Origin of the sequence: Pseudarthrobacter phenanthrenivorans, from assembly GCF_000813845.1 — a bacterium.
Taxonomy (GTDB): Bacteria; Actinomycetota; Actinomycetes; order Actinomycetales; family Micrococcaceae; genus Arthrobacter; species Arthrobacter phenanthrenivorans_B.
Genome location: NZ_JWTB01000042.1, coordinates 1 through 55927 on the forward strand (window position 1 = coordinate 1; position 55927 = coordinate 55927).

A 55927-nucleotide genomic window follows, 5' to 3' on the forward strand; every position below is an offset into this window, starting at 1 on the left:
ATGCCCTCGAACGGTTCCTGCACGCCCCGGCATGACAACTGCACCGTCCCGATGCCAACGGCGGCACCCCGGACTGGCCGGTGTGCCGCCGTCGCGGGCCGGTGTGCCGCCGTTGCGGGCCTTCTGATTGAGGGGTGGGGTTCGCGCGGCTAGGCGGCCGTTCCTGCCAGCTCCCCTGCAGACTCTTCGGACACCGCTGCCTCACCCTTGTGTGGTTCGAAGCGGACGAACATGGCTTTGAACCCGGGGGTGTTGGACACGCGGGCCACGTTTTCCTTGTGCACCAGTGCGTTGGCCTCGGGGAAGTAGGCGGCGGCGCAGCCCCTGGCCGTGGGGTAGGCCACCAGGCGGAACTTGTCCGCGCGTCGGTCCACACCTTGGAAGGTGCTGATGACGTCCACCAGTTCCCGGTCCTGGAAGCCGGATTCGGCGAGATCTTCGGGGTGGATCAGGATCACGCGGCGGCCGCCGGAGATGCCGCGGTAGCGGTCGTCCAGGCCGTAATAGGTGGTGTTGTACTGGTCGTGGCTGCGGATGGTCTGCAGCACCAGGTGCCCGGGCGGCGGGGTGAGGTACTCCAGCGGGCTGACGGTGAACCGGCCCCGGCCGATGTCGGTGGCGAAGGATCGGGTGTCGCGCGGCGGGTTCGGCAGCACGAAGCCGTTCTTGGTCCGGACGCGGGTGTTGAAGTCCTCGAAGCCGGGCAGCACGCGGGCAATGTGGTCGCGGATCACGTCGTAGTCCTCGGCCATGGCCCGCCAGTCCACCGAGTGGTCCGGCCCGAACGTCGCCTCGGCCATCCGGGCCACGATCACGGGCTCGGCGAGCAGGTGCTCCGAGACAGGGGTGAGGCGCCCCTGCGTGGAGTGGACCACGGACATGGAGTCCTCCACGGAGAGGAACTGCGCACCCTTGCGGTGCTTGTCGTCCTTGTCCGTCCGGCCCAGTGTGGGAAGGATCAGCGAAGTGCGGCCATGCACAATGTGCGAGCGGTTGGGCTTGGTGGAAATATGCACGGTCAGCCCGATCCGCTGCATCCCGGCTTCCAGGGCCTCGGTGTCCGAGCAAGCGAGGGAGAAATTGCCGCCCATGGACACGAACACGTCCACCTCGTCGCGCTCGAACGCCTCCATCGACTCCACGGCGTCGTAGCCGTGGTGCCGCGGGGACGTGATCCCGAACTCAGCGTCGATGGCAGAGAGGAGCTTTTCGCTGGGCTTCTCCCAGATGCCCATGGTCCGGTCGCCCTGGACATTGGAGTGGCCGCGGACGGGGCAGGCACCGGCGCCGGGCTTGCCGAAGTTGCCCTGGAGCAGCAGGACGTTGACCATTTCCTTGATGGTGTCCACCGAGTGCGGCTGCTGCGTCACGCCCAGCGCCCAGCAGAAAATAGAGGCCTTCGACGCCACCAGCATCCCGGCGACCTTCTCGATCTGGGCACGGTCCAGGCCGGTGGCCTTTTCCGTCTCGTCCCAGTCCAGGCTGCGGCGGGCTTCACGGTAGGCGTCGAAGCCGTCCGTCTGCGCGGCGATGAAGGAATGGTCGACGACGGTCCCCGGGTTTTGCTCCTCGGCCTGCAGGAGCAGGTGGCCCAGCGCCTGGAACAGTGCCAAATCGCCGCCGACCTTGATCTGCAGGTATTCGTCGGCCAAGGGCGTGCCGCCACCCACAACGCCGGAGACCGTCTGCGGGTCCTTGAAGTTGAACAGGCCGGCCTCGGGCAGCGGGTTCACGGCCACCACCTTGCCGCCCTTATCCTTGCACTCCTTCAGCGCGGAGAGCATGCGGGGGTGGTTGGTGCCCGGGTTCTGGCCGACGACGAAGATCAGTTCGGCGTCGTGGATGTCATCCAGGGACACCGTGCCCTTGCCAATGCCGATCGTCGGGTTCAGTGCCGAGCCGGAGGACTCGTGGCACATGTTGGAGCAGTCCGGCAGGTTGTTCGTCCCGATCGACCGGGCGAACAGCTGGTACAGGAATGCCGTTTCATTCGCGGTGCGCCCGGAGGTGTAGAAGACACAGCGGTCAGGGGTGCTGGCGCGGATATGCTCACCGATCAACTCGAACGCGTCTGCCCAGGAGATCGGCGAGTAGTGCGTCTCGCCCTCCCGGATGACCACCGGCTCGGACAGCCTGCCCTGGTTGCCCAGCCAATACTCGGTCTTGGTGGAAAGCTCGGCAATGGAATGCTGGGCCCAGAACTCGGCTCCCACCGTGCGCAGGGTGTTCTCCTCGGCCACTGCCTTGGCGCCGTTCTCGCAGAACTCAGCCGCCTTGCGCTTCTTGTCCGATTCCGGCCACGCACAGCCGGGGCAGTCAAAGCCTCCGCGCTGGTTCAGCCGCAGCAGCGACTGCGCGGTGCGGGCCACCCCGGCCTGCGCCACCGCGCGTTCCAGCACCACCATGACCGCCTTGACGCCGGCGGCCTCGGTCTTGGGCTTGTGGACTTCAAGGTTGTCCTCATTAATATCCGCGACAGGGGCGGGCTGCTTACCGAACTTCATCGTTCCAACTTCCTTACGGGCATGGATTCTTCAATCTGCAGGAAAGGCGCGCCAGGGCTTCCCGGCGCGCCTTCCTCCGGCACGTCACTCTCTGTATATGCCGCTGGTTACTGCGCGACCTTCGCCAGGGTTTCCTGTTCCGCGGCGATGGTGGTGTTGTCGCCGTGGCCGGTGCGGACCACGGTCTGGGCCGGGAGGGTCAGCAGCTTCTCCCGGATGGACGCGAGGATGGTGGGGTAGTCGCTGTAGGACCGGCCGGTGGCTCCCGGGCCGCCGTTGAACAGCGTGTCCCCGGTGAAGACCGTTCCTTCGCTTTCGAGGTAGAAGCAGGTGGACCCCGGCGAGTGGCCCGGTGTGTGGATGGCCTTCAGCGCTGCCCCGCCCACCTCGAACTCGTCGCCATCGGAGTGGTACTGGTCCGGTTTGGCGTCGGGGTAGACCTGCTCCCACAGCACCAGGTCCTCGGCGTTCAGGATGATCGGGGCGCCGAGGGCATCGGCGACTTCGCGGGCGGCGCCGATGTGGTCGTTGTGCGCGTGGGTGAGCAGGATGGCCTTGACCTTCCGGCTGCGGACCTGGTTGATGATCGCGGCGGCATCGTGGGGTGCGTCGATGATGAGGCATTCCTCGTCGTTGCCCACGATCCAGACGTTGTTGTCCACGTCCCAGGTGCCGCCGTCGAGCGAGAACGTGCCCGAGGTGACCAGGTTCTCGATGGTGACGCTCATGCGGCAGACCCTGCCGGCTGGACTTCGACGACGGAACGCAGCACTTTGCCCTCGTGCATCTTGCCGAAGGCTTCCTCCACCTGGTCGATGCTGATGCGTTCGGAGACGAAGGCGTCCAGGTCCAGGTTGCCCTGCTTGTAGTGCGAGACGAGCATGGGGAAGTCGCGGGACGGCAGGCAGTCGCCGTACCAGGAGGACTTCAGCGACCCGCCGCGGCCAAAGACGTCCAGCAGCGGCAGTTCAAGTGTCATCTCCGGCGTCGGGACACCGACCAGGACCACGCGGCCCGCGAGGTCGCGGGCGTAGAAAGCCTGCTTATACGTTTCAGGGCGGCCGACGGCGTCAATCACCACGTCCGCTCCGTGGCCTCCGGTGAGGGAGCGGATGGCCTCCACGGCGTCTTCCTGCCGGGAGTTCACGCCGTGGGTGGCGCCGAGGGACGTGGCCATGCCGATCTTGTTGTCGTCGATGTCCACGGCGATGATCGTCGTCGCACCGGCCAGCCTGGCGCCGGCGATTGCCGCGATGCCCACACCGCCGCAGCCGATCACTGCCACGGACTCGCCGCGCTTGACCTCGCCGGTGTTGATCGCGGCGCCAATGCCGGCCATGATGCCGCAGCCCAACAGGCCCACAGCGGCAGCATCAACGTCCGGGTCAACCTTGGTGCACTGCCCGGCAGCAACCAGGGTCTTCTCGGCGAAGGCACCGATGCCCAGGGCCGGCGAAAGCTCCGTGCCGTCCTCGAGCGTCATCTTCTGCGTGGCGTTGTGCGTATTGAAGCAGTACTGCGGCTGGCCCTTGGCACACGCCCGGCACTCGCCACAGACCGCACGCCAATTCAGGATCACCCTGTCCCCGGGCGCCACGGACGTCACGTCGGGACCAACGGCGCTCACAACACCCGTGGCCTCATGACCCAGCAGGTACGGGAAGTCATCGCCGATGCCGCCCTGCTTGTAATGCAGGTCCGTGTGGCAGACACCGCAGGTCAGAACGTCCACCAGCGCCTCGCCCGGCCCCGGATCCGGCACCAGGATCGTCTCCAACGACACCGGAGCGTTCTTTTCCCGGACAACGACAGCTTGAACTTTATGCACCATGGTTCTTGTGTTCCTCTCCTGGACCTTGGCAGCCCGGTAAGTCGGCGACGTGTGCCAATCTAGCTGACGCGCCTGGCCGAGGAAGCAGCCCTGGACCCGACTATTCCCGTTCAATTGCGTATTACACAACAGATTGCACATAGCGCTACATAGCAATATGTCAGCGGCCACACTTCGTGTCAATAGATATATCAGTTGCAGGGCAGTTGGGCGAGGTGTATCCCGTACCCCCAGCAGCGCGCTTCTGCGGGGGGAAGACTGTCCAGCTCCGTCACCTTGCCCCGTTATGTCCGCAAAAACCAGGGCAGTAGGCTGGATGTCATGTCTTTTGAAGAACATCCCGTCGAGCGGCGGGAAGTGACCGTCCGGCGCGCCCCCAAGTATGTTCCCTTCCTGATTCTGGGCGGCCTGGTGGGCGTCGTTGCCGCCGCGGTGGTGGCCTATGCTTTGCCGGGCGACGCCACCTTCGACCCGGGCGCGGTCTTCGGCTTCTTCCTTGTCATGTTCGCCGCCGCCGGCGCCATCCTGGGCGCAGCGCTTGCCCTGGTCCTGGACCGCCGCAGCGTCAAGCGCCAGGAACGGGCCACCGTTGAGGCCCTCCCCGACTCTGAACCGGACACCGACCCCCAGCCCTAGCTGGTCACAAAGCGGCAGCCGGAAAAGTCATAGCGCATGTCGTGAGATAATCGACCAGTGGCACGCGGCGATGGAAAACTTTCCCATGATCTTCTCCCCGGCGAAAAAGGCCCGCAGGACGCTTGCGGCGTCTTCGGCGTCTGGGCCCCAGGCGAAGAAGTAGCAAAACTAACTTATTACGGGCTGTATGCATTGCAGCACCGCGGTCAGGAGTCGGCTGGCATAGCAACCAGTGACGGCAAACGGATCAATGTCTATAAGGACATGGGCCTGGTGTCCCAGGTCTTCGACGAGACCACCCTGAACACCCTCACCGGCCATCTGGCCGTTGGCCACTGCCGCTACTCCACAACCGGAGCCAGCCACTGGGCCAACGCGCAGCCCACCCTCGGCGCGACCGCCACCGGTACGGTTGCCCTGGCACACAACGGCAACCTGACCAACACCGCCGAACTCAACGCGATGATCACCGAGCGCAACGGTGGCCAGCTGACCGGTGAAATGAAGCAGGGCAACACCTCGGACACCGCCCTGGTCACCGCGCTCCTGGAGGGCGAACCAGGCAAGACCCTCGAGGAAACCGCCACCGAACTCCTGCCCAAGATCAAGGGCGGCTTCTGCTTTGTCTTCATGGATGAAGGCACCCTCTACGCGGCGCGCGACACTTTCGGTATTCGCCCGCTGGTGCTCGGCCGGCTGGAACGCGGCTGGGTTGTCGCCTCCGAGCAGTCCGCCCTGGCCACCGTCGGCGCCAGCTTCATCCGCGAAATCGAGCCGGGCGAATTCATTGCCATTGACGAGGACGGCGTACGGTCCAAGCGGTTCGCCGAGCCCACGCCTGCGGGCTGTGTCTTCGAATACGTCTACCTTGCGCGCCCTGACGCCGCCATCGCAGGCCGTTCCGTCTACGAATCCCGCGTGGAGATGGGCCGCCAGCTGGCCCGGGAGAACACGCAGCAGGCGGACATTGTCATCCCCGTGCCGGAATCCGGGACGCCCGCGGCCGTCGGCTACGCCGAGGAATCCGGCATCCCGTTCGCACACGGCTTCGTCAAGAACTCCTATGTGGGCCGCACCTTCATCCAGCCATCGCAGACGCTGCGCCAGCTGGGCATCCGGCTCAAGCTCAACGCCCTGGAATCCGTGATCCGCGGCAAGCGGGTTGTGGTGGTGGATGACTCCATCGTCCGCGGCAACACCCAGCGCGCCATCGTCCGGATGCTCCGGGAGGCCGGGGCCGCCGCCGTGCATGTAAAGATTTCCTCCCCGCCGGTCCAGTGGCCCTGCTTCTACGGCATCGACTTCGCCTCCCGGGCCGAGCTCATTGCCAACGGCGCCACCATCGAAGAGATCTCCCAGGCCATCGGCGCGGACTCGCTGGCCTACATCTCCGAGGACGGCATGATCGGCGCCACCCGGCAGCCGCGCGAACGGCTCTGCACCGCCTGCTTCACCGGCAAGTACCCGATCAAACTTCCCGACGCCGACAAGCTGGGCAAGAACCTGCTGGAGCGCACCGACCTCGGCGGCCTGAAGTCGCCGTCCGCGCTCCCCGGCGAAACGGCCGCCCTGGCAGTTGACGCCACCGAGGACCCCGCAGAGAAGGCCGGCGCCACCGGCTGCGATCCGGGCCCGGACTCTGAATTCGAGAACCTGCTGACCGAAGCCGACCTCGTGCCCGACGTACACGCCGCCACCAGCGCCGACAAGAAGGACTCCGTATGACTTCCGCCAACACCGCCGCAGAGAACTCCGGCATCACCTACGCCTCCGCCGGCGTGGACGTCGAAGCCGGGGACCGCGCCGTCGAGCTCATGAAGGATGCCGTCAAGGCAACCCACAACTCCTCGGTGATCGGCGGCGTGGGCGGCTTTGCCGGCCTTTACGACGTCTCCCGGCTGCTGACCTACAAGAAGCCGCTGCTGGCGACGTCCACCGATGGAGTGGGCACCAAGGTTGCCATTGCCCAGGCCATGGACATCCACGACACCATCGGGTTCGACCTGGTGGGCATGGTGGTGGACGACATCGTGGTGGTGGGCGCCGAACCGCTCTTCATGACCGACTACATCGCGTGTGGCAAGGTGGTTCCGGAGCGGATCGCCGGCATTGTCCGTGGCATCGCGTCGGCCTGCTCGGTGGCCGGCACCGCCCTGGTGGGTGGCGAAACTGCTGAGCACCCGGGCCTGCTGGGCGAACACGAGTACGACGTTGCCGGTGCCGCCACCGGTGTTGTCGAAGCCGACGCCCTGCTGGGCCCGGACCGCGTCCGCGCCGGAGACGTCGTGATCGGTATGGCTTCCTCCGGGCTGCACTCCAACGGCTACTCCCTGGTCCGCCGCGTCATCAACCACGCCGGCTGGGCCCTGGACCGCCAGGTCTCCGAGCTGGGCCGCACGCTGGGCGAGGAACTCCTGGAACCCACGCGCGTCTACGCAGCTGACTGCCTGGACCTGGCCCGGACCTTCCCGGTCAACGCCGGCGCGGCCGTCCACGGCTTCAGCCACGTGACCGGTGGTGGGCTGGCCGCCAACCTGGCCCGGGTCCTGCCGCAGGGCCTGGTGGCCACGGTGGACCGCGCCACCTGGGAACTGCCCGCCATCTTCAAGCTGGTGTCTGAACTCGGCAACGTTCCGCTGGCCGACCTGGAGCGCACGCTGAACCTCGGCGTGGGCATGGTGGCCATCGTGTCCCCCGAGGCGGCGGATGCCGCCGTCGCGCGGCTGAACGACCGCGGCCTGCCCTCCTGGGTCATGGGCACCGTCACCCAAGACTCGGATTCCATCCTCAAGTCCGGACCCGACTACGTCCAGGGCGCCAAGGGCGTGGACGGCGGCGCAGTCCGGATGGTCAACGCGTACGCCTAATATCCTCCATCGAGTGCTCCGTAGTTGTCGTTTTCACCCCCGATAACGACATCTACGGGGCACTCGTTGCGTTTTAACTGACCTGGATCAGGTTGAGGATTCCGCCCTGCGGGTCCTCGATGGTGGCCAGCGACCCCTCTGACGGGTGCTCGTCAGGCTCCACCAGCACCCTGCCGCCTCCTGCCAGCGCGGCCGCGGCCGCCGCGGCAATGTCCGCGGCGCCAAAGTAGACCTGCCAGTCCGCGTCCTCGCCCGCCCCGGCAGGGATAATGCCGGCCACCTCGCTGCCGTTGATCAGCAGCGTGCTGTAGCTGCCGCCGTCGTCCTGGGGGTACTCAGTGACCTCGTGGCCGAAAAGCTGCTGGAAGAAGCCGACGGCGGCCTGCGGCTCGGGCGTGAAGAGTTCAGCCCAGGCCAGCGCGCCGGGTTCGTTGTAGAGGTGGCTTCCGAAGTGGCTGCCGGGCTGCCAGATTCCGGTGGTCCCGCCGCCGGGCGGGGTCAGGAAGCCCAGGACTCCGGTGTCGCCCACCTGCTCCGGGCCGAACTGCACGGTCCCCCCGGAATGCCGGGTTTCCTCCAGCACCTCCGCAGCATCCGTAACTGCCAGATAGATGTTCCACGCCGCGGAGGTTCCGGCCTGCAGCTGCAGCGGGCTTTGCGGTGCGATAGTGGCCACCAGCTGGCCGCCGGCGAAGGCCTGGGCGTAACTGCGGCCGTCCGGGGTGGGAAAATCCTGGTAGGTCCAGCCAAAAAGGGTGCCGTAAAAATCCTTGGCCGCTGCAACATCGGGGGTCTGCAGATCCGCCCAGCAGGGCTCTCCGCTGGCGTACGTGGTCCTAACAGTCATGGGGTTACGTTACCAACGGGGCTGAATCCCTGGGGCAACACCTAAAGGAAAACGCCGAAAGCCCGCTGCCGGACCGGTATACGGAACGGCAGCGGGCACGGCACAGCAAGCGGTCACCCGGAAGCGGGTATCACAAAGGAGTTCCGCACGCTTCCTGGATCCGCATCAGCGGTTCCGGAAATCCAGCGGTGTGCGTTGGCGCCATAACAGCCGGGCCACGGGCCACGGCAGGCTTGCGACAACTAACCGATGCGGCGGGTGTCAACCTCGTCGTCATCGTCATCCAAATCATCCGCGTACTTATCCACATAAGCCGAATAGTCCGGTTCAACCGGTTCATTCGAATAATGGCTCGTTGAACGACTGCCTGGGCCCGTCAGCTCACGCTGAAGTGCCGAGTAATCAGTGTTCGGGGAGTAGTACTTAATGTCCCGAGCCTGCTTGGTAGCTTTTGCCTTTTGACGGCCGCGCCCCATGGCGTGACCCCCTTTTGTACTTGGACCGGAGGTGGTCACCTTGGCGATCGGTGAGGCCCCGGAATGTTTGGTCAATTTGTCGTACACCTAGATTACATGCTTTCGGCTGGCCCTGCTTGCCGCCCGGCCGCCCAAACCGCGACGTGGGGTACCATGGCGCACCTCCAACCGCGGGATTCCGGGATTTTTCTTCGGTAGAGTCGTTCAGGAACTGCCGTTTTTATCTGGCCTTTGGCGAGCCGCGGAACCAAAACCCAGGAGGATGCACACCCGTGAACCACCAGGACATCCCGCCGAAACCTGCCTCGCCGCCGCGGACCGGAAGCATTCCGCAGGTCCCGGCGGGGCATCGCGGACAGGACGCCACCCGCGGCCCGGCCGCCGGCCCTGGCCCGGCCGCCCCTGCGCCCGCTCCTGCCCCGGAATCCGTCACCTGGTCCCAACCTCCCAGTGATTCAGGACCCGGGAAGCGCGCCAACAGGGGGCCGCTGGGGTGGAAGGCGGTGTTCGTCGTCGTGATCCTGGCCGTCGTGGGCGGGCTGGCGTGGCTTGCCGTGTGGCTGAATACCTCCCCCGGGACCGATTCGGCGAAGAGTACGGCGCCGGGCGTCCTGCAGACCACCGTCACGCCGCCCGCCACCCCCCAGCCGCTCCCCCGCGAAGGGGTTGCCCCGGCGGGGTACGCAGTGGGCGACTGCTTCACGGACTTCGACCCCCAGGGGCTGGCTTCCACGGTGGTGGCTTGTAACACGGGCCATTCGGCGCAGCTGGTGGCCACCTACCTCTACCCCGATAAGGCCGAATATCCGGGCGCGGAGGCACTCAAGGCCAAGGCGCTGGAGGTCTGCCAGGCGGCCAAACTTACGGCCGCCGCCAACCAGTTCCAGCTCAACTACCAGCGGAGCTTCCCCAGCAGCACGAGCTGGCAGTCGGGTGACCGCAGGGTTGACTGCTATGTCACGGCCGACCGCGGCAACGTGATTAACGCAAGCGTGCTGCCCTGACGGTCAACCCGCCAGGGCAGCACGGCTGCAAGGGAACGTCCCGCGGCTAGTCCTTCCGCCGCACTGACAGGCCTGAGCTTGGGGTGCCGGTCAGTGTGTCCACGGTGCCCTGGGTGAGTTCGCCGAAGTCCGGCGCGGTGTCCACCAGGACGATATCGCCGTCGCTGATCTCGCCCGCAAGGATGGCCTTGGCCAGCCGGTCGCCGATCTCGCGCTGCACCAGGCGGCGCAGCGGCCGGGCACCGTAGGCCGGATCGTAGCCGGACAACGCGAGCCAGGCTCTGGCACCATCGGTGACATCCAGGGTGAGCCGCCGCTCGTGCAGCCGGCGCCCCAGTTCAGCCACGTGCAGTTCCACGATGTGCGCCAGCTCCTCCACCGTCAGGGCGTCGAACAGCACCACCTCGTCCAGCCGGTTCAGGAACTCCGGCTTGAAGGATGCGTTGACGGTGGCCATCACGGCGTTGCGCTTGGCCTCGGCGTCCAGCGACTGGTCCACCAGGAACTGGCTGCCCAGGTTGGAGGTCAGCACCAGGATGACGTTGCGGAAGTCCACGGTGCGGCCCTGCCCGTCGGTGAGGCGGCCGTCGTCGAGCACCTGCAGGAGGATGTCGAACACCTCGGGGTGCGCCTTCTCCACCTCATCCAGCAGCACCACGGAATACGGACGACGGCGGACGGCCTCGGTCAGCTGGCCGCCTTCCTCATAGCCGACGTATCCCGGAGGCGCACCGACCAGCCGGGCGACGCTGTGCTTCTCGCCGTACTCCGACATGTCGATGCGCACCATGGCACGTTCGTCGTCGAACAGGAAGTCCGCCAGGGCCTTGGCCAGTTCGGTCTTGCCGACGCCGGTGGGGCCCAGGAACAGGAAGGAACCGGTGGGCCGGTTGGGGTCGCTGATGCCGGCCCGGGCGCGCCGGACAGCGTCGGACACCGCGGCCACCGCCTTGGACTGGCCGATCAGCCGCTTGCCCAGTTCCTCCTCCATGTGCAGCAGCTTCTGGCTTTCGCCCTGCAGCATCCGGCCGGCGGGGATGCCGGTCCAGGCCGAGATCACTTCGGCAATGTCTTCCGCGGTCACTTCCTCGGCCACCATCTGCGCGGACTTGTCCGTCACGGCGGCCTCCGCCTCGGCGGCGGCGTTCAGCTCGCGCTCCAGGGCCGGGATCTCGCCGTACAGGATCCGGGAAGCGGCCTCCAGGTCGCCCTCGCGCTGGGCCTTGTCGGCGGCGGAGCGCAGTTCGTCCAGCTTGGCCTTCAGGTCACCCACCCGGTTGAGCCCGGCCTTCTCGGCCTCCCAGCGTGCGTTCAGCGCCGAGAGCTCCTCTTCCTTATCGGCTTTGTCGGCGCGGAGCGCGGCCAGCCGTTCCACCGAGGCGGCGTCGGTCTCACCCTCCAGCGCAAGTTCCTCCATGGTGAGCCGGTCCACCTGCCGCCGCAGCTGGTCGATCTCCTCCGGAGCGGAATCGATCTCCATGCGCAGCCGGGACGCGGCTTCATCCACCAGGTCGATGGCCTTGTCCGGAAGCTGGCGGCCGGAGATGTAGCGGTTGGACAGCGTGGCGGCGGCCACCAGAGCGGAGTCCGCGATGGACACCTTGTGGTGCGCCTCGTAGCGCTCCTTGAGGCCACGGAGGATGCCGATGGTGTCCTCCACGCTGGGCTCGCCCACGTAGACCTGCTGGAAGCGGCGTTCCAGCGCGGCGTCCTTTTCGATGTTTTCGCGGTACTCGTCCAGGGTAGTGGCACCGATCAGCCGCAGCTCGCCGCGGGCCAGCATGGGCTTGAGCATGTTGCCCGCATCCATGGAGGAATCACCGGTGGCACCGGCGCCCACCACCGTGTGGATCTCGTCGATGAAGGTGACGATCTGGCCCTCTGAGCCCTTGATCTCCTCGAGGACCGCCTTCAGCCGTTCCTCGAATTCGCCGCGGTACTTCGCGCCGGCCACCATGGAGCCAAGGTCCAGGGAAATGAGGGTCTTGCCACGCAGGCTTTCCGGGACATCGCCTGCCACCATGCGCTGGGCCAGCCCTTCCACCACGGCCGTCTTGCCCACGCCGGGTTCGCCGATCAGCACCGGGTTGTTCTTGGTGCGCCGGGACAGGACCTGGACCACGCGCCGGATTTCGGAGTCTCGCCCGATCACGGGGTCCAGCTTGCCGGCGCGGGCCATGGCGGTGAGGTCCGTACCGTACTTTTCGAGGGCCTGGAAGGTGTTTTCGGGATCGGGGCTGTCCACCTTACGGTCGCCGCGGACTCCCGGGAGGGCCGCGAGGAGCGCCTCGCGGGACGCACCGGCGTCGCGCAGCAGGCGGGCGGCGGCATCATTGCCGGCCGAGAGGCCCACCAGGAGCACCTCGGTGGACACGAAGCTGTCACCGAGCCGGTCCGCTTCCTCCTTGGCCTGCTGGATGGCCTGGAGGGCGGGCCGGGAGAGCTGGGCCTGCTGGCTGGAACCGCCGGACGTGGCGGGCAATGCCTTGATGGCGCTGCTGGCCTGGACGCTGACGGAGTCGGGATCGGCGCCGGCGGCTCGGAGGAGCGCGACGGCGACACCCTCCCGCTGGTCCATCAGCGCCTTCAGGAGGTGGGCGGGCTCCACCTGGGGGTTGCCGGCCGTCGAGGCGTTCATTGCCGCGGCGGAAAGAGCCTCCTGGCTCTTGGTGGTGAATTTGACGTCCAAAGAGAGCTCCTTTCGGGGGCTGGTTGACTAAGTTGAGTCTACTACGCTCAACTTTGCACAGCGAGGTCCACTAGCCATGTTTGCCCACGGCGAAACGGGTGTCCAGAGGCAGAGGTCCTGCCGGCAGCCCCGGTGTGTCAGGTGGCGTACACGGACACGGCTGCGGCCTTGACCACGAAGTGCACCGCCATGCCCGGAGCCAGGCCCAGGTCTGCGGAAGCGGCAGGCGTGATGTCCGCGGCCAGGCTGCCGGCGCGGACGCGGACCTGGTCGCCGTGGGGTTCCAGGTCGGTGATGGTGACGGCGAACGAATTCCGCGGGCTTCCATGGGCGTCGTTGAGGAACACGGAAACGGCCGACGGCGGAAACACGGCAACGCCGGCAGCACCCGGCCGGGACGGCTGGACCGGTTCCCCGGAGCCGCCCGCGTCCTCCTCGTGGCCGGCAATCCTCAGGCCCCCGCTGGCCCGCACCCCGGCGCCGTCCAGGATGCCCGGAATGAAGTTCAGGCCCGCAAGTCCGGCGGCAAAGGAACTCCGGGGGCGCTCCAGTACGGCCCGGGTAGGGCCGTCCTCGGCGATCCTGCCGTTGTCCAGGATGACCACACGGTCCGCCAGCATCAGGGCGTCCAGGACGTCGTGGGTGACGATGACGGCCTGGCGGCCGGCGAGGACCCGCTTAAAGAGCCGCCGGAGCAGGGGCGCGGAATGGATGTCCAGGGCGGCCAGCGGCTCATCGAGCAGGAGGAGCGCGGGATCGGCGGCGAGCGCGCGGGCAACGGCCACCCGCTGGGCCTGGCCGCCGGACAGTTCGGCAGGCCGGCGGCTGGCGAGTTGTTCTGCTTCCACCTCTGCGAGCCAGCGCAGGGCCCGGGCGTTTGCCTCCCGCCGGGGAACGCCGGCACTCCGGGGCCCGAAGGCCACGTTGTCCGCTGCGGTCAGGTGGGGAAACAGCAGCGGTTCCTGCGCGAGCAGGGCTATGCCGCGCTGGTGGGGAGGTGACCAGCTGCGTTTGCCGTCCCTGAGGTCGAAGAGGGTGCTGCCATTGAGTGCGGCCACGCCGCTGTCCGGCCGGAGCAGGCCGGCGATGCCGGCCAGCAGTGTCGATTTGCCGGCGCCGTTGGGTCCCATGACAGCCACGGTTTCACCAGGCTGGACTGTCAGGGCAACGTCGAAGCCGCGCCCGGCCACGGCTGCCTGGAAGGACAGCGTCACGGAACGTTCCCTCCTGCCGGCGCCGGCGCCGTCGTCCGCTGTCCCGCTCCGGCCCGGCCCGCTGCCGGCCGCCGGTAGGCAAGGGCCACCACCGCGGCGGCGACGGCCACCAGGACCAGGGACAGCGCGACGGCGGCGTCCGGGTCTGTTTCCCGCTGCAGGTAGATCTCCAGCGGGAGGGTCCGGGTCACCCCCTGGAGGCTGCCCGCGAAGGTCAGCGTGGCACCGAATTCGCCCAGGCTGCGGGCGAAGGAAAGTACGGCACCGGATGCCAGCCCGGGCAGGACGAGCGGCAGCGTGACGCGCCGGAACACGGTGCCCGGCCGGGCTCCGAGGGTGGCCGCGACGGCCTCGTACCGCGAGCCGGAGGTCCGCAGGGCGCCCTCGAGGCTGCCCACCAGGAACGGCAGCGCCACGAATGTCTGCGCCAGCACCACCGCCGTTGTGGAAAAGGCGATGCGCAGCCCCAGCACGTCCAGGGCCTGGCCCAGCAGCCCCTGGCGCCCGAATGTGTAGAGGAGGGCGATGCCGCCCACCACAGGCGGGAGCACCAGCGGCAGGAGCACCAGCGCGCGCAGCAGGCCCTGCAGGCGGAAGGTGTCCCGGGCAAGCACCAGGGCCAGCGGGACGCCCAGCACGATGCACAGCGCCGTGCTGGCAGCAGAGGTGCGAAGGCTGAGTCCCAGGGCCGTCAGCGACGGCTCCGAGGTGACCAGTGGGATGAACTGCCCCCAGTCCACCCTGAGCACCATCGCCATCAGCGGAAGCACGACGACGACGGCGGCCAGGGCAGCCAGCGCACGGACCCAGCCGGGAATGCCGGTATACGCCTGCCGCATTAACGTGCTACTTCCCGGGGTTTCGTTGGTTCAACGGTTTTCCAGTACCTGCTTGAGCCGGGACAGCTGGGCCACCTCGGATTCCATGGTCCGGGTGACCATCGAGTCCAGGACCCGCATCAGGAGCGGCAGCCTGGCATCCAGGCTGAAGTGCACGGTGGTCCTGCCGGCGTCCTCGGTGAGAGCGTACTCGCCGGTGGGGCGGGCCGGGCCAGCCACCACTTCGAAGCCCAGCAGGCGGCCGGGCTGGGCTGCCGCGATCCGGTAGTCGCCCTGGATGGGGCGTCCCTTGGGCCCGGCGAGGGTTTGGCTGTAGATGGCTCCGACTTCGCCGGGAGCGCCCTCCCGCAGGGAAATGGACTTCACCCCGTCACGCCATGCCGGGTTGTTCAGTCCGTCAGCAAGGAAGTCATAGACCTCGCGGGCAGGCCGGTTGATGATGACACTGTTCTCGGCGTGGGCCATGCGTTTCCTCCGGTGTGCTGAAGCGGTAAGGGGGCTGGACAAGTTCTGTGGGGACGTACCCGTGATGTACCGCCGGTGCGCGCCTGGCCCCACCCTACTGCCGCGCCTGTCATTCGCGGCACTATTGCTGGCCGGGCCCGAACCCGGCGGCGGCGAGGACCTTTTGCCCTTCTGGACCGGCGACCAGGTCCAGGAAGGCGCGGGCCGTGGCCTTGTTCCCGCCGTTGGCAACGGCAGCAATGGCATAGGTGTTGACGGCGGTTCCGGATTCCGGGAACGGGATGCCCGCCACCCGGGTTCCGGCAGAGCTGATGTCCGTGCCGTAGACAAGCCCGGCGTCGGCCTCGCCGGAGGCCACCTTGCCCAGGACATCGGTGACCGAGTTTTCCTCGCTGACGGGGTTCAACGCCACACCTGCCGCGTCCGCAGCCTTGGCCGTGGCAGCCCCGCAGGGGACCTGCCTGGCGCAGGTGACCAGCTTGATGCCGGGCCGGGCGAGGTCCTTCAGCCCTGCGACCCCGGCCGGATTGCCAGGCGGCACTGCGATGGCCAGGGTGTTGCTGGCAAAATCCGTCGGCGTCCCATCCACCAGGCCTTCATCCTGCACCTTCTTCATGGTGGCCGCATCTGCCGAGGCGAAGACATCAGCCGGCGCCCCCTGGCTGATCTGGCTGGCCAGGTCGGAGGAGCCGGCGAAACTTAGCGTGACGGTGGCGCCCGAATGCTCAGTCTCGAACGTGCGGGCGAGCTCGGTGAAGGTGGCCTTCAGGGAGGCAGCTGCGAAAACGGTGATGGTGCCGTGCGGCGCGGGGCCGGCGCCGGAGTCCGGTGCGCTGCCGGCCTCCGCGGCGCACCCGCTGAGGGCTGCCGGCAGGAGAAGGGCCACGGCAACCAGGACTGCGAAGATCCTGGGCTTCGGGATGCAAACGCGGCGGGTCATGCGGCAGCCCGTCCCTTCGGGGATTCGATGATGACCGTTGTTGCCTTGACCACGGCGGTGGCCACCGAGCCCGGTTCGAGGCCCAGTTCACGTACCGCTTCGCTGCTCATCAGCGAAACAACCCGGAACGGCCCGCACTGCAGTTCCACCTGGGCCATCACCGTGTCCGAGATGACGTTGGTGACCAGGCCGACGAACCGGTTGCGGGCCGAACTGCTGCCGCTTTTCGGATCATCCGGAAGCTGCGCCAGCTTCTGCGCATGGGCTGCCAGCTCCAACCCGTCCACGGCGAGCCGTCCGGAGTCGTCACGGAGCGGGGTCAGCGTTCCATGCTCGGTCCAGCGGCGGATCGTGTCATCACTGACACCCAGGAAACGGGCAGCTTCAGATACGCGGATAAGGGTCACGAACTCACTATAGTCCGCAAATGCGGAAGGGTGTCCGGTTTTGCTCCGTAATTGCCAATCGCTGCCTTCCGGCCGGCAGCCGACTTTCCCGGGGAGGGCGGCACTAGACTCCTTCCATGGCCATCTACATCGACCCGCCGCTGTGGCCTGCACACGGAACCCATTTTTCGCATCTGGTCTCGGACGCGTCGCTGGAGGAACTGCACCATTTCGCCGCCGCCGCCGGGATTCCGGAGCGGGCGTTCGACGGCGACCATTACGACGTTCCGGAACGCCGCTTCGACGAACTGGTGGCGGCCGGGGCGGTTTCGGTGGAAGCCCGGGTGCTGGTCCGTAAACTCATCGCCAGCGGACTGCGCATCCCGGCACGCCGGCGCAACAAGTCGCTGAAAGTCCCGCTCCTGAACCGGTGGGAGGCCGTCATGCCCGGCCACGACGCCCTCTTCCTGGACCTCTTGGACCGGTGGAGCGAACCGCACCGGCATTACCACGGCAGCACCCACCTCCTCTCCGTCCTGGAGGCACTGGACCTGCTCACCGAACCGGCAGAGGCGCCCCGGACCGTACTGCTGGCGGCCTGGTTCCATGACGCCGTGTACCGGGGCGCGGCGGGCCGGGATGAAGAGGAGTCCGCTCTGCTTGCCGAACACCGCCTTGCCGGCGCCGGCCTGCCGGAGGACGAGGTGGCCGAAGTGGCCCGGCTGGTACGCGTCACCTCGGACCACCGGCCGGAAGCGGGCGATGCCGCAGGGGCCCTGCTCTGCGACGCGGACCTTTCCATCCTCGGCAGCGGACCGGAGGAATACGCCCGCTATGTAGCCGCCGTGCGGAAAGACTACGCGCACATCGGCGACGCCGACTTCGCAGCCGGACGGGCCGCCGTCGTGCGGCACCTGCTGGAACTTGACCCGCTCTTCCACCATCCGCGGGCCCGGGACCTGTGGCTGGATGCCGCGCACCGGAACCTGAACGGCGAACTGGCGTGAACGCCCCAGGCTCCAGCCCACGGCACACCTACTCCGCCAACGCCGCCCACCGGCAGCTCCCCTTCACCATCAGGCTGGACTGGGGCGTGGCCGGCGCCGGAACCGTGGCCGCGGGTGCCGACCTGGCGGTGGTGGTGGACGTCCTGTCCTTCAGCACCTGCGTCAGCGTGGCACTGGACCGGGGCGCCGAAGTGTTCCCCTGCAGGTGGCGCGATACCGGCGCGGAGGACTTCGCCGCCCACCACCGGGCGCAACTGGCCGGTCCGCGCGGCGGGGGCGGCTTGAGCCTCTCCCCCGCCAGCTTCCGGGATGCTGCATCGCTGGGAAGGGTGGTGCTGCCCTCCCCCAACGGGTCCGAACTGTGCCGGGCGCTGGCCGGGGAAGTACCGCTGGTAGCGGCAGTCTGCCTGCGGAACGCCGCCGCGACGGCCGACTGGGTGGCCGCGAACCTTCCGGAAGACGCGGTAGTAGCCGTGGTTGCCGCCGGTGAGCGCTGGCCGGACGGCACGCTGCGGCCAGCCGTGGAGGACCACATCGGCGCCGGAGCGTTCATCGCGGGGCTGGTAGCCGCAGGCCGGGGCGGCTACGAGGCCGGGGACGGCAGGCACGGCTACGCCCCGGAGGCCGTGGCAGCCATGGCTGTGTTCGAGTCCGCCGAACCGCGGCTGCGCGAAATGCTGCAGCAGTCTTCCAGCGGCCGGGAGCTGGCAGGGGCCGGCTATGCGGAAGACGTGGATATCGCGGCGGAACTGGACCAGAGCGACTCTGTGGCCATCCTGCGGGAGGGTGCCTTCCGTCCGCTCTGATGGGCCGATGGTCCGCCGGCCAGGTCAGCGGCGGGCGGTTTACGGATGCGGGGACCGGATGCAAAACTGCTCCGATGAGCCTGCGCATCCAAGCCCTTGCCATCGATTCGACCGACCCCCGCGTTCCCGCGGCCTTTTGGGAACAGGCGCTCGGATGGCGCCGCACCCATGAAGAGGACGACGAGATCGTGCTGGAGCCGCCGGCAGGCAGCGCCGGGGACGGCGGGCTGCCCGACCTGCTCTTCCTCAGGGTCCCGGAGCAGAAGGAACTCAAGAACCGCCTCCACCTGGACCTGCGGCCCCAGGACCAGGACGCCGAAGTGGCGCGGCTGGAAGGGCTGGGCGCGCGGCAGATCTCCGTTGGCCAGGGCGCAGCGGCCACCTGGGTGGTCATGGCGGATCCGGACGGGAACGAGTTCTGCGTGCTGCGCGCCCTGGATCCGGAGGAATCTGCCTAGCGGTAGGTCCTGGCGGGGTAGTTGCTCACGAACGGCGTGCTGGTGGGCACGATCTGCTTGCCCAGCGGCATCAGGGAAACCGGGATGAGCTTGAGGTTGGCGATGGCCAAGGGGATACCAATGATGGTCACTGCCATGGCGAAGGCCGTGACTACGTGCCCGATGGCGATCCAGATGCCGGCGACCAGCAGCCAGATCACATTTCCCAGCAGGGAGAAGACACCGGTTCCGCCCGGCTTGTCCACCACCATGCGGCCAAAGGGCCACAGGGTGTAGGCGGCGATACGGAACGAGGCAATGCCCCACGGAATGGTGACGATGAGCAGGCAGCAGACCACGCCGGCGAGGAAATACCCAAGGGCGAGCCACAAGCCGCCGAAAACCAGCCAAATGACGTTCAGGAGTGTCTTCATGCACCCATTCTGCCCCCACCCCGGCGGCATATGGGTGGGGGATGTCCCTGATCCTGCCCTGATCCGCGGCGTCCTTGCCGGCGGGTCCGTGCTAAACCGTTGCGGCCGCCTTTGCGGCATGCACGAACGCCCGGATCTTGGCCGGGTCCTTCACGCCGCGGGAGGCCTCGACACCAGAGGACACGTCCACTCCCCAGGCGTGTGCTGCCGCTGAGGCCTGGGCCACATTGGCAGCGTCGAGGCCGCCGGCAAGGAGCCAGTCCCTGCCTTTCAGCGCCGGCAGTGCAGCCACGGAAGCGTAGTCCCAGGACTCGCCCGAGCCGGGCACGGAGGCGTCGATCAGGAGCAGGTCCTCGCCCCAGTCTTCAAACTCATCGGGGCCGGCACCCATGGTGATGGCCCTGACCAGCTTCATGCCGGCGTCGTGCACTGTTGCCACGTCAGCACGGGACCGGGTGCCATGAAGCTGGATCCACTGCAGGCCGGCCGCCCGGGCGATGGCGAGGGCATCTGCCACGGGCTCGTCACGGAACACGGCAATGGGGGAAACTCCGGCGGGTACCCCGGACAGCAGGGATGCCACCTGCGACGGCGAGACCACGCGCGGGCTGGCGGTGAGGACAAACCCGACGGCGTCCGCGCCGGCGTCCACTGCCTCGCGCACCGATTCCGGCGTACTGAGACCACACACTTTGACGAACATTCCCGGGCTCCTTCAGGCTGTTTTCGTGTTGACCCCCCGGAGGAGAGTAGCAGGGCCGGGGCGCATCTGCGATGCCGGCCACGGAGGGGAACTAGGCTGGGCTGATGCAGATCATCCGCTTCGCTGAGCTCAAGGCCGAACCGTGGCGCAACGGCGGCGGGGTGACCCGTGAAATCGCCCGCCAGGAATCCGAAGACGGCGGCTGGAACTGGCGGGTGAGCATCGCAGACGTGGCCAAGGCAGGAGACTTTTCCGCCTTCCCCGGCATGGAGCGGGTGCTGACGGTCATCGAAGGTGAACTGCTGGTCCTCACCGTGGACGGGGCAGAGCACCCGATGGAAAAGTACCGGCCTTTCCGGTTCGATGGCGGTGCGGCCACTATGGCGAAGCTCCCCACCGGCGACATCCGCGACCTCAACGTCATCACCCGCACGGCCGCGTGCAAGGGCTACACCTCCATCATCGAGCTGTCCAAAAAGCGCGCCCACCCGCTCTTCGAGGGGCAGTTGGGGGTGCTGCTGCAGGGACAGGCAGTGGCCAGCGAAGGCGGGGCGGAGCCAGTGGAGCTTGGCCGGTATGACGCGGTGGCCGGCTCGGACGGCACCTCTCCCGAGATCCTGGGCCGCGGCTTTCTGGCGGTGGTCTCGGTCGATCCAGTCACGGCCGCGGACTGAATTCCTCCACCCGTACCACCGCATCCCTCCTGCGCGCTTCCTCGGCCGCAAACACCACGGCGTGGCTGACCAGCGACTCTTCCAGCCCCGACACCACCCCCGACCAGTCACCCCGGGCGAGGGCCGTGACCCAGGCCTGCACCAGTCCCCTGTCGCCCCCTTCATGCTTTTCACCGGCCAGCCGGGGAGCAGTCGCGGGGACCGAGTGAGCAGTGGTTGTTCCGGTGAGGAAGTCATGGACCGAGATGCTGCCCGCCTCGACGGAGATCTCACCGTGGCTGCCGAAGATCCTGGTGCGGCGCGGTCCCGCGGCCGTGAAGGCCGTAGCGGTGAATGAAGCGGTGGTGCCGTCCTGGTAGTCGATGTTCACCAGCTGGTGGTCCACCACGTCGTTGTCCGCGAAGTAGACGCATCGTCCGTAGGGTCCTGTTGCCAGCGCCTGCCACAACGATTCCCGGGTTCCGCCGGGATCCACGACGTCGGCAAAGTAGGCCCTCGCCGGATCCGCTGTGATGCCATCCGGCGGCCGGCCTGCTCCATAGATCCGCAGGGCGGAATAGGGGCAGCGGGGTTCTGCGGGGCAGCCGGTGCAGCGCCCTGAGGCGCCTTCGGGTGCCTCCTCCGGCCGGAAATGCGAGAGCCTTCCGAAGGAGGACACCCGCACCGGCCGGCTCCCGATGACAAAGGAGAGCCAGTCGACGTCGTGCGTGCACTTGGCCAGCAGGAATGGGCTGGATTCGTCCTCCCGCCGCCAGTTCCCGCGGACGTAGGAGTGCGCGAAGTGCCAGAACCCGACGGGCTCCAGGTGCTGGACGGAGATGACGCGGCCAATGGCGCCGGCGGACAGGAGTTGCCGCAGCAGCGCGGTCTGCGGGGTGTAGCGCAGGACGTGGCAGACCGTCGCCGTGATCCCGGATTCGCGCTGCAGCCGCGCCAGTTCCGCGCAGCCGGCAGCGTCCCCCGCCACCGGCTTCTCCAGGAGGACCGGATAGCCGTGCGCTGCGGCGGCGGCGAACGGCTCCACGTGTTCACGGTCCGGGGTGGCGATGATGATGCCGTCAGCCGGGAGCCGGGTGTTGAGCATGGCCTGCCAGTCCGCGAACAGCCCTCCGTCCGGGACGCCGAGCTCGGCCGCGAGGCTTTCGCGCAGCAGCCGGCGCGGCTCCGCGACCCCCACGATGGTGGCCTGGCCGGTGTCAACCGCGAGCCGGGCGTAGGCGGAGCCGCGCGCACCTGCGCCGGCCACCAGGAGGCGCACGGGTGGCCCGGGGTGGGCAACGGGCGGCGGGGCCTCCACCGGTCAGCCCCCGCCTGGATCGGCGAGCCACTCCAGCGCCACGGCCGCCGTCCAGGACTGGTCCATGCTGCCCAGCGGCTCGCCGGTGAACGGCTCGTAATACTCCGCGAAGTGGCCTTCCATCAGCTGGGCAAGGGAGGCTTCCCGCAGCCGCCGGTACCGCATGTCGTCGCCGCGCCTGCGCAGGCATTCCGCCAGGTACCAGTTCATGACGGGCCAGACGGGCCCCCGCCAGTATTGCCGTGGCCTAAGGCCCCCGTAGGTGGTGGAAGTTGAGGCCGGCAGCGGGAAGGCAAGCCGGGGGTCTCCGGTCCAGTCCGGCCCCTCGAAGATCTCCAGTTGGCGCCGCAGCAGGGGCCCGTCCGCTGTGGAGATCAACGGAGCGAACCCTGCCATGGTCGGCAGCCCGATCCATTCGCCGGTCAGCACGTCCCGGTCCCGGGCCAGCCCTGTTCCTTCATCGACGGAGGCATCCACGCCGTCCCGGAACTCCCGGGCCCATTCCCGCAGCCGGGCCGCGTCCCCGCGCAGGCCGATGTGTTCCGCCAGCACGGCCAGGTCCTCGTTGGCCGCCGCGAAGATGGCGGACATGAATACGTCCTTAACCTGGAAGTCCATCACGTCCGGAAGCCGGGCATCGTCGAACCGGACATCGGCCATCTGCTTCACCAGCCAGAGGTACCTGGCGTACTCCTCGTCACTGGGGCGCTGGCTCCGGTCCGTGACCTTCAGCGTGTCCGTCCGGACGAAGGGCTCCATGTCGCCGGGCCGGACCCTCGAGTAGGGGCCGTCGAACCGGGGCGAGTTGTCCATCCCGGACTCCCAGCCGTGATAGATGGTGAGCAGCCCGGAGCCGTCGGCGCCGCGGCTGCCGCGGAGCCAGGCGTGCCAGCGGATCCATTGCGGCAACGTGCGCCGGATGAAGTCTTCGGCGAGCCGGGCGTCCCCGCCGCCGGCCGCCGTCGCACGCTCCACGATGCGGCGCAGCAGCGTGGCATGGACGGGTGGCTGGCAGATACCGCTCGACTGGACCCCTTCGGGGGACACCCCGCGGGTGCCCCACCGCTCGACGTCCGGGAAGTAGCCGGGCACATTGGAGAAGACAATGTGCGGAATCATCCCGCTCTTCCACTGCGCCGCGATCAGGTGGTCCAGTTCCTGCAGGGCCCTTTCCACGCTCATGGTGGACAGGCCGGTGGCCACAAAGGCAGCATCCCAGCTCCACATGTGCGGGTAGAGGTTCGGTGCTGCGGTGACCATGGTGCCGAGGTCATTCGCGGCCAGGACATCCCTGGCCCGCCGGCCCATGTCCGCCAGGTCGCGGACCGGATAGCGCGTGGCGTCCGCCCCTGCCGTCACGCCGTCAGCCCCAGTTGGGTTTCCGTATCAAAGAAGCGCAGGGCGCTTTGCTCAAAGAGCAGTCCCACGGTGTCGCCCGCCGACACCCGCGCCGTGGAGGGCACCTGGACCTTGACGGCCTGGCCGCCCAGGTCCACGGTCAGCAGCGTGGCGTGCCCGAGCGGCTCCACCACCTCCACGCCCGCGTCAAGGGTACCCTCCGAGCCGGGCTGCGCAAGGGAAATGTTCTCTGCCCGGATGCCCACCATCACCGGGGCGCCACCCGTCCGCGCCGCTGCCCGGGCAAGGAATTCCGGTGCCGCGATGCTTTGGCCGCCCACTTCCAGGGCCCCCTGCGGGGTGATGCGTCCGTCCAGGAAGTTCATTGGCGGTGAGCCGATGAAACCGCCCACAAAGCGGTCCGCCGGCTCCTCATACACCGTAATTGGATGGCCGAGCTGGGCGATCTGGCCTTTCTTCATCACGGCAACCCGGTCCGAGAGGCTCATTGCCTCAACCTGGTCGTGGGTGACATAGAGGGTGGTGGAACCGAGCTGCTGGACGATTTTCTTCAGCTCGGCACGGAAGTCCAGGCGCAGGAGGGCGTCAAGGTTGGACAGGGGCTCGTCCATGAGCAGCACGTCGGCGTCCATGACGATGGCGCGGGCCACGGCAACGCGCTGCCGCTGGCCGCCGGAGAGCTGGGCGGGATACCGGTCCAGGTAGGGGCTGAGCTGCAGCAGGTCCGCCGCCCAGGCCACCTTCCGTTCGATCTCCTCCCGCGGGAGCTTCTTCATCATCAGCCCGAACGCGATGTTCGTCCGGACCATGCGGTGCGGGAAGACGGCGTAGGACTGGAACACCATGGAAAGGTTGCGGTCCTGCGGCGGCAGGTAGGTCACGTCCCTGCCGCCGATGGCGATGCTGCCCTGGTCCGGGAAGTCCAGGCCTGCGACCATGCGGAGCAGGGTTGTCTTTCCGCAGCCGGAGGGCCCCAGCAGCACCATGAACTCACCTTCGGCCACCTCCAGCGAAACGTTGTTGGTGGCCAGCTCAGTGCTGCCCGGGTAGGTCTTGTGCAGGCCCTTGATGGAGATGTCAGCCATGGGACGGCCTCTCTGGGACGCGATCAGCGGATGGTGGAGCCCCACATGTTGGTGAGGTAGCGGCGCATGAAGAAGATGAACACCAGGGCCGGGACCACCAGCAGGAAACCGCCGGCGAAGCGGTATGCCAATGGTGATTCGGAGAGGGAGCTAAGGACCTGGGCGGGAAGGGTGCGCTGGTTCAGGGTCAGGATCGATGCGCCCAGGACTTCGTTCCAGGACATGACGAAGGTGAAGATGGAGGCGGCCGCGATGCCGGGTATGGCCATGGGCAGGACCACTTTGACGAAGGCCTGCACGGGGCTGCAGCCGAAGATCCGCGCCGCCTCCTCCACATCCCGGGGCACGCCCAGGAACACCGAGGCGGTGATCAGGATGGTGGTGGGCAGGGCCAGGGCGGTGTGGAGCAGGACGACGGCGGGCACGCTGTCATACAGCCCCGTTTGCAGGAAGAGCTGGGCCAGCGGCACGGACAGCACGACGATCGGCAGGGCCCGGGTGAACAGCAGGAACAGCTGGTAGGGCTCGCGGCCGCGGAAGGCGAAGCGGGCCACCGCGTAGCCTGCGGGAACGCCGATCAGGAGCGACAACACCAGGGTGAACACGCCCACCTGGACGGAGTTGATGAGGCCGCCCAGGATGCCGGTGGACTGCAGGAACGTCTGCATGGTCTCGGTGGAGAAGTTGTCCGGGATGAAGCTGAGCGGAAACTTCTGCAGCGATTGCCGGCTGGACATTGCGGCCAGGGCAATCAGGTAGATGGGCACGGCCATGAACAGGGTGATCAGGATGCAGGCCACCTGCAGCAGCACCCGGTTGCGGCGCTGCCGCGCAAGGGGCCTGCGGTCCACCCCCGGCTCGGGCCGGGCGGCCCCGGCAGCAGCAGTCCTTGATGTCGTGGCGTGGCTCATCGCGCCGCCTCCGTCTGGTCCCTCAGGAGTTTCAGGTAGCCCACGGCGGTCACCATGGACACGGCCATGACCACCAGGGCAAGGGCCGAGGCCACGTTGGGGTCCTGCAGCCCGGTGTACCACCGGTACGTCTCGCCAACCACCAGCGGGAAGTTCTGGCCCGTGAGGGCGAGTGCCACCGCAAAGGTCTGGAAGGCCAGGATGGTCCGCAGGATCAGGGCCGTCTGGAGGCTGGGGCGCAGCAGCGGCAAGGTGACGTGCCACAGCCGGTTCCAGAAGCTGGCGCCGAAAACACCGGCCGCCTCCTCATAGTCCTTCGGGATGGACTGCAGCCCGGCCACGACGATGACGAACACCAGTGAAGTGGCGCGCCAGACTTCTGCGATGAGCACGGCACCGAACATGGACGGGTAGTTGTCATAGGCCAGCCACGAAACCGGCTGCACGCCAACAGACGCCAGGAGCGAGTTGAGGTAGCCGCGGTCCGTGAACACGGTCAGCCAGACCAGGCCGGCGGCGAGGTCGCTGACTGCCAGCGGGATGGCCCAGATGTAGAAGTAGGCAGACGCCCCCCGCGGCTTGGCCCGGATCAGCAGGGCCATGGCCAGCGCCAGGACGAACTGGATGGGAATCATCACCACGATGAGCAGCAGCGTGTTGCCAACGGAGGACCAGAAGTAGGGGTCCTCTACCATCCGGGAGAAGTTGGCGGTGGTCAGGCCCTCCGGCCCACCGAAGGCCTGCAGGATGCCGCTGACCATCGGCCAGCCGAAGAGCAGCGTCATGAACACGATCGACGGGGCGATCAGCAGCAGTGCCGCCGGGTTTCCCTTCCGCCTGGGGGCACGGGCTTTGGGGCCGGCAGGGGGAACATGCGGCCTGGCGGCGGCCGGCGCATCCGGGGCGGCCATCACGCGACCTTGCAGGGAGACATCTTGGGGTCAGGTGCCCAGCACGGGACGTTGAGGCTGTCCATGATCTTGGCCAGTTCCGCACCCTGCCGGTCCAGGGTGGCCTTGACGTCCGAGTTGTTCAGGCAGATTTCCTGGAAGCAGTTCTTGAAGAGCTGGGAGACCTGCGGGTCCTTGTCACCCAGGCCCACGGGCGGGAGCGCGAGCAGGGCATCGGAGGCTTCCTGCTGCGCCTTGACGGCCTTAGCTTCGAGGGCAACGCCGCCGGGGAGGTCTCCGCCGATGTCCGTTTTCACCACCGGGAAGAATGAGTTGGACTTCAGCGTCTCAATCTGTGCCTCGGGCTTGGACAGCGCCTTGATGAGGTCGAAGGCCTTGTCCTTCTCGGGGGAGCCCTTCGGCACCGCCATGCCGCCGACAATCAGGAGATAACCCCTGCCCTTGGGCCCTGAGGGGGCGGGAACCATCTGCCAGTCGTCCGGTTTGTCCTTGACGGCGTTGATCAGCCGCGCCACGTGGTCCCAGGCCACCAGGACCTCGCCGTTGCCCAGGGGCTCCTGCATGAAGTCGTAGTTGGTGGAGGCGGGGTTTGTATTGGCCCAGAGCTCGCGCATGTAGGTCCACGCGTTCACGGCATCCGGGTTGCGGAAGGTAGTGATCTGCCCGCCCGTGAAGCTCGGCAGCAGGAAGCCCTGGTAGAAGCGGTGGTGCAGTCCCTTGGGGCCGGCCGGCAGGCCGAAGACGGGGCGTCCGCTGGCGTCTTTGGCGGCCTTCGCCCACGCCAGGTATTGGTCGTAGGTGAGCTTGTTGACGTCCGCTCCGGAGGGAAGCCACTGCAGCGCCTTCTTGTTGATGGCCAGCACGTACGTGGCCTGGATCCAGGGGATGTACCGGGGAACGTCGGTGCCCAGTTTGGCCAGTTCGGCCACGTCCTTGGAGTAGCCGGCCGAGGACAGGTCATTCATCAGTGAACTGAGGTCCTCCAACTGCGAAGCGAAGGGGGCCAGGTCGCCGTGCAGCCCGCCGGCGATCCCCACTTCGACCTTTCCGGCGGCGAGCTGGGACTTCAGGGTGGTGTTGAAGACGCCCGTGTCGACGGGGTTGTAGGCCACGCTGATGTCCCCCGCGAATTTCTTGAGGGTGGCCTCGTACTTTTGGCGTTCCTCCACCGGTGCGAACTGTGTGGAGAGGAAGCTGACCGAGCCCTTCCCGCCGCTTCCGCTGGTGTTGACCCCGCAGGCTGCCAGCACCGGTCCGGCAGCCAGTACCGTCAGGCCCCCCTTCAGCAACGTTCGCCGGCTCACGTCGTGGTGCGCGGTAACGGACATTAGAGCCTCCTGGGGGTGAGGGCTGCTAGGTTTTTTGTCTGATGATCGATCATAATTGTGTGGTGCAAATCACGTCAATGACCAGGGCTGCCGGCCGCGCGCCCGCCCTGGAGAGGAAACCGGGCCGATGACGGAGCAGCGGACCTTGATGGGTGAGCCAACACCGCAGCCGGCGGGCCCCGCCACCAGCGCCGGGCACCTCCTTCAGTTGCTGCGCTCAAACCCCGCGGGATACAGCCGGGCAGACCTGCTTGAACTGACGGGAATGGCCCGGTCCACCCTCTACGAGCGGCTCGATGCCCTCTTCGCCGCAGGCCTCGTCTACGAATCCACACCCCTGCGCGGCCAGCGCGGCCGGCCGCCCCGCTCGCTCCGGTTCGATGACCGGGACAAAGTAGTGGTGTGCCTTGAGATCGGCCACACCCACGCCGGCATCAACCTGCTCGCCCTCAGCGGGGAGGCGCTGGCCTCCGTCCGCATCCCGGTGGACATCGCCAGCGCCCAGGATGCCGTGGTGGACCACGTGGTCGGCGAGGCGCTGCGGCTGCTCGACGGCAGGCAGCCGGTGGGAGCGGGAGCAGGGCTGCCCGCCCCCGTGGACCCCCTCCACCGCCTGGGCCTGGAGCGGACCGTCCTTGCCCATTGGGACCTCCAAAGCCTGCAGGATGCGCTGGAGTCGCGGCTCGATTGCCCCGTCCTGCTGGAAAACGATGCACGGTCCATGGCAGTGGGCGAGGTCCGCGGCCCCACGGATTCCATTGTTGCGGTGAAGGTCAGCACGGGAATCGGCTCCGGGATCATTGTCCGGGGTTCGTTGGTGCGCGGCGCGCATGGGGCGGCCGGGGATATCGGACACGTGCGGATTCCGGAGGCCGCCGGCTGCCGGTGCCGCTGCGGCAGGGACGGCTGCCTGGCAGCAGTGGCTTCGGGCCGCGCGCTGCTGGCTTCCCCGCAATTCGCGCACTATGGGACGCTGCGCCGGTTCGTCGAGGCTGCGGCCGAAGACCAGGAGGTACGGGACGCCGTCGCCGGGGCAGGAAAGGTGCTGGGCCGGGCCCTCGCCGCGATGGTGGGAACGCTCAACCCGGGCCGGGTGGCCGTGGGCGGGCTGGTGGGTGTCCTGCCCGGTTTCCTGGCGGCGTGCCGGCAGCAGATCCTTGCGGATGCCTTTGAACCGTCCCTGGTGGACCTGGAGATCGTTCCCGCGGACAGCCGCAAGGCCACGGCCGTGGGCCTCTGCCGGCTGGTGGAGGAGAGCCTCTACGCGCCGGAGCGGGTCGAAAGGCTGCTCGCCCAGCGCGGGTGGTGAGGTTGGGCACCAAGGGTGGCCCGCCGCCGTCGTGCCTTGCTACCTTGGAAGCCAAGGCTCCGCACCCGAGCCTCCGGACGACGGTTCAGTACCCGGCACGCGACAAGACTGGCCAAAGGATCTGGTCATGTCTTGGTTAATCCTCATTCTCTCGGGGGCGCTGGAAGCGGTCTGGGCCGCGGCACTGCACCGCGCCTCACAGGCCTCCGGCCGCCGCAGGACCGGGCCGGCGCTCCTCTTCCTCGCAGCCGTCGCGGCCAGCACCGGTGGGCTTGCCGTCGCCATGCAGACGATCCCCACCGGCACCGCCTACGCCGTATGGGTGGGGGTCGGAGTGGTGCTCACCTCGACCTACGCAATGGCCAGCAGGGTGGAGCGTCCGACGGCGGTGCGCCTCCTGCTGCTCTCCGGCATCGCCATGTGCGTCGTGGGCCTGAAGGTGGTGGCCTGATGATCAGGCGTTCAGTTCCGTGGCTGGTCCTGCTGGCCTCCGCGGTCCTCGAAGCGGTCTGGGCCACGGCGCTCGGCCTTTCCGACGGCTTCACCAGGCCGCTGCCCACGCTGGTCTTCGCCGGCACCGCAACCCTGAGCATGCTGGGCCTGGGCATGGCCATCCGGACCATCCCCCTGGGCACGGCCTACGCCGTGTGGGTGGGGATCGGCGCGGCGTTGACCGTGGGCTGGGCGATGGCCACCGGCGTGGAGCCGTTCAGCGTCCTGAAGCTGCTGTTCATCGCCGGCATCGTGGGCTGCGCGGCGGGCCTGAAGGCGTTGCCGGCAAAGGACCCGGCGCCCGCCCCCAGCAGTGACTAGGCTGTGGACATGGACTCCCCCGAACTTGCCCAGGCGGTGGACGCGCTGCGGCGCAGGCTGGCTCCCGGTACCCGGACCATCCTTGGCGTTGCCGGCGCGCCCGGGGCCGGGAAGTCCACGCTGGCCGCCTGGCTCCTGGAACAGTTCAGCCCCGGCACCGCTGTGGTGGTCCCCATGGACGGCTTCCACCTGGGCAACGCCATCATCGAGGGGACTGAGCTGCGGCAACGGAAAGGAGCCATCGACACGTTCGACGGCGGCGGCTACCTTTCGCTGCTGCGCCGCCTGGCGCGCCGGGACGAGGCAGTGGTGTACGCCCCGGAATTCCGGCGCACCCTTGACGAACCGGTGGCCGCCTCGATTGCAGTCCCGGCCGAGGTCCCGCTGGTCATCACCGAAGGCAATTACCTGCTGGTGGACCGGGAGCCGTGGAAAGAGGTCCGTGCCCAGCTGGACGAGACCTGGTTCATTGAAACCCCGCCGCAGCTCCGGCTGCAGCGCCTGGTGGACCGGCATGTCTCGTTCGGCATGGACCAGGACGCCGCCGCAGCCTGGGCCAACGGGCCGGACGAGGCAAATGCCCGGCTGATCCAGGCCACCCGTGCGGCCGCCGGCCGCATCATCCCCTGGCTGTAGCCGACCGTCCGGCACAGGCAACCAACGACGCAGTTCATGCACGAAACGACAAGGAGCACCCATGGCACACCTACCCAGTGACCGCGGCAACACTGTCCAGCTCGGCGATGGCCTGGCCGTCAGCCCCCTCGGCTTCGGCGGCATGGCGCTGACCCCCGTGTACGGCGACGTCGACCCGGCCGAGGCACTGCGGACGCTGCACCACGCGGTGGACGCCGGTGTCAGCTTCATCGACACCGCGGACATCTACGGCGGCGGCAGCAACGAGGAACTGATTTCGCAGCTGTTCAAGGACCGGCGGGACGAGGTCCAGCTGGCCACCAAGTTCGCCCTGGTGGGCACGCCGACCGACGGCTACACGGACATCCGGGGCGACGCGGAGTACGTCCGGCAGGCCGTGGAACGCAGCCTGCAGCGGCTGGGCACCGACGTGATCGACCTGTACTACATGCACCGCCGTGACGTCCGGGTTCCGATCGAGGAAACGGTGGGCGCCATGGCGGAACTGGTGAAGCAGGGGAAGGTCAGGCACCTGGGCCTGTCCGAGGTGACGGCACAGGAGCTGCAGGACGCTGCTGCGGTGCACCCGATCGCCGCCGTCCAAAGTGAGTGGTCCATCTGGAGCCGCGACGTGGAGCGCAACGTGGTCCCGGCCGCCGCCGGCCTCGGCACGGGCTTCGTCCCCTACTCCCCCCTGGGCCGCGGCTTCCTCACCGGAACGGTGGATACCACGAGCCTGGGCGCCAAGGACTTCCGGCGGAACATCCCCCGCTTCGCCCCGGACGCGGCGGCCGCCAACCAGGCGGTGGTGGACGCGGTCCGGAACGTGGCGGACCAGCTGGATGCGACGCCCGCGCAGGTGGCTTTGGCATGGTTGCTGGCCCAGGGCGGCCGGCTCGGCCTGCCGGTCGTCCCGATCCCGGGCACCCGCAAGGCCGCGCGGATCGACGAAAACCTCGGCGCCCTGGCCCTGGACCTCACCCCGGCGCACCTGGAGGTTCTCGACGCAGCCTCAGACGCCGTCGTCGGCTCCCGTTCCGCGGATCCCACGTGGGTGTCCGAGGGGCGCGAATAGCGCGTCACCCTGTAAGCAGAAACCACGTATTCGACTGCAACTCCAAGGAGCCCCATGACTGCCATCGTGCACTTCGAAGTCCGGATCGACCCCGCGCGCCGGGACGACGCCGCCAAGTACCTCTCCGAAACCCTCGCCGCCACCCATGCCTGGCCAGGCAACCAAGGCATCGAGGCACTGGTTGACGACGCCGACCCCTGCCACATCCTGGTGGTGGAAACCTGGGCCACCACCCAGGACCATGACGACTACGCCGCCTGGCGGACAACGCCGGAAGGCAAAAGCGCGCTCCACGAGATCCTGGCCGGGCCGCCAACCAAACAGGTCTACTCCAGCTCCCTTCCGCTGGACCTGCAGCCGTCCCTGGGCTGACGATCATGGACTCGCTTCTTTACGACCTGCCGGCCCTGACCATCCGCAGCATCTCCGTCAGTGCGATGGACAACAACGTGTATCTGCTGACTGCCAAGGAGAGCGGTGCGCAGCTGTTGATCGATGCCGCGGACGACCTGCCCGCCATCCGGCAACTGCTGGCCGATGGCGCCGGGGACAGCGCCGCACCGGCGCACCTCGCCCTGATCGCCACCACGCACCAGCACTGGGACCATGTGCGGGCGCTCGGGGAACTGGTGGAAGCAACCGGGGCGCCCACCGCCGCCGGCGCGGACGACGCCGATGCGCTGCCCGTTGCGGTGGACCGGCGGCTTGGGCACGGGGACAAGGTGGCCGTGGACGGGTTTGAGCTGGCGGCGGTGCACCTGCGCGGCCATACGCCCGGCTCGATCGCGTTTGTGTACCAGGACCCGGAAGGGCCTGCGCACATCTTCTCCGGCGACTCGCTTTTCCCGGGCGGCGTGGGCAACACCCAGCAGGAACCGGAACGGTTCGCCCGGCTCCTGTCCGATGTCACGGAGCGGTTGTTCGACGCCTACCCGGACACCGCCGTCGTCCATCCCGGCCACGGCAAGCCCACTACCCTGGGTGCGGAGCGGCCGCACCTCGGAGAGTGGCGCGCCCGCGGCTGGTAAATCGCCTTAAACGGCTGAGCGGGCCCACCTCAAAGGCGGGCCCGCTCAAAAGGCAGTTCTAGCGGCCGCGGCGCTCGTTGGACGCCGGGGCTGATGCGCGGCGCGGGCCGGAGCGGGCCGGGCGGCCTGAGCCGCCGTTGCCGGAAGAGCCGCTGCCCGAACCGTAGGACCCACCGGACGTTCCGCCGGTGTTGGAGGACCACACGGCGGACGCCGGGCGTCCGCCCGCTGCGGGACGGCCGGTGCCGCCGCGGGGAGCGGCGCTGCGGGTGATCCGGGAATCGCCGCGGCCCTCTGCTGCACGTCCGTCCGATCCGCGGCCGGCCGATGAGCGGCCACCTGCTGCGGGAACGTCGTTGCGGTGGGTGCCTGCGGTTCCGCGGCCGCGGGCATTGCGGCGGGCGGCAGCTGCTGCCACGGCGCGGTCCTCGTTCTGCTCAGCCACCCGGTCGAAGGCGGCGCGGGCTTCGGTGCGGCCCTCGAAGGCTGCAGCCCGGCGCTCGGCACGGGGAACATCGGCGCGGACCGGCTCGGCCGAGACCTTGCCCCGGCCACCGCGGCCGCCACGGCCACCGGCGGACGGCGCAGCCTGGCGGCGTGCACGCTTGCGTTCGGCGTTGGCGCCCGTGGAGGTGCCCCCGCCCTGCTTCTGGGCCTTGGCTGCCAGCAGCGCGGCGCGGGTCCGCGGGTCCACCTTCTCGGCGATCTCGCCCACGAGTTCGGCAACGATCGGTGAGCTGGCGGTGACGCGCTCGAAGCTGACGTCCACGCCGGCGGCCTTCATGAGCTTCTTCACGTCGGTCTGCTGCTCGGGCAGCGTCAGGGTGACCACCGTGCCGTCCGAACCGGCACGGGCGGTGCGGCCGGAGCGGTGCAGGTACGCCTTGTGCTCGGTGGGCGGGTCCACGTGGATGACCAGTTCGACGTCGTCGACGTGCACGCCGCGGGCGGCCACGTCGGTGGCCACCAGGACGCGGACGTCACCGTTGGAGAACTCGGCCAGGTTCCGGTCGCGGGCGTTTTGCGACAGGTTGCCGTGCAGGTCCACGGCGGGGATGCCGGCGTCGGTCAGGGTCTTGGCCAGCTTGCGGGCGTGGTGCTTGGTCCGCATGAAGAGGACCCGGCGGCCGGCGCCGGAGGCGAGCTCCACGATCAGCTGCTTCTTGACGGTCTGGTCGTTGACCACCAGGACGTGGTGCTCCATGGTGGTCACCGCTGCCTGCGGGTCGTCCACGGAGTGCGTCAACGGGTTGGACAGGTAGCGCTGGACGATCTTGTCCACGCCGTTGTCCAGGGTTGCCGAGAACAGCAGCCGCTGTCCCTGGCTGGGGGTCATGTCCATGAGCTTCTTGACCACGGGCAGGAAGCCGAGGTCGGCCATGTGGTCTGCCTCGTCCAGGACGGTGATCTCCACCGCTTCGAGGGTGAGAATGCGCTGGCGGATCAGGTCCTCCAGGCGGCCGGGGCAAGCGATGACGATGTCGACGCCGGCCCGCAGCGCCTTCTCCTGGCGTGCCTGGGAGATGCCGCCGTAGATCACGGTGGTGTTCAGGCCGGCGGCCTTGGCCAGCGGTTCGATGGTGGCGTTGATCTGGGTTGCCAGTTCACGGGTGGGTGCCAGGACCAGGCCCATGGGGCGCCCGGGCTTGCGGAAGTGCTTGGCTTCCCGCTCAGCGAGTCTTGCTACAAGCGGGATGGCGAAAGCGATGGTTTTACCGGAGCCGGTCCGGCCACGGCCCAGGACGTCACGGCCGGACAGCGTGTCCGGAAGGGTCTTCACCTGGATGGGGAACGGTTCAACAATCCCCTGGGCTGAAAGGGTGTCTGCAAGGGCCTTGGGAGTACCGAGGGCAGCAAAAGTAGTCATGTAGTTTTTTACGGTCTTTCTGGCGGTATCCGGGCGGATATCGGCCCCCGATGCCGGTTGGACCAGGGGTTTCGCCGAAGAAAAGTCAGGTGATCAACCGGGCGCTGTAAAAAGGACAGCCGGCCGGGACCAAATGGAACGCGTTCATCGACGCAGGATGTGCCTCTCACATGAAAAATGCCCACTCCCTGGAAAGGTTCTCCAGATCGGAGCAGGCGGCATCACTGCACATCAAGTTCCACCAGTCTAGCATCCCGCCGCCCGGCCACCGTCCGGCCGTTGCCTTCAGGGGCACGGCGGGGCAGTGTTGGAGCATGAGCGAACACCCGGAGCAGGGCCAGGAGACGCAGCACAACGAAGCGCACCCGAACCAGGCACACCGGCACCACGGGGACGACGGCGGCGGGGCCCCGGAGCCGGATGGCGGCGGCATCAGTCCCGCAACGGTGTGGGACGAGCGGTACCGCAGCAAAACACGGCTCTGGAGCGGGAAACCCAATCCGCAACTGGTCCGCGAAGCCGGCGGACTCCGACCGGGCAAGGCGCTGGAACTGGGCTGCGGCGAAGGCGCGGACGCCATCTGGCTTGCCCAGCAGGGCTGGTCCGTGACCGCCGTCGACGTTTCCGCCGTGGCCCTGGAACGGGCGCACTCGCACGAGCTGGCCGAGCTGGCACGCGAAAGCGTGAACGCCTCCAACGGGGACATCCGCAGCCGGATCACCTGGCAGCAAGCGGACCTGACGCAGTGGCAGCCCGGCGACGCCTACGATTTTGTGACCGCTCAGTTCCTGCATTCGCAGGAACTCGACTGGCGGATCCCGCTGCGGACCGCTGCCTCGGCCGTCAAGCCCGGCGGCACCCTGCTGGTGGTGGGCCACCACCCGGACCGACTGCCGCCGTGGGGTGCAGACCACCACAACCACCGGGACATGTTCTATACGGCCGACGACCTGGTCCGCGAACTCGGCCTGGGCGGGCCGGAGTGGCAGATTGAGGTCCTGACCAGCCGCGAGCGGCCGGTGACGGGACCCGAAGGACAGGAAGCGACCATCGCCGACGTCGTGCTGCGCGCCACCCGCCTGCCCTAGGTTCCCGGCCGTTCCTTGCCACTGACCCGCGGCGCAACCGCCGCCGCTGCCACCCCGATGGCCGCGGTGAAGGCGAACACGCCCGCGAAGGACTGGACCGGCGTCGTGAAGGCCGCGAAGACAATTCCCGTGGCCGCCAGCGAAAGCGCCCCGCCGAGGGAATCCGAAATGGACATGGCAGAGCTGTTGAAGCCCTCGTTCTCTTTGGTGGACAGCGCCAGGGTCATGACGCTCAGGCGTGGATACAGCAGGCCCATGCCGCCGCCCGCCACCACCCAGCCGGCGATCGCGGCTGCGGCCGGCCAGTGCAGCGCCGTGGTGGCCAGGGCCAGGAGGATCGCCGCCAGGACCATGAGCGATCCCACCTGGACCGCCACCCGGTGGGACAGCCGGGAGCCAAGCCGGCCCTGCACCGCCGCGGCGCCGGCCCATGCCAGCGCCCCGCCGGTCAGGGTCAGGCCCGCCAGGGTGGGCGGGAATCCGTAGCGGTCGATCAGCAGGTACGGAAGGTAGACCTCCGCGCCAAAGAATGATGCTGCAGCAAAGCCCCGCACCAGGATCACGCTGGGTAGTCCGCGGTGAGCGGCCAGGGTGCCCACGGGGACCAGCGGCCGGACGGCCACCAGCGCCAGGACGACGGCGGCGATCGCCAGGAGTGCCGTAGCCGGGGGGAAGGCGGGGATGCTGATGTCGGCGGAGAGGTTCAGCCCCAGCACCGCGAGCGCGGCCAGCACCGCCCAGCCCAGCCGACCGAGGTCCCACTGGGTTTGTTCCGGTCGGGGCGCCTCTTCGGCGCTGCTGAGCCCGCGCAGGACGGGCACGATCATCGCCAGGGCCGGGAGGACCAGGCCCACGACGCCGAGGAACACCCAGTGCCAGCTGAAGACCTGGGCCACGACGCCGGCGGCGAAGGGGCCCACCAGCGACGGGATCACCCAGGCGGCCGAGAACGCGGCGAAGATCCTGGCGTGCAGCGTGCCGGGGAAGAATCGGGCCACCAGCACGTAGAGCGCCACGGTGAGCGCGCCGCCGCCCAGCCCCTGGATCAGGCGGCCGGCCACGAGCATGGGCATGGAAACCGAGGTGCCCGCGATCAGCAGCCCGGCGACGAACAGTGCCACAGAGGCGTACAGCGGCATGGCAGGCCCGCGCCGGTCTGACCAGTTGCCGGCCCCCACCATGCCGATGACCCCGGTGGCCATCGGGCCGGCGAAGGCCAGGGCGTAGAGGCTTCCGCCGTTCAGTTCGCGGCTGACCAGGGGCATGATGGTGGTCACGGCGAGGGATTCGAACGCGGACAGGAACACCAGCGCGCAGGTGCCGGTGGTGACCCACACGTACGGGGGCCGGAAGATCCCCGAGGCAGCATGGGCGGTGGGCAGCGTGGAGTCCCGCATGGCAGCCCCTACCCCACGTACCGGTTGCGGCCGGACCGGTAGCCGAACACGGCCGCGAGCAGCCCCACCACCGTGAACAGGATGCCCGCAGGAACGAAGGACCCGGTGGCCTGGTGCAGCTGCCCCACCATGAGCGTTCCGGTGGAGCCCACCCCATAGCCAACACCCTGCATCATGCCGGACAGGTGGGCGGCGGTATGCCCGTCGCGGGTGCGGAGCATGATCAGGGTCAGCGCACAGGCGGTGAGGCTTCCCTGCCCCAGGCCCAGCAGCCCGGCCCACACCCAGACCAGGTCCAGCGGGCCCAGGATGCTCAGCACGAAACCGCTGCCCGTCATCAGCGCAACCACCGTGTTGATGGCGCGCTGGTCCCGGAACCGTGCGGCGAGCGCCGGTGCGAACAGGGACCCCAGCATCTGCAGCACGATGCACACGGCAACGATCAGGCCGGCCGTCGCCCCGTCAACGCCGCGCTCGCGGAGGATGGGCGCCAGCCAGGCGAAACCGCTGAAGGACATCATGGCCTGCAGCACCATGAAGATGGTCACCTGCCAGGCCACGGACGAGCGCCACACATTCACCCCGTCCCGGACCGCCTGGTGCCGGACCGTCCCCTGCCGCACGGCGACGGGCAGGAACAGCAGAAGCACGACGGCGGCAGGCAGCGCCCAGACCCACAGCGCCTTGGTCCACTCCCCCGTCGCCGTGTAGACGGGGTACGTGAAGCCGGCGCCGAGGGCCGCAGAGGCGCAAATCGCTGTGGTGTAGAGCCCGCCCATGAGTCCCAGCCGGTGCGGGAAATCGCGCTTGACCAGGCCCGGGAGCAGCACATTGCAGAGGGCTATCGCGGCGCCGCAGGCCGCGGTGCCCAGCAGGAGGGCGGGCAGGTGGCCTGCGGCTGTGGCCGGCCCCGCGTCCACTGGCCTCAGCAGGAGCCCGGCCGTCAGCAGTGCCATGGCGCCCAGCAGCACCCGTTCGGCGCCGAAGCGTCGGGCCAGGACAGGGGCGAGCGGGGCGAAGACACCCAGCAAGGTCACGGGAACGGTGGTCAGCACCACTACGGACCAGCCCGGCAGGCCAGCCTGGCTGGTCACCTCCGGAAGGACCGCCGAGAGGCTGGAAAAGACGCTGCGGAGGTTCAGGCCGATCAGGACCAGGCAGACGCCCAGGTAGGCCAGGGCGCGCCGGCTGCCCGTGCGGGTGGGTTCCGCTGCCGGCAGTTCATCGATCTCCGCGTCCACCAGGGTGCTGAGGTCCACGCGGCTGCTGCCCGTCCGGGTCCCCTCCCCGGCTTCCCCGGAAGCTGCCCTTCGCCGCTGCTCCCTTGCGCCGGCATTCGTTGCGTCCGTCATCCGCCCATTCTTGCAGGCGTCCGGTCGGGCGCGGGTTTTCCACATACGGACGGCTTGGCCTTCCGGCGCTCCCCGCGGCTTCGTACGTTGGAGCCAGTCGCGGCCTGGCCTCTGGCCGCACCAACCCACGGGAGCACCATGGAAACTACACCGCAGCCGGATTCACGCCCCGCACCGCCGGACGGGACAGGGCCGCCTCCCTTCCACAACGGCCCCGGCCAGCCGCAGGGAGCCCCGGGCCACAAAGGGACGAACAGCCTGGTCCTGGCAATCCTTGCCCCGGTCAGCATGTTCCTGACCGGGCCGTTCGCCGGGCTGGCCATGCTCCTGACCTATTCGGACAACGGCTACTCCCGCACTCCATGGGTGGCTCCTTTCCTGTTCTTCAGCCTGCCGCTCCTCTTCGCCTCGCTCGGGCTACGGCTGGCACTCCCCGTGCTGAACCAGTTGCCCCGCGGCTCTGGAAGCCGGTCCGCGGCGGCAGTTGCCCTGTGCATCTGCGGCGTGGTCTTCGCCCTGGCACTCGGTCCGGCCCTCGACCTCGTCGGCGTATTCTGAGCGTCTGCCTGCCAGCGTTGCAGACCCGCAGCACCACGGCGCAGGCGTATTCCGGGCGCCCCGGTCTTCCGCCGTCCCCGCGGCGCTATTCTGGAAGGGATGAGCGAATCCCCCGAAAACCCCCAGCAGCCGCATGTCCCCAGGCCTGTCACGCCCGGAACCCAGGCCTCCTTTGGCACCTACGGCGGCCGTCCGGTGAGCTTCGTGCGCCGCGGCACCAGGCTCCAGGGCCGCCGGCAGGCAGCATGGGCCGAGCATGCAGAGCGGTGGGCCATCGATGTTCCGCGGCACGTGGCCAACACCTCGGTCCACCCCGACTACACCTTTGATGCCGCCGCCGAGTTTGGCCGGGAGGCTCCGCTCATCGTCGAGATCGGGTCGGGACTGGGCGATGCCATCTGCCACGCGGCCGAGCAAAACCCGGACACGAACTTCCTCGCCGTGGAGGTGTACACGCCGGGGCTGGCCAACACCATCATCAAGATCAACAGCCGCGGCCTCGAAAACGTGCGGGTGGTGGAGGCCAATGCCCCGGAAGTACTGGCCACCATGCTGCCCGAAGGGTCTGTCAGCGAACTGTGGGTCTTCTTCCCGGATCCGTGGCACAAGTCGCGGCACCACAAGCGCCGCCTCATCCAGCCGGAGTTCAGCCGCCTGGCGGCGCGCGCCCTGAAGCCGGGCGGACTCTTCCGCATCGCCACGGACTGGTCCAACTACGCCGTGCATGTCCGGGACGTCATGGCCGGCTCCGACGACTTTGAAAACCTTCATACCGGCGAGCGCCGTGGACCCGAAAGCCCGCTGACGCAGGTATGGCAGTCCGGCGTCGAAACGGTGGTTGGCGGCGCGCCCGTCCGTGAGGGCCGGGCTCCCGTGAGCACCGAACACACCGGCCCCAATGAGGGTGTGGACGAGACCGGCGGTTGGGCTCCCCGCTTCGAGGGCAGGATCCGGACCAGCTTCGAAGCGAAGGCCCACGAGGCCGGCCGGCTCATTTTCGATCTTTGCTACCGGCGCCGCTAAAGCCCTGCTGCAGCCCCTGCTGAAGCCCTGGTCAATGCCCGGTCAGGACCGGCCTAAGGGGACGGGGAGCAGGGTCAGCCCACGCTGATCGAACCGACGATCCTCCTGAGCATGTCCAGCCGGGGTTCGGCCTCGGGGTTGAGGTATGGCCAGATGACCACCACGCCGATGAACCGCCCGCTTTCCCACACGCCTACGGTGGCTGCCACCTTGGCCGGCCCGCCGTCGTCGTCGTATCCCACCACCACGGCATAAGCGTCCTTGCCGGGCAGGTCCAGCCCACCCTCCGCCAGGAGGGTGCCCCCGCGGTCCTCAAGGTAGAAGCCTGACAGCAGGTGCGCCCAGCCGGTGGCCTGGGGCGCATCCTGTACGGAGGTATCGTCCTTGATCACGGTGACCAGGACGCCGCCCGGCAGGCCATACTGCCCGCTGTTGGGTCCGGCCGTGGAATCGTCCAGGACCTGGGTGTGCTCGGGGAAGTCTGCGGTGAAGCCCAGCGGGGATTCGATGTGCACTGACATTGGTTTCAGAGCCTCTCGAGCTTGGTGTCGTTGGGGACTTTATAGTACGTGGACACATTGGTGGTGGCCTGGTTCTCGGTGGAGACCTTGACCTCGCCCGCCTTGACGTCGAACCCTGCCTCGTTGGTTGCCGTCACCACGGAGTTCACCTGGATGGTGGCCGAGCCGGCCTCGTACAGCCTGGCCGCATCGCGGGCGGCGCCGGCCTCATTGCCCAGGGCGATGTTGCGCAAATAGCTGTCGATGACCGGGCGGTTTTCCGCGGAGTAGTCCACGTCGATCCTGACCGTGCCCTGGGTGCCTGCGGTCACGGTGGAGTCGAACTTGGCGGCCTCCGTTTTCACGCCGGAGGTAACGCCCTGGGCCACGGTGCCGTCCATCGAGACGGACACCGAGTCGATGTTGTTGCCCTTGTCCAGGTTGACCTGCAGGCCGCCCTTGCCGGAGGCTTCGAAGACCCGGCCGTCCAGGTTGAGCTTGCCCTGGGCGGAGACCTCGCCGCTGGCGGTGGAGGTGCCATCGGTGAGGTTCCGTTCGTAGGCAAGGTCGAGCTTGGCACTGCCGGATGCCGTCCCGGACTCCCCCGACGCGTCCAGCGAGAAGGTGCCCTTGGCTTTGTCCGTCTGCCCCGAGGAGCCATTGTCCTTGGCCGCCTCGTTGATCGTGTCCAGGATGTACCCGGGCGGGTTGCCGGCCACGTCCTTGATGTCGCCGATGCTGTCCGGCGGAAGGTCGCGGTACATCTGTTCGCGGGCAGCCATGGCCTCTTCCACACTGGCGAACGTGTATTCCCGGGAGACCTCGCCGGTGAGCGTGGCCCCCGCGGTTCCGGTGGTGTCGTTGACGCCCAGGCCCATGTTTCCGTAGACCTTCATGGTGGCCGAGCCGTCGGCGTTCTCCACCACCTCGGTGCCCACCTCGGCGCCGCCGTGGACCCACGCAACACGTGCCTCGATGGAAGCCTTGCCGGTCTCGGAGTAGACCGGGATGTCCGCCCGCGCCAGTTCCTGCAGGTGCTGCTTGGCCAGCTGCTGGGCCGAGGCGGGAATGCCGCCGTCCATCCGCATGAGGTCCTCGGCGAACGGGCCGTCGCTGCCTTCACCCTGGATCAGGTAGGCCCGGTCGGCGGCGGACAGGCCGGCCCACCACTTCGACTGCTCTTCCGGGCCGGCGTTGAGCATCCGGTCCAGCCCGGCTTCAAGTTCCTTCCGGTGTTCGGCTGCCGCCCTGGCGGCCTCGGCCTTTTCCTTGAGCCACTCCCTGGCCTGGGCAGCCAGGGAGGTGATCCGGTCCCAGGTGCTGCCGCCGGAGCCGGTCCCCGCGGTGGACGCCTTTTCCTGCTCGTCGGCGTGCTTCATCAGGATTTTGGAGTTCTCCCGGAGGCTGGCCACCACTTTGTCCAGGCTGGGGCGGTGGCTGGCGCTCCACTCCTGCCGGAAACGTTCTCCGTCCCGGCCCTTCCAGGGCGCGGACTGGATCTGGCTGTGCAGGGACCCGGCGCGGCTGCTCAGCAGCGACGCGGCCTGGTCAGCCGCCTTGGCCAGTGCCCGCAACTGGCTGATGTCGGCGCCGTAAAAAGTCATGGTTTCCCCCAGGAAAAGAGTGCGGCAGGTGTAATCGCTGGTCCTTATGGTTACACAGGCGGCCGGACCCGGCGATGGGGATACCTCCCCATCGCCGGGCCTGTCTGGCCTGCCCGGCCGCTGCAGATCCGGTCCACCGGCAGCGGTACGGCCGCCGGCCTGCCAACTGTTCCCCGGCCCGGCGGCGTGGGACGATTGCCTTGTAAGAAGGGCACGCACAGCAGCGCACCACCGCGCCCGGCCAAAGGAAAGACGATCAAAGAAGAACTGAAACAGGTCGTTGACAAGGCCGAGGACGTCACGAATTCACGCGTCCTTGAGGTCCTGGCCCGGTCCGGGTTCGCGGTCAGCGGCATCCTGCACCTCCTGGTGGGCGCCATCGCCATCCGCCTTGCCATGGGCGGCACCGGCCACGCCGACTTCAGCGGGGCTGTTGCCGAGCTTGCCACCATGGCGATCGGGCCGTTCCTGCTGTGGGGAAGCTTCGCGGCCTGCACCGCCCTGTCGCTGTGGCAGGCTGGTGACGCGATCTTCGACTTCAACCACCAGCGCACCAAAACCAAAGTCAAGAACAAAGCGAAAGCGGCCCTGCAGGCAATCGTCTATGCCGTCCTCGCCCTGACCCTGTGGCACTTCGCGATGGGCACGGGCACCGGTGATGACAACCGGAAGGCCACCAGTGACTTCACAGTCTCGATGATGGCGGCGCCGGGCGGTGTGGCGCTGCTGGTCGTGATCGGCCTGGCGGTGGCTGTCACGGGCGTGGCCTACGGCATGCGGGGACCGCGGAAAAGCTTCGAGAAGCAGTTGCGGATGCCGGCTGCCGGTGCGGCCAGGACGGCCGTGGTGTCCCTGGGCGTGGCCGGCTACCTGGCCAAGGGCCTGGTGCTGCTGCTGACCGGACTGCTGATCGTGATCGCCACCCTCAAGGAGCATCCGGAGGACTCCACCGGGCTGGACGGGGGACTGCGGGCGCTCCGGGACCAGCCCATGGGCCCCTATCTGCTGGCCGCGGTGGGGGCCGGCCTGGTCTGCTACGGCGCCTACATGATCATGCGCGCCCGGCTGGCCAAAATGACCAAGTAGCCGCCTGCGGCGTGGTTAGGTGGGGGCATGCCCCAGGTACACGCCGAACGCCACATCCGCATCGATCCGGAGACTGCCTTCGCGTTGTCGCAGACCACCGGGACGTTCCGGCTCAAGTGGGATCCCTTTATTTCCGCCCAGGGCTTCCTCGACGGGGCCACGGCGCCGGGCAAGGGGGTCCGCACCCGCACCAGGTCACGGCTGGGCCTGTCCATGGTGAGCCAGTACGTCTCCTACGCGCCGCCCCGCAACGTGGGGATGACCATGGTGGCCGGCCCGTGGTTCTTCACGAATTTTGGCGGCGGCTGGCGGTTTACCGCTCACGACGGCGGCACCAGGGCAGTGTGGAAGTACACCTTTTCCTGCCGCCCGGCCCTGCTGCGGCCCATCATGGAATGGATCGGCCGCAGGGTGCTCGGTTACGAGATCGAACGGCGGATCGAGGCCTTCGCCCGCGCGTGCGAGGACGAGTCCCTGGTGGCCGAGGTCAGGGCCCTGCGCCCGGAGGAAGGCCTTTAGGGAACGGTGATCACCGCCACCGGACGCTGGGCGCCGTCGCGCAGTTCCACGCTGGAAATGCTGCCCAACTGGATGGGGGTGGCCCCGGTGACCTTGACCTTGCCGCTGGGGGTGGCCGTCCAGGCGCAGGCCCGGTCTTCGCCGCCGGCCCGGTCGCGGACCCACAGCGAGAGCGTCCCGTCCGCCGGCAGGCTGCTGCCGCTCACCGCAAGCTCGGTTCCCCAGGTCTTCCGGGCCATGTCGATGTTCACCTGCAATCCTCCCCCGGATGCCACCGAGTAGGTGGCGTCCGGCTGCGGCGGCCTGGCCAGCAACGGCCCCACCGCCAGGCCTACCGCCAGGCACGCCGCGGCGACGGCGCCTGCCAGCGCTGCCCACCGCCGTCGCAACGTCCGGCGACGGCGGGCCAGTTCATCGAAGAGCCGCGCCGGGACAGCGGTGCCGGCGTCCGCGCTGCCGCCGGGGACGGAGGCGAGCGCCACGGCGTCAGGAACGGGGAGGGCATCCAGGAGCATGGGCACCTTCTCCATCAGGGCCAGTTCCTTGCGGCAGGCCGCACAGTCCCGGAGGTGCGCCTCGAAGGCGGCGGCGTCGGCGGGATCCAGGCCGCCCAGGACGTAGGCGCCCAGCAGGTGGTGCAAGGTGGCGTTCACCGTTCCACCCCCATCTCGTCCAGGATGGTCCGCAGTGCCCGGAGGGCGTAAAAGGCGCGTGATTTGACGGTACCGCTGGGGATGTTGAGCTGGACCGCGGCCTCGTTCACGGTGAACCGGCGGTAGTGCAGGGCAACCAGCACGTCACGGTGCTCCTTGCTCAGCCGCAGCAGGGCCTCCTCCATCAGGACCCGGTTGAGCAGTTCGTCAACGCGGCCCATGACCTCCACGGGGTCGGTGGGGGTGCCTTCCAGCGCCTCGGGCGGACGGCGCGTGCTCCGGCGGTAGTTGTCGATCATGATGTTCCTGGCTGTGCGGTACAGGTAGCTGCGGAAGCTGCCGTTGATGTCCGGAGCGTGCTGCCAGACGCGGAGCACGGTCTCCTGGACCACGTCCTCCGCGAGCTGCGGATCCCGGGTGGCACTGAGCACGAAACGGCGCAGGGCGCTGCCGTGTTCACGGTAGATCGCCTCCACCACCTTCTCATCGAGCGGCATCCCACTCCCTCCCGGCTGTTACCACGTCCGGACGCGGCAAACGGTTCAATCACGCAGGTGCACCTCGGCGGCCGGCTGCTCCTGTGAACCATTCTTCACCCGGCAGCGTCGTAGCAGTCAGCACCGCGTGATCCGGCGCGGGCGCCCGCTGGCAGGAACCAGCCGAACAGTATCCAGCCAAAGGAGCACATCATGAAACACCATGTCGGACCGGGCCTTGCCATCCTGGTCCTGGCGGCAGCCCTCACCGGCTGCGGCAACAGCACCGGCACAACGCCCGCGGCCAGCAGCCCGGCAGCAGGTGCCACCAGCAGTGCCTCCGGCACCGCTTCGCCGGACGCATCCTCAGCCAGCCCCTCCGGTGCGTCCGCGTCATCGATGCAGGCCGGCGCCGCCGTCGACCTCAAAACGGCGACCTCGGCGGCAGGCAACATCGTGGTGGACGCGAAGGGCATGAGCCTGTACTTCTTCACCAAGGACACCAAGGATTCCGGCACCAGTGCCTGCGCGGGGTCCTGCCTGGTCCAGTGGCCGCCGCTGACCACCACGTCCGCTACACCCGCGGCGGAGGGCGTGTCCGGCACCCTGGGCACCATCAACACCCCTGACGGCAAGAAGCAGGTGACGTTGAACGGCCTGCCCCTCTACTACTTCGCAAAGGACACCAAGCCGGGCGACATACTGGGGCAGGGCGTTGGCGGCGTCTGGTACCTGGCCGACCCGTCGGGCGCGATGATCAAGTCAGCAGGCGCTGCCTACTAGCCGGGCTTACCTGAGGGGCACGTCCGGAACACTGCCGGGAAGCGGAACTTCCGTGGGTACCGGGACGGGCAGTTTGGGCTCCTGCTCCAGTCCCTTCCCGATCTCCCCCGGGATGTCCGCCGGCAGTGACGGCTGGGCAGGAACATCCGCCGGTTTCCGGGCGGCCGCACCATTGCCGGGGGCGGTGCCGGCCGGCGCGGGAACGTTCGACGGCGCCACGGCAGCGGGTGCCGGCGCGGTGGCGGTTGCGGCGGGGGCGGCGTCCGTGCTGGTGGCAGCAGGGTGCGCGGGCGCCGCCGGCTGGGGTGCAGGCTGTCCCGGCGTGCTGCCGCCGTTCAAGGGATGTCCACTGGAACCGGTGACGAAGGCGGTGACCGCGTGGTTCAGCTGCGTGAAGGAGTCGCGGATGCCCTGGTCCGAGGCCGCCGCCACGGCACCACCCGCGGCGAGCGATGCGGCCACCGACAAAGTGGTGAGCGTAATGCGGCGCCTGGCCCTGCGGCGGGCAGCGAGTTCATCCACCGGCCGGGCTGCGGGAAGGGCGGAAGTTGCCGTGTCCCCGGCGGCCGGAAGCACGGTGGTGGCCGGGCCGGCGGTTGATGCGCCTGCCATCAGTGCGGCGATATCGGCGGAAGGCTCAGGGGCGTCAGCAGACAGGGAACGCAGGTCAAGCAGGGCGTCGCGCAGCTGGCCGTCGTCGTCCATCCCTGCCTCCAGCAGGAGCAGGTCAACTGCTGGGTCGTGGCGGGATGCTCCCGTGTCACTCATGGTTTGCCTGGTTTCTTTTGAGTGTTTGTGCCTTGAGGTTTTGCAGGGCCCGGCGCTGGAGCTGCTTGATGGCTCCGGCGCTCTTGCCCATGATGGCGGCCACCTGGTCGATGGACAGGTCCGCCACCACGCGCAGGGCCAGGACTTCCTGGTGTTCCCCGCTGAGCCCTTCCAGCATGGCTGCGGCTCCGCCGGTCAGTTCCGCGGCCTGGTCCTCGGCGGACGGAGTGGTCCGGCCATCGTGCTGGGGATCGTACGCGGTCAGCTGCGGCCTGCGCTCCAGCCGGCGGTAGTGGTCCACCATGCGGGCGTGGGCGATGGAGAAGATCAGCGACTTGGCGCCCTGCAGACCGCCTGTCAGGGTACCGATCTTTGGGTAGAAGGCCATGAAGACGTCCTGGGTGACCGCTTCGGGGTCATCGAGGCCACGTGCCTTGAGGTACCCCTGCACCGGGCCCGCGAAGGTTCGATAGGCAGCAGCGAACAACGCCGCCGGATCGGTTCCGGCTGCGTTCTCGAATATGTCGATCTCTTCTTGGGCCAAAGTGTCCAGCACCAGCGGCTCCTCCATCCCGGGATCCGGCGTACGCCATTGCCCGGTTTCCGGTACGGACTGTTCAAGTCCCCGTGGTCGTTCGGCTGCCTCTTTGGGGATGGTCAGGGGTGCTGGTCACAGTGCACCCCGCAGGCCTGCCCGGACTGCGGCCGCAGCCACAGCCGCAGTCCAGACTAGCCAACTTGCCTAGCGGACCGAAACGGACGGTGCGTCCACGGCGTTGCCGCCCACAGCCGGAACCGCGGGAACGGCAGGAACAGCGTTGTCGCCGTCGACACCCGGGACAGCCGGAACTGCGGGCGCGGCGGGAGCGGACGGGACCTGGGGCTTTTCGACCTCAACGGACGCCGAACCCTTGGCTTCAGCGGCAGCCTTGGCTGCGGCATCGGCCTTGGCCACGACGTCGGTGCAGTAGCCGTCGATGTTGCCCTCACCGTGGGCAGCGATGGACAGCGAGGAGAACGCCTTCGAGGAAGCGTCCAGGCCACCGTGGGTGTAGGCGGTGCAGAGGCCCAGTGCCGCGGGGCCGGCGGCGTCAACCGCGGTGTCCGCTGCGGCGGACGCGGTGGCTCCGGCGGCGACCTTGCCGTCAGATGCAGCGGCGGTACCTGAAGCGGCTGCAGTGGCGTCGGCAGTGGTACCGGCCTTCTCCAGGGCGTCGCTGACCGCTGCGGTGGCGGTGGGGGCCGGGGTGGCCTGGGCATCGCCTGCTGCTTCGGCTGCCAGCTTGGGGGCCGGTGCGCCGAACACGTCGTGGGCGGCCTGCTGGGCCTGGGTGGGAAGGACGCCCGAGACGGCGGCAGCGCCGGTTCCCCCGACTGCCAGGGTTCCTGCGGCCAGGACTCCGGCGGCAACCTTGCTGGTGGCGAGAACAGTGAACACAGACATAGAACTTCTCCAAACCTAGACAACAACATCAGAGTGGGCCCGCCGGGCGGACCCATCACGGACTACATCGCCTGCGGTTGCGGAAAGGTTACGGACGTCCCGGGAATTCTTTTCCTTCCCCCAAAGGCCCGGCGCCGGGAAGCCAAGAGGCGGCTGCGAAAAGCGGAAGCCAAAAGCCGCGGGAAGGTGCGCAGGCAGCCACCCGCTTCAGCGCCTGCACCACTTTCCCGCGGCCTGGTCATGCCGCCGGGACTAGACCCCTGCCAGGTCCGCGTCCTCGAACTCCACGGCTGCCACGATCTCCTGGCTTTCCGGGTTGATCATGAAGGCTTCGTCGTCCTCCTCGACCATCAGGAAGTCACCCTGGTTTGTGCTGAAGTGCCATGCGAGCGTCTTCACACCGTGGTGCAGGTAGTTCGGGTCGCCCATGGTGATGCGGACCAGCGTGTGGCCGGCGGTGCTGCACAGCTCGCGGATCACCACTTCGAAGTCCGGAGCGTCCTCAAGGGCCTCGGCGTCGGCCTGCGCCTGGCGTTCGGCGAGGTCCGGAATACCGGCGGCAAGGCGCTGGATGTACGGGCCCACTTCCTCGTCGTCGAGGACCAGCAGGTCGGCCTGCCCCCGCAGCCACGCGGCGTTGAGCGCCGTGATGTTTTCGCGCTCCAGCAGCTCTTCGAACTCGCCGTCGAGCTCTTCCATCCGGACGACGGCGTCGGGCGTGTCCACCGTGTCGTCCACCGCACCGTCCAGGTAGTGTTCTGCATCTTCCGCGGACAGGCCGTCGAAGGATGCGGCGGAGCGGTTGAACAGGTCCAGGTGCTCCGCAGCACCCATCGCGGCCATGCCCTCCCGGATCAGCGTGTCCGTCGCGGTCCGGTCCATCGTCATGAAGGCGTACTGCGCGAAGCCGCCCTCCAGCGCCTGGGCAAGGTAGAAGTCGACGTAGTAGCTGCGGACCGCAACGGGTGACATCTCATCGGCATGCAGCAGGGCCGTGTGCATTGCGTCCACTATTCCGACGTTGGCCTGCACCGCCTCCTCATCGCTCGCTTCGATGCTGCTGGTGGTCAGGACAATGGGCTGGCGGGTGGTGATCATGGCATTCCTTAGTACTGGAGGGGTGCTGCTGCGGACGCTTTCACGCTATGGCCGCCCGGCCACCGGGGCGGGGAGCAGGAAATGAACGTCAAGCGAAGTTTTCCCGGCCGCCGGAGTGCGCTGAACGTTCCCGGCCGTTCCCCAGGGAAGGCCCCCGGTGGGAAGGTGCCCGGCGTGGGCCTGCCGCCGGGCGAACTAAGATGGATCAGATAACCACCCACCGGACCCGGCCCCGCCGTGGCCTGCCGAAAGTAGTGCGCCCCATGCCATCCCAACCGGACGAAAGTGCGGACCTGGCAATACAGACACCCGCCATCAACGACCGCTCCCTGGCGGCCGGGCTGGCGTATGCCATGGCGGGCAGGGTGTCCGGCATATCGTTCGACGGCGGCACGGGGCTCATGCTGGGGAAGGTCAGGGGCGGTGCGGAGGTTCCCTACTCCACCACGGCCAAGCTGGTCCGCAAAGGGGGCGGCTGGAGCTGCACCGTGGGCGTGTGCAGCTGCCCGGTCCGGAAGGACTGCAAGCATGTTGCGGCGCTGCTGTTCGCCGCCGAGGACAGCCCCTCCGTCCGGATGCAGCTGCTGGTGCCGTCCACCTCCACCCAGGTGTCGCGCGCACCCGCGGCGGCCCTCTCCGACTGGGAGCAGGCCCTGAGCCCGCTGATCTCGCAGCCCGGTGCCGCCGCCGCCGGCGGCGGGATCCCGCTGGCCCTGCAGTTCGAGATCGAAGAGCCGCCCCCGCACTTCTCCTACACCGGCCGCCGGGACCCGGTCCGCGGAGTGCGGCAGCTCAAGGTCCGGCCCGTCATTATGGGTGCCAAAGGCAAGTGGATCCGCGGCGACGTTTCCTGGAACACCCTGAGCTACCTGGATTTCCGCCGGGAATCCAACCAGGCGCACGTCGAATGGCTGCAGGAGTTCCTGGCCGGCCATTCCTCCTCCGCCAGCCGGATGCACAACTCTGCGGGCCTGTGGCTGAACCTGAACTCGTACGCCGGGAAGAACATGTGGAGCCTGCTGTCCGATGCCCGGAAGATCGGGCTCGCCCTGGTCCACTCGCGCGGCACCGAACCGGTCCGGCTCGCGGAGGCCCCTGCCGCCGTCGCGCTTTCCCTGAGCCGTTACGGCACCCCGGTGGAGGACCCCGCCGCACCAGTCGCGGGCGCCGGCAGCGCCGGGGAGTCCGACGGCGGGCTGGAGCTTGCACCCACCATCACCGTTGAGGGGGAAGAGGTTGATCCGGCGTCGGTGGGCACGATCGGCCGGCCCGCGCACGGCCTCTTCTTCACCTCCGGCGAAGCGTCGCTGCCGGGCGTCCCGGACCCCAACGGCACCATTACCCTGGCACCGCTGGAGAACGGCCTGAGCCAGGAGCTGCTGGCGTTTGTCACGGCCGGCAGCACCCTGCACATCCCGGCCAGGGATGAGTCGCGGTTCCTCACCGGCTTCTACCCCAAACTCAAGCAGACAGCGCGGGTCACGGCGCGGGACGAGTCCGTCGAACTTCCCGAACTTGCCCTCCCCACCCTGTCCCTGTTGGCCAATTACGGCGCGGACCACCGGGTGCGGCTGCACTGGGAGTGGCACTACAAGACCGGCAAGCTGGTCACGGCCCAGCCGCTGTGGCGCCATCCGGGCGACCACGGCTACCGTGACGACACCGCGGAGGCCCGCATCCTGGAGGGCGTCGGCCGGCCGTGGGACGTGGTGCCGGCCCTGGGTGAGTCCGCGACCGGCGGCTGGGGCACTCCCCGGCTGGCGGCCTCCACCGAGCTGACAGGCCTGGACACGCTCGCCTTCACCGAGGAAGTGCTGCCCCGGCTGCAGGAGGCCCCGGACGTGGACGTGGAGACCGTGGGCGACATCGCCGACTACCGCGAAGCCGAGGAAGCCCCGGTGGTGTCCATCTCCACCAAGGCCACCGAGCAGCGGGACTGGTTCGACCTGGGCATCCAGATTTCGCTGGAAGGCCAGCCGGTTTCCTTCGCCGCCGTGTTCTCCGCCCTCGCTGCCGGCCAGACCAGGATGCTGCTGCCCAGCGGCGCCTACTTCTCCCTCGACCTGCCGGAACTGCACCAGCTGCGGGCCCTGATCGAGGAAGCCCGGTCGCTGCAGGACAACAAGGACGCACCGCTGCAGATCAGCCGGTTCCAGGCGGGGCTCTGGGACGAGCTGGCCCAGCTGGGGATCGTGGACGAACAGGCAGCGGCCTGGCGCTCCGCCGTGGGCGGACTGCTGGAGGGCGGCACCGACGGCCTGCCGTTCCCGGCATCGCTCAATGCCGAACTGCGCCCGTACCAGCTGGAGGGCTACAACTGGCTCAGCTTCCTCTACAAGCACGGGCTCGGCGGCATCCTCGCCGACGACATGGGCCTGGGCAAGACCGTCCAGGCACTGGCCCTGATGTGCGCGGCGAAGGAACTGGCGGTTGCGGCCGCTGCCGCGTTGGAGCAGGGCGGTCCGGCCGACGGCGGAGCTGCCGCCGGCCCTGCGGTCAACGGCGCCGGCCCTGCGGTTGGCAGCAGTGGCCAGCCGGCCGCCGTCGCGCCCTTCCTGGTGGTGGCCCCCACCAGCGTGGTGGGCAACTGGGCCCTCGAAGCCGCCCGGTTTGCGCCCGGGCTGACCGTGCGGACGGTGGGTGAGACCTTCGCCAAGAGCGGCCAGGATCCGGCGGAAACCCTGGCGGGCGCGGACGTGGTGATCACCTCCTACGCCCTGTTCCGGATCGACTACGAGTCCTACGCCTCCCGCACCTGGTCAGGGCTGGTGCTGGATGAGGCGCAGTTCGTGAAGAACCACCAGTCCAAGGCATACCAGTGCGCCCGCAAGTTGCCGGCCGGGTTCAAGCTGGCCATCACGGGCACTCCGCTGGAGAACAACCTGATGGAGTTCTGGGCGCTGACCTCGATCGTGGCGCCGGGCCTGTTCGCCAGCCCCAAGCGCTTCGCCGAGTATTACCAGAAGCCGGTGGAGAAGAACGGCGACAAGGGGCAGCTGGAGAAGCTCCGGCGTCGGGTCCGTCCGCTGATGATGCGGCGCACCAAGGACCAGGTGATCAAGGACCTGCCGCCCAAGCAGGAACAGATCCTGGAAGTGGTGCTGAACCCCCGGCACCAGAAGGTGTACCAGACGCACCTGCAGCGGGAGCGGCAAAAGATCCTGGGACTGATCGAGGACGTGAACAAGAACCGGTTCACCATCTTCCAGTCCCTGACCCTGCTGCGGCAGCTCAGCCTGGACGTGTCCCTGGTGGACCCTTCCTTGTCCGCGGTGCGGTCCTCCAAGCTGGACGTCCTCTTCGAACAGCTCGAAGACCTGGTGGCCGAGGGGCACCGGGCACTGATCTTCAGCCAGTTCACCGGCTTCCTGGGCAAGGTGCGGGAGCGGCTGGACGAGGAGGAGATCGAGTACTGCTACCTCGACGGCGGCACCCGGAACCGTGCCGACGTGGTCAGCGAATTCAAGAACGGCAGCGCGCCGGTGTTCCTGATTTCGCTGAAGGCCGGCGGTTTTGGGCTCAACCTCACTGAGGCGGATTACGTGTTCCTGCTGGACCCCTGGTGGAACCCGGCCTCCGAGGCGCAGGCCGTGGACCGGACGCACCGGATCGGCCAGGCACGGAACGTCATGGTGTACCGGCTGGTGGCCAAGGACACGATCGAGGAGAAGGTCATGGCGCTGAAGACCCGCAAGTCGCAGCTGTTCGCGGATGTGATGGAGGGCGACGCCCTGGCCGGCGGGGCGATCACCGCGGAGGACCTGGCAGGCCTGTTCAAGGAATAGCGCGCGCGGATTCGGTTGCGGACGCGCATGCTCGGTTTCGACGCGCAGGTTCATTATCGACGCGCAGGTTCATTATCGACGCGCATGTTCCCTGAAGCGGCCCGGATACCCGCAGCGACGGGGAATACGCGCAGCGTGGATGTGTTTGCGCGTCGAGGACCGCACCATATGCTGGACTCCAACGCAAACTTACAACGTTGGAGAACTCTGTGTCGCAGCAGCAGGCAACCCGGCAGACCCTTGTCCCGGCAGAACCGCACCTCCGCCCGGACGCCTTCACCGTGCCCTACCGCGACCCCGTATGGGACGGCCCCACGGACCCTGTCCTGGTGGCGGACCACACGAGGGGTGAGTGGGTGCTCTTCTACACCCAGCGCCGCGCCGCCGCGCCCGGGCTGACAGGGGTCGAATGGGTGCACGGGACCGGCATCGGGGTCGCGAGGTCGTCCGACGGCGGCACCACCTGGCGCTACCAGGGCACGGCAGAGGGACTCATCCCGCCGGGAACGGAACTGCCGGCAACCCTGTGGGCGCCCGACGTCGTCCGTATTGGCGACCGCTGGATCATGTACCTGACCGTCCTCGGCGGCCGGCGGACCGATTGGACCGGGACAGCGCAGATCGTCCAGTTCGCAAGCCGGGACCTGGAGAACTGGGAATTCATGGGAGGCATCGACCTCGACTCGCCCCGGGTGATCGACGCCGCCGTGGCCCGGTGCGGGGACGGGCGGTTCCGGCTCTGGTACAAGGACGAGTCCCGCGGCTCGAACACCTACAGCGCCGTGACGGACACCCCGGCGGACCCGGCATCGTGGGTCCGTGAGGGCGTCGCGATCCCTGGCCGGCCGCACGAAGGGCCCAAGGTCTTCCGGCTGGGCGGCTGGTACTGGATGATCGTCGACGAGTGGCGCGGGCAGGCGGTCTACCGCTCTCCCGACGCAACCGGAAACTGGGTCCGGCAGGAGCACCGTGGCGGGCTGGTCCTCACGGCGCCGGACGCGTGGGACGGACGCGCCGTCGTCGGACGCCACGCGGACGTGGTGCCCCTTCCCGACGCGGCCGGGCAACCGGCCGGTGAAACGTCCGACGGCGGCACGCAGCGTGCGCTGCTGGTGTACTTTACGCACCCGTACTGGGGCGGCGACGACATTGGCACCATGGCGCCGGACCCGCGCACCCGGCTGAGCCATGTCCGGGCGGCGGTGCTGGAAGTGCGTGACGGGACCCTGCTCTGCACCGAACACTAAGCGGCGCTAAAAAACCGGACGCCAACGACGGGGACACGGCGAAGGGCCAAACCCTGGAACTATAAGCCGGCTGCTGCCGGCACCGGTCCAAGGTTTGGCCCTGACTCGTGCACTGGGGCGCGTGCGTTCACGCGGAATGGTGCACCGGGCGCCGCCCCCAGCAGGCGGGCGCCCGGCAGCTTGTGCTGGATACTGCGGGACTAGACGCGCTGCGGCGAGCCCAGCTCCACCGGATCCTCGTCCGTCAGGTAGGCCAGTTCGGAGTGCGCTGCGAGGTCGATGCCGCGCATCTCGTCCTCCGGCTTGATGCGGAGGCCGCCCATGGCCTTGTCCAGGACCTTGGCGAGGACCCAGGTGACGCCGAAGGAGTAGACCAGCACCGTCACGGTGGCCAGGGCCTGTACGCCCAGGAGTTCGAAACCGCCGCCGTAGAACAGGCCGCTGACCGCGTTGGGTGCGGCGTCCGTGGCGAAGAGGCCGATCAGCAGGGTGCCCAGGATGCCGCCCACGAGGTGGACGCCGACGACGTCGAGCGAGTCATCGAAGCCGAGCCGGAACTTCAGTTCGATGGCCAGGGAGCAGACGGCTCCGGCGATCGCGCCGATGGCCACGGCTCCCAGCGGGCTGACGGCGCCACAGGCCGGGGTGATGGCGACCAGCGCGGAGATCAGGCCGGACGCGGCGCCCATGCTGGTGGCTGCGCCGTGGCGGACCCGCTCCACGAGCGCCCAGGCGAGCAGGCCGGCGGAGGCGGCGACGGCGGTGTTGAGGAAGACGACCGACGCCGACTGGCCGGCGGAGAGTGCCGAGCCGGCGTTGAAGCCGAACCAGCCCACCCACAATAGCCCTGCGCCCACCAGCACCAGCGGCCGGCTGTGCGGCTTGGTGTGTTCCATCTTGGGCCAGCCGGAGCTCTTGCCCAGGACGAGCGCGAGGGCCAGGGCAGCGGCGCCGGCATTCATGTGCACTGCGGTGCCGCCGGCGAAGTCGATGGCTTTGATGCCGTTGGCGATCCAGCCGCCCACCGTGCTGCCGTCCGCCGAGTCGAAGGCGAAGACCCAGTGCGCGATGGGGAAGTAGACGATGGTGGCCCAAATGCCCGCGAACAGCATCCAGGCGCCGAACTTCATCCGGCCGGCGGCAGCACCCGCGACCAGCGCCGTGGTCACACAGGCGAAGAACAGCTGGAACGCGGCAAACAGGATGACCGGGATGGAGGCCGAGTCATCCTTGGCCATCATCTGGCCCATGCCGGGGAACTCGGTGACGTCACCGATCAGCCCCAGGCCGCCCACCGAGTTGCCGAAGGCCATTGAATAGCCGAACAGTGCCCACAGGACGGCCACCAGGCTGGCGCCGCCGAAGCACATCATCATCATGTTCAGGATGCGGCGCGACCCCACCATGCCCCCGTAAAACAGGGCCAGGGCGGGAATCATCATGCAGACCAGCGCCGAGCTGGCCAAAATCCAAGCGACATTTCCCGAATCCATGGGAAACCCCTTTCGTGATGCGAAGAGAGAACGGTGAGTTGCCGTCAGAGCCGCTCATGGAGGGACGTGGACGGAGGGGCCACGTTCAGCGGAGGGGCGGCTGTTGCCGTCTGTTTCCAACTGTATGGCGGCTATTTTTAGGTAGGTTTCGGCTGTGTTAAATGGTGGTTTCAGTCATCCACACGCGAGTTTCAGGCGTCCCGCGGCTCGCAGGAGTTACTGGCGCGTCACGCCAGGCACGCTTTCAGGGAGCGGACGACGTCGGGAGGCCGGGTTTTCGCGGCACACGCACCAAGGTGGGTCGAAAGCATGCCCGGCGTGACGCCGTCGGCGGCTGCCCGATATCGCCGGGCCGAAGCGGCGGCTAGGCTGAAAACCACGGAGCGGAAGGTTTCACCGGCCGGTACCCGCCACCGTCCGAACCCCGGGACGAAAGGACGCATCCCTTTGAACAAGCAGCAACCCATCGCCCGGCAGGCACCCACGCCCGGAGAACCCACAGCGCCGGAACTGCGGGTCGGCGTGGTCGGCATCGGCTGGGCCGGCCAGCAGCACCTGAAGGCCTACCACGGCCTCGAGGGCGTCAGCATTGTGTCCCTGGCCGGAATGGAACAGGAGCTCCGCGACTCCCTGCAGGCCGGCTACTCCATTCCCAACGCCTTCGCCGACTGGAAG

55 protein-coding genes and 1 riboswitch (1 of these 56 cut by a window edge) are annotated in these 55927 nt (G+C 68.3%); of the genes, 24 read left to right on the forward strand and 31 right to left on the reverse strand.

What is annotated here, in order from left to right; genetic code table 11:
• Positions 1-149: 149 nt before the first annotated feature.
• The 3 genes from RM50_RS18350 to RM50_RS18360 all read right to left on the reverse strand — a co-directional run bounded on the left by RM50_RS18350 (position 150) and on the right by RM50_RS18360 (position 4335).
• The gene (locus RM50_RS18350) at positions 150-2504 is read right to left on the reverse strand and encodes an FdhF/YdeP family oxidoreductase (RefSeq protein ID WP_043455714.1); all 2355 of its coding nucleotides are present in this window, start codon (positions 2502-2504) and stop codon (positions 150-152) included.
• Between the two features lie 107 nt (positions 2505-2611).
• Entirely contained in the window at positions 2612-3232 is a 621-nt protein-coding gene (locus RM50_RS18355; protein WP_043455716.1) for an MBL fold metallo-hydrolase, read from the reverse strand.
• On the reverse strand, positions 3229-4335 hold the full coding sequence (locus RM50_RS18360; RefSeq protein WP_043455718.1) for an S-(hydroxymethyl)mycothiol dehydrogenase: 1107 nt from the start codon (positions 4333-4335) through the stop codon (positions 3229-3231). The genes RM50_RS18355 and RM50_RS18360 overlap by 4 nt, the downstream gene beginning before the upstream one ends.
• Before the next feature lie 321 nt (positions 4336-4656).
• On the opposite strand from RM50_RS18360, the gene RM50_RS18365 reads away from it, so the two are divergent.
• The 3 genes from RM50_RS18365 to purM are packed head-to-tail and all read left to right on the forward strand — an operon-like array spanning position 4657 to position 7838.
• A complete protein-coding gene (locus RM50_RS18365) occupies positions 4657-4971 on the forward strand; it encodes a hypothetical protein (RefSeq protein WP_043455720.1) in 315 nt (104 codons plus the stop codon).
• A 57-nt stretch (positions 4972-5028) separates the two neighbouring features.
• Positions 5029-6696: an amidophosphoribosyltransferase gene (gene purF / locus RM50_RS18370; RefSeq protein ID WP_043455722.1), complete on the forward strand. Its 1668-nt coding sequence runs from the start codon at positions 5029-5031 to the stop codon at positions 6694-6696.
• Positions 6693-7838, forward strand: a complete 1146-nt coding sequence (gene purM / locus RM50_RS18375; protein ID WP_043455725.1) for a phosphoribosylformylglycinamidine cyclo-ligase — start codon at positions 6693-6695, stop codon at positions 7836-7838. Before purF ends, purM begins: the two co-directional genes overlap by 4 nt.
• A gap of 73 nt (positions 7839-7911) precedes the next feature.
• Here the strand turns inward: purM and RM50_RS18380 are convergent, their stop codons facing one another.
• Both RM50_RS18380 and RM50_RS20505 read right to left on the reverse strand, forming a co-directional pair.
• Entirely contained in the window at positions 7912-8685 is a 774-nt protein-coding gene (locus RM50_RS18380; protein ID WP_043455727.1) for a VOC family protein, read from the reverse strand.
• Between the two features lie 242 nt (positions 8686-8927).
• Positions 8928-9161: a DUF3073 domain-containing protein gene (locus RM50_RS20505; protein ID WP_082007139.1), complete on the reverse strand. Its 234-nt coding sequence runs from the start codon at positions 9159-9161 to the stop codon at positions 8928-8930.
• A 272-nt stretch (positions 9162-9433) separates the two neighbouring features.
• On the opposite strand from RM50_RS20505, the gene RM50_RS18385 reads away from it, so the two are divergent.
• Positions 9434-10165 carry a septum formation family protein gene (locus tag RM50_RS18385; protein ID WP_043455729.1) on the forward strand — a complete coding sequence of 244 codons (732 nt, stop codon included), beginning with the start codon at positions 9434-9436 and terminating at the stop codon, positions 10163-10165.
• A 46-nt stretch (positions 10166-10211) separates the two neighbouring features.
• On the opposite strand, the gene clpB is transcribed toward RM50_RS18385, so the two are convergent.
• The 6 genes from clpB to RM50_RS18415 form a co-directional block, all read right to left on the reverse strand.
• Positions 10212-12854, reverse strand: a complete 2643-nt coding sequence (gene clpB, locus RM50_RS18390) for an ATP-dependent chaperone ClpB (RefSeq protein WP_043455732.1) — start codon at positions 12852-12854, stop codon at positions 10212-10214.
• Positions 12855-12991: 137 nt separating this feature from the next.
• A complete protein-coding gene (locus RM50_RS18395) occupies positions 12992-14068 on the reverse strand; it encodes a sulfate/molybdate ABC transporter ATP-binding protein (RefSeq protein ID WP_043455735.1) in 1077 nt (358 codons plus the stop codon).
• On the reverse strand, positions 14065-14907 hold the full coding sequence (locus RM50_RS18400; protein WP_043455737.1) for an ABC transporter permease: 843 nt from the start codon (positions 14905-14907) through the stop codon (positions 14065-14067). The genes RM50_RS18395 and RM50_RS18400 overlap by 4 nt, the downstream gene beginning before the upstream one ends.
• Positions 14908-14937: 30 nt before the next feature.
• Positions 14938-15372, reverse strand: a complete 435-nt coding sequence (locus RM50_RS18405) for an SRPBCC family protein (protein WP_043455739.1) — start codon at positions 15370-15372, stop codon at positions 14938-14940.
• Positions 15373-15493: 121 nt separating this feature from the next.
• Complete coding sequence (gene modA / locus RM50_RS18410; protein WP_043455741.1) at positions 15494-16312, reverse strand: molybdate ABC transporter substrate-binding protein; 819 nt, start codon at positions 16310-16312, stop codon at positions 15494-15496.
• A complete protein-coding gene (locus RM50_RS18415) occupies positions 16309-16719 on the reverse strand; it encodes a TOBE domain-containing protein (RefSeq protein ID WP_043455744.1) in 411 nt (136 codons plus the stop codon). Before RM50_RS18415 ends, modA begins: the two co-directional genes overlap by 4 nt.
• A 116-nt stretch (positions 16720-16835) precedes the next feature.
• Here RM50_RS18415 and RM50_RS18420 point away from each other — a divergent pair, with 116 nt between their 5' ends.
• From RM50_RS18420 to RM50_RS18430, 3 genes are all read left to right on the forward strand, one after another.
• Entirely contained in the window at positions 16836-17705 is an 870-nt protein-coding gene (locus RM50_RS18420) for a DUF4031 domain-containing protein (protein WP_043455746.1), read from the forward strand.
• Positions 17702-18511, forward strand: a complete 810-nt coding sequence (locus tag RM50_RS18425; protein ID WP_052260358.1) for a 2-phosphosulfolactate phosphatase — start codon at positions 17702-17704, stop codon at positions 18509-18511. The genes RM50_RS18420 and RM50_RS18425 overlap by 4 nt, the downstream gene beginning before the upstream one ends.
• A gap of 74 nt (positions 18512-18585) precedes the next feature.
• Complete coding sequence (locus RM50_RS18430; RefSeq protein WP_043455748.1) at positions 18586-18969, forward strand: VOC family protein; 384 nt, start codon at positions 18586-18588, stop codon at positions 18967-18969.
• Here the strand turns inward: RM50_RS18430 and RM50_RS18435 are convergent.
• On the reverse strand, positions 18966-19382 hold the full coding sequence (locus RM50_RS18435) for a YccF domain-containing protein (RefSeq protein ID WP_043455749.1): 417 nt from the start codon (positions 19380-19382) through the stop codon (positions 18966-18968). The genes RM50_RS18430 and RM50_RS18435 overlap by 4 nt on opposite strands.
• Before the next feature lie 91 nt (positions 19383-19473).
• A complete protein-coding gene (locus tag RM50_RS18440) occupies positions 19474-20085 on the reverse strand; it encodes a phosphoribosylanthranilate isomerase (protein ID WP_043455752.1) in 612 nt (203 codons plus the stop codon).
• A 104-nt stretch (positions 20086-20189) separates the two neighbouring features.
• On the opposite strand from RM50_RS18440, the gene RM50_RS18445 reads away from it, so the two are divergent.
• On the forward strand, positions 20190-20759 hold the full coding sequence (locus RM50_RS18445) for a HutD/Ves family protein (protein ID WP_043455755.1): 570 nt from the start codon (positions 20190-20192) through the stop codon (positions 20757-20759).
• Here RM50_RS18445 and RM50_RS18450 read toward each other — a convergent pair.
• Genes RM50_RS18450 through RM50_RS18475 form a run of 6 tightly spaced genes read right to left on the reverse strand, consistent with a single transcriptional unit; the run spans position 20743 to position 27650 of the window.
• Complete coding sequence (locus RM50_RS18450) at positions 20743-22056, reverse strand: Gfo/Idh/MocA family protein (RefSeq protein WP_240472014.1); 1314 nt, start codon at positions 22054-22056, stop codon at positions 20743-20745. The genes RM50_RS18445 and RM50_RS18450 overlap by 17 nt on opposite strands.
• Before the next feature lie 3 nt (positions 22057-22059).
• Complete coding sequence (ggh, locus tag RM50_RS18455) at positions 22060-23415, reverse strand: glucosylglycerate hydrolase (protein WP_156133916.1); 1356 nt, start codon at positions 23413-23415, stop codon at positions 22060-22062.
• Positions 23412-24500 (reverse strand): ABC transporter ATP-binding protein, encoded by a 1089-nt coding sequence (locus RM50_RS18460; RefSeq protein WP_043455760.1) that lies wholly within the window; start codon positions 24498-24500, stop codon positions 23412-23414. The genes ggh and RM50_RS18460 overlap by 4 nt, the downstream gene beginning before the upstream one ends.
• 23 nt (positions 24501-24523) lie before the next feature.
• Positions 24524-25411, reverse strand: coding sequence for a carbohydrate ABC transporter permease (locus tag RM50_RS18465; protein WP_043455763.1), 888 nt, complete (start codon positions 25409-25411; stop codon positions 24524-24526).
• Positions 25408-26322, reverse strand: a complete 915-nt coding sequence (locus RM50_RS18470) for a carbohydrate ABC transporter permease (protein ID WP_052260360.1) — start codon at positions 26320-26322, stop codon at positions 25408-25410. Before RM50_RS18470 ends, RM50_RS18465 begins: the two co-directional genes overlap by 4 nt.
• Positions 26322-27650 (reverse strand): ABC transporter substrate-binding protein, encoded by a 1329-nt coding sequence (locus RM50_RS18475; protein WP_043455765.1) that lies wholly within the window; start codon positions 27648-27650, stop codon positions 26322-26324. Before RM50_RS18475 ends, RM50_RS18470 begins: the two co-directional genes overlap by 1 nt.
• 127 nt (positions 27651-27777) lie before the next feature.
• Here RM50_RS18475 and RM50_RS18480 point away from each other — a divergent pair, with 127 nt between their 5' ends.
• From RM50_RS18480 to RM50_RS18510, 7 genes are all read left to right on the forward strand, one after another.
• Positions 27778-28959, forward strand: a complete 1182-nt coding sequence (locus RM50_RS18480; RefSeq protein WP_043455767.1) for an ROK family transcriptional regulator — start codon at positions 27778-27780, stop codon at positions 28957-28959.
• 51 nt (positions 28960-29010) lie between these two features.
• Positions 29011-29076: riboswitch (guanidine-III (ykkC-III) riboswitch) on the forward strand.
• Positions 29077-29086: 10 nt separating this feature from the next.
• Positions 29087-29410, forward strand: a complete 324-nt coding sequence (locus tag RM50_RS18485) for a DMT family transporter (protein WP_043455769.1) — start codon at positions 29087-29089, stop codon at positions 29408-29410.
• Positions 29410-29772, forward strand: coding sequence for a DMT family transporter (locus RM50_RS18490; RefSeq protein WP_043455771.1), 363 nt, complete (start codon positions 29410-29412; stop codon positions 29770-29772). The genes RM50_RS18485 and RM50_RS18490 overlap by 1 nt, the downstream gene beginning before the upstream one ends.
• 9 nt (positions 29773-29781) lie before the next feature.
• Entirely contained in the window at positions 29782-30408 is a 627-nt protein-coding gene (locus tag RM50_RS18495) for a nucleoside/nucleotide kinase family protein (RefSeq protein WP_043455856.1), read from the forward strand.
• Between the two features lie 61 nt (positions 30409-30469).
• Entirely contained in the window at positions 30470-31483 is a 1014-nt protein-coding gene (locus RM50_RS18500; protein ID WP_043455773.1) for an aldo/keto reductase, read from the forward strand.
• A 54-nt stretch (positions 31484-31537) separates the two neighbouring features.
• Positions 31538-31855, forward strand: a complete 318-nt coding sequence (locus RM50_RS18505) for a putative quinol monooxygenase (protein WP_043455775.1) — start codon at positions 31538-31540, stop codon at positions 31853-31855.
• Between the two features lie 5 nt (positions 31856-31860).
• Positions 31861-32511: an MBL fold metallo-hydrolase gene (locus tag RM50_RS18510; protein WP_043455778.1), complete on the forward strand. Its 651-nt coding sequence runs from the start codon at positions 31861-31863 to the stop codon at positions 32509-32511.
• Between the two features lie 58 nt (positions 32512-32569).
• Here RM50_RS18510 and RM50_RS18515 read toward each other — a convergent pair whose 3' ends face one another.
• Positions 32570-34378: a DEAD/DEAH box helicase gene (locus RM50_RS18515; protein ID WP_052260362.1), complete on the reverse strand. Its 1809-nt coding sequence runs from the start codon at positions 34376-34378 to the stop codon at positions 32570-32572.
• Positions 34379-34692: 314 nt separating this feature from the next.
• Between RM50_RS18515 and RM50_RS18520 the strand changes: the two genes are divergently transcribed.
• Complete coding sequence (locus RM50_RS18520; RefSeq protein ID WP_043455858.1) at positions 34693-35466, forward strand: class I SAM-dependent methyltransferase; 774 nt, start codon at positions 34693-34695, stop codon at positions 35464-35466.
• Here the strand turns inward: RM50_RS18520 and RM50_RS18525 are convergent.
• Complete coding sequence (locus RM50_RS18525; RefSeq protein WP_205622304.1) at positions 35463-36863, reverse strand: MFS transporter; 1401 nt, start codon at positions 36861-36863, stop codon at positions 35463-35465. The two genes, RM50_RS18520 and RM50_RS18525, sit on opposite strands and share 4 nt — an antisense overlap.
• 8 nt (positions 36864-36871) lie before the next feature.
• Positions 36872-38215 carry an MFS transporter gene (locus tag RM50_RS18530; RefSeq protein ID WP_043455783.1) on the reverse strand — a complete coding sequence of 448 codons (1344 nt, stop codon included), beginning with the start codon at positions 38213-38215 and terminating at the stop codon, positions 36872-36874.
• 138 nt (positions 38216-38353) lie between these two features.
• Here RM50_RS18530 and RM50_RS18535 point away from each other — a divergent pair, with 138 nt between their 5' ends.
• Both RM50_RS18535 and trmB read left to right on the forward strand, forming a co-directional pair.
• The gene (locus tag RM50_RS18535) at positions 38354-38773 is read left to right on the forward strand and encodes a hypothetical protein (protein WP_043455785.1); all 420 of its coding nucleotides are present in this window, start codon (positions 38354-38356) and stop codon (positions 38771-38773) included.
• 99 nt (positions 38774-38872) lie between these two features.
• Positions 38873-39796, forward strand: a complete 924-nt coding sequence (gene trmB, locus RM50_RS18540) for a tRNA (guanosine(46)-N7)-methyltransferase TrmB (RefSeq protein ID WP_043455787.1) — start codon at positions 38873-38875, stop codon at positions 39794-39796.
• Between the two features lie 74 nt (positions 39797-39870).
• Here the strand turns inward: trmB and RM50_RS18545 are convergent, their stop codons facing one another.
• Positions 39871-40317, reverse strand: a complete 447-nt coding sequence (locus RM50_RS18545; protein ID WP_043455789.1) for a hypothetical protein — start codon at positions 40315-40317, stop codon at positions 39871-39873.
• Between the two features lie 5 nt (positions 40318-40322).
• Positions 40323-41900: a hypothetical protein gene (locus RM50_RS18550; RefSeq protein ID WP_043455792.1), complete on the reverse strand. Its 1578-nt coding sequence runs from the start codon at positions 41898-41900 to the stop codon at positions 40323-40325.
• 267 nt (positions 41901-42167) lie between these two features.
• Here RM50_RS18550 and RM50_RS18555 point away from each other — a divergent pair, with 267 nt between their 5' ends.
• The gene (locus RM50_RS18555) at positions 42168-42986 is read left to right on the forward strand and encodes a DUF1206 domain-containing protein (RefSeq protein ID WP_082007143.1); all 819 of its coding nucleotides are present in this window, start codon (positions 42168-42170) and stop codon (positions 42984-42986) included.
• A gap of 27 nt (positions 42987-43013) precedes the next feature.
• Positions 43014-43505 carry an SRPBCC family protein gene (locus tag RM50_RS18560; RefSeq protein WP_043455794.1) on the forward strand — a complete coding sequence of 164 codons (492 nt, stop codon included), beginning with the start codon at positions 43014-43016 and terminating at the stop codon, positions 43503-43505.
• On the opposite strand, the gene RM50_RS18565 is transcribed toward RM50_RS18560, so the two are convergent.
• Both RM50_RS18565 and RM50_RS18570 read right to left on the reverse strand, forming a co-directional pair.
• On the reverse strand, positions 43502-44158 hold the full coding sequence (locus tag RM50_RS18565; protein ID WP_043455796.1) for an anti-sigma factor family protein: 657 nt from the start codon (positions 44156-44158) through the stop codon (positions 43502-43504). The genes RM50_RS18560 and RM50_RS18565 overlap by 4 nt on opposite strands.
• Positions 44155-44655: a sigma-70 family RNA polymerase sigma factor gene (locus tag RM50_RS18570; protein ID WP_043455797.1), complete on the reverse strand. Its 501-nt coding sequence runs from the start codon at positions 44653-44655 to the stop codon at positions 44155-44157. Before RM50_RS18570 ends, RM50_RS18565 begins: the two co-directional genes overlap by 4 nt.
• Positions 44656-44847: 192 nt before the next feature.
• Between RM50_RS18570 and RM50_RS18575 the strand changes: the two genes are divergently transcribed.
• Positions 44848-45417: a COG4315 family predicted lipoprotein gene (locus RM50_RS18575; RefSeq protein ID WP_043455799.1), complete on the forward strand. Its 570-nt coding sequence runs from the start codon at positions 44848-44850 to the stop codon at positions 45415-45417.
• A gap of 6 nt (positions 45418-45423) precedes the next feature.
• Here RM50_RS18575 and RM50_RS18580 read toward each other — a convergent pair whose 3' ends face one another.
• The 4 genes from RM50_RS18580 to RM50_RS18595 all read right to left on the reverse strand — a co-directional run bounded on the left by RM50_RS18580 (position 45424) and on the right by RM50_RS18595 (position 48727).
• Positions 45424-46185 carry a hypothetical protein gene (locus RM50_RS18580; RefSeq protein WP_043455802.1) on the reverse strand — a complete coding sequence of 254 codons (762 nt, stop codon included), beginning with the start codon at positions 46183-46185 and terminating at the stop codon, positions 45424-45426.
• Positions 46178-46756, reverse strand: coding sequence for an RNA polymerase sigma factor (locus tag RM50_RS18585; RefSeq protein WP_043455805.1), 579 nt, complete (start codon positions 46754-46756; stop codon positions 46178-46180). Before RM50_RS18585 ends, RM50_RS18580 begins: the two co-directional genes overlap by 8 nt.
• A gap of 171 nt (positions 46757-46927) precedes the next feature.
• Positions 46928-47629, reverse strand: a complete 702-nt coding sequence (locus tag RM50_RS18590) for a hypothetical protein (protein ID WP_043455808.1) — start codon at positions 47627-47629, stop codon at positions 46928-46930.
• A 252-nt stretch (positions 47630-47881) separates the two neighbouring features.
• Positions 47882-48727: a DMP19 family protein gene (locus RM50_RS18595; RefSeq protein WP_043455810.1), complete on the reverse strand. Its 846-nt coding sequence runs from the start codon at positions 48725-48727 to the stop codon at positions 47882-47884.
• 263 nt (positions 48728-48990) lie between these two features.
• Here RM50_RS18595 and RM50_RS18600 point away from each other — a divergent pair, with 263 nt between their 5' ends.
• Positions 48991-52512, forward strand: coding sequence for a DEAD/DEAH box helicase (locus RM50_RS18600; protein WP_043455814.1), 3522 nt, complete (start codon positions 48991-48993; stop codon positions 52510-52512).
• 197 nt (positions 52513-52709) lie between these two features.
• Positions 52710-53759: a family 43 glycosylhydrolase gene (locus tag RM50_RS18605; RefSeq protein ID WP_240472015.1), complete on the forward strand. Its 1050-nt coding sequence runs from the start codon at positions 52710-52712 to the stop codon at positions 53757-53759.
• A 200-nt stretch (positions 53760-53959) separates the two neighbouring features.
• Here RM50_RS18605 and RM50_RS18610 read toward each other — a convergent pair whose 3' ends face one another.
• A complete protein-coding gene (locus RM50_RS18610; RefSeq protein ID WP_043455818.1) occupies positions 53960-55252 on the reverse strand; it encodes an ammonium transporter in 1293 nt (430 codons plus the stop codon).
• 447 nt (positions 55253-55699) lie between these two features.
• Here RM50_RS18610 and RM50_RS18615 point away from each other — a divergent pair, with 447 nt between their 5' ends.
• On the forward strand, positions 55700-55927 hold the 5' portion of the coding sequence (locus tag RM50_RS18615) for a Gfo/Idh/MocA family protein (RefSeq protein WP_430929420.1). 906 nt of this gene lie beyond the right edge of the window; only the first 228 of its 1134 coding nucleotides appear in the window; the start codon lies at positions 55700-55702; its stop codon lies beyond the right edge, outside the window.

Bases quoted from the DNA above. Each gene is read 5' to 3' on its own strand.
- RM50_RS18440 (WP_043455752.1), bottom strand. From the start codon at position 20,085: ATGTTCGTCAAAGTGTGTGGTCTCAGTACGCCGGAATCGGTGCGCGAG.
- trmB (WP_043455787.1), top strand. From the start codon at position 38,873: ATGAGCGAATCCCCCGAAAACCCCCAGCAGCCGCATGTCCCCAGGCCT.
- RM50_RS18590 (WP_043455808.1), bottom strand. From the start codon at position 47,629: ATGTCTGTGTTCACTGTTCTCGCCACCAGCAAGGTTGCCGCCGGAGTC.
- RM50_RS18465 (WP_043455763.1), bottom strand. From the start codon at position 25,411: ATGAGCCACGCCACGACATCAAGGACTGCTGCTGCCGGGGCCGCCCGG.
- RM50_RS18380 (WP_043455727.1), bottom strand. From the start codon at position 8,685: ATGACTGTTAGGACCACGTACGCCAGCGGAGAGCCCTGCTGGGCGGAT.
- purM (WP_043455725.1), top strand. From the start codon at position 6,693: ATGACTTCCGCCAACACCGCCGCAGAGAACTCCGGCATCACCTACGCC.
- RM50_RS18610 (WP_043455818.1), bottom strand. From the start codon at position 55,252: ATGGATTCGGGAAATGTCGCTTGGATTTTGGCCAGCTCGGCGCTGGTC.
- RM50_RS18460 (WP_043455760.1), bottom strand. From the start codon at position 24,500: ATGGCTGACATCTCCATCAAGGGCCTGCACAAGACCTACCCGGGCAGC.
- RM50_RS18470 (WP_052260360.1), bottom strand. From the start codon at position 26,322: ATGGCCGCCCCGGATGCGCCGGCCGCCGCCAGGCCGCATGTTCCCCCT.
- RM50_RS18510 (WP_043455778.1), top strand. From the start codon at position 31,861: ATGGACTCGCTTCTTTACGACCTGCCGGCCCTGACCATCCGCAGCATC.
- RM50_RS18585 (WP_043455805.1), bottom strand. From the start codon at position 46,756: ATGGAGGAGCCGCTGGTGCTGGACACTTTGGCCCAAGAAGAGATCGAC.
- RM50_RS18500 (WP_043455773.1), top strand. From the start codon at position 30,470: ATGGCACACCTACCCAGTGACCGCGGCAACACTGTCCAGCTCGGCGAT.
- RM50_RS20505 (WP_082007139.1), bottom strand. From the start codon at position 9,161: ATGGGGCGCGGCCGTCAAAAGGCAAAAGCTACCAAGCAGGCTCGGGAC.
- RM50_RS18515 (WP_052260362.1), bottom strand. From the start codon at position 34,378: ATGACTACTTTTGCTGCCCTCGGTACTCCCAAGGCCCTTGCAGACACC.
- RM50_RS18535 (WP_043455785.1), top strand. From the start codon at position 38,354: ATGGAAACTACACCGCAGCCGGATTCACGCCCCGCACCGCCGGACGGG.
- RM50_RS18545 (WP_043455789.1), bottom strand. From the start codon at position 40,317: ATGTCAGTGCACATCGAATCCCCGCTGGGCTTCACCGCAGACTTCCCC.
- RM50_RS18430 (WP_043455748.1), top strand. From the start codon at position 18,586: ATGAGCCTGCGCATCCAAGCCCTTGCCATCGATTCGACCGACCCCCGC.
- RM50_RS18580 (WP_043455802.1), bottom strand. From the start codon at position 46,185: ATGAGTGACACGGGAGCATCCCGCCACGACCCAGCAGTTGACCTGCTC.
- RM50_RS18485 (WP_043455769.1), top strand. From the start codon at position 29,087: ATGTCTTGGTTAATCCTCATTCTCTCGGGGGCGCTGGAAGCGGTCTGG.
- RM50_RS18575 (WP_043455799.1), top strand. From the start codon at position 44,848: ATGAAACACCATGTCGGACCGGGCCTTGCCATCCTGGTCCTGGCGGCA.
- RM50_RS18365 (WP_043455720.1), top strand. From the start codon at position 4,657: ATGTCTTTTGAAGAACATCCCGTCGAGCGGCGGGAAGTGACCGTCCGG.
- RM50_RS18420 (WP_043455746.1), top strand. From the start codon at position 16,836: ATGGCCATCTACATCGACCCGCCGCTGTGGCCTGCACACGGAACCCAT.
- RM50_RS18550 (WP_043455792.1), bottom strand. From the start codon at position 41,900: ATGACTTTTTACGGCGCCGACATCAGCCAGTTGCGGGCACTGGCCAAG.
- RM50_RS18530 (WP_043455783.1), bottom strand. From the start codon at position 38,215: ATGACGGACGCAACGAATGCCGGCGCAAGGGAGCAGCGGCGAAGGGCA.
- RM50_RS18525 (WP_205622304.1), bottom strand. From the start codon at position 36,863: ATGCGGGACTCCACGCTGCCCACCGCCCATGCTGCCTCGGGGATCTTC.
- RM50_RS18435 (WP_043455749.1), bottom strand. From the start codon at position 19,382: ATGAAGACACTCCTGAACGTCATTTGGCTGGTTTTCGGCGGCTTGTGG.
- RM50_RS18355 (WP_043455716.1), bottom strand. From the start codon at position 3,232: ATGAGCGTCACCATCGAGAACCTGGTCACCTCGGGCACGTTCTCGCTC.
- RM50_RS18475 (WP_043455765.1), bottom strand. From the start codon at position 27,650: ATGTCCGTTACCGCGCACCACGACGTGAGCCGGCGAACGTTGCTGAAG.
- RM50_RS18360 (WP_043455718.1), bottom strand. From the start codon at position 4,335: ATGGTGCATAAAGTTCAAGCTGTCGTTGTCCGGGAAAAGAACGCTCCG.
- modA (WP_043455741.1), bottom strand. From the start codon at position 16,312: ATGACCCGCCGCGTTTGCATCCCGAAGCCCAGGATCTTCGCAGTCCTG.
- RM50_RS18495 (WP_043455856.1), top strand. From the start codon at position 29,782: ATGGACTCCCCCGAACTTGCCCAGGCGGTGGACGCGCTGCGGCGCAGG.
- RM50_RS18600 (WP_043455814.1), top strand. From the start codon at position 48,991: ATGCCATCCCAACCGGACGAAAGTGCGGACCTGGCAATACAGACACCC.
- RM50_RS18570 (WP_043455797.1), bottom strand. From the start codon at position 44,655: ATGCCGCTCGATGAGAAGGTGGTGGAGGCGATCTACCGTGAACACGGC.
- RM50_RS18480 (WP_043455767.1), top strand. From the start codon at position 27,778: ATGACGGAGCAGCGGACCTTGATGGGTGAGCCAACACCGCAGCCGGCG.
- RM50_RS18400 (WP_043455737.1), bottom strand. From the start codon at position 14,907: ATGCGGCAGGCGTATACCGGCATTCCCGGCTGGGTCCGTGCGCTGGCT.
- RM50_RS18520 (WP_043455858.1), top strand. From the start codon at position 34,693: ATGAGCGAACACCCGGAGCAGGGCCAGGAGACGCAGCACAACGAAGCG.
- RM50_RS18350 (WP_043455714.1), bottom strand. From the start codon at position 2,504: ATGAAGTTCGGTAAGCAGCCCGCCCCTGTCGCGGATATTAATGAGGAC.
- RM50_RS18405 (WP_043455739.1), bottom strand. From the start codon at position 15,372: ATGGCCCACGCCGAGAACAGTGTCATCATCAACCGGCCTGCCCGCGAG.
- RM50_RS18505 (WP_043455775.1), top strand. From the start codon at position 31,538: ATGACTGCCATCGTGCACTTCGAAGTCCGGATCGACCCCGCGCGCCGG.
- RM50_RS18595 (WP_043455810.1), bottom strand. From the start codon at position 48,727: ATGATCACCACCCGCCAGCCCATTGTCCTGACCACCAGCAGCATCGAA.
- RM50_RS18445 (WP_043455755.1), top strand. From the start codon at position 20,190: ATGCAGATCATCCGCTTCGCTGAGCTCAAGGCCGAACCGTGGCGCAAC.
- RM50_RS18560 (WP_043455794.1), top strand. From the start codon at position 43,014: ATGCCCCAGGTACACGCCGAACGCCACATCCGCATCGATCCGGAGACT.
- RM50_RS18490 (WP_043455771.1), top strand. From the start codon at position 29,410: ATGATCAGGCGTTCAGTTCCGTGGCTGGTCCTGCTGGCCTCCGCGGTC.